Annotated in this window: 40 protein-coding genes and 1 pseudogene (1 of these 41 running past the window's edge); 22 read left to right on the forward strand and 19 right to left on the reverse strand. The window is 69.0% G+C overall.

The window, feature by feature from the left end:
• Positions 1–1,385 precede the first annotated feature (1,385 nt).
• The 3 genes from O9344_RS19505 to O9344_RS19515 form a co-directional block, all read right to left on the reverse strand.
• Complete coding sequence (locus O9344_RS19505) at positions 1,386–5,102, reverse strand: vitamin B12-dependent ribonucleotide reductase (RefSeq protein WP_298481211.1); 3,717 nt, start codon at positions 5,100–5,102, stop codon at positions 1,386–1,388.
• Positions 5,103–5,888: 786 nt separating this feature from the next.
• Positions 5,889–8,750: a ribonuclease E/G gene (locus O9344_RS19510; protein WP_298481213.1), complete on the reverse strand. Its 2,862-nt coding sequence runs from the start codon at positions 8,748–8,750 to the stop codon at positions 5,889–5,891.
• A gap of 499 nt (positions 8,751–9,249) precedes the next feature.
• Positions 9,250–9,897 carry a L,D-transpeptidase gene (locus tag O9344_RS19515; RefSeq protein ID WP_298481215.1) on the reverse strand — a complete coding sequence of 216 codons (648 nt, stop codon included), beginning with the start codon at positions 9,895–9,897 and terminating at the stop codon, positions 9,250–9,252.
• 265 nt (positions 9,898–10,162) lie between these two features.
• Between O9344_RS19515 and O9344_RS19520 the strand changes: the two genes are divergently transcribed.
• The 3 genes from O9344_RS19520 (at position 10,163) to O9344_RS19530 (ending at position 14,776) form a co-directional block, all read left to right on the forward strand.
• Positions 10,163–10,642 (forward strand): hypothetical protein, encoded by a 480-nt coding sequence (locus O9344_RS19520; RefSeq protein ID WP_298481217.1) that lies wholly within the window; start codon positions 10,163–10,165, stop codon positions 10,640–10,642.
• Between the two features lie 130 nt (positions 10,643–10,772).
• Entirely contained in the window at positions 10,773–12,083 is a 1,311-nt protein-coding gene (locus tag O9344_RS19525; RefSeq protein ID WP_298481219.1) for an N-acetylmuramoyl-L-alanine amidase, read from the forward strand.
• 242 nt (positions 12,084–12,325) lie between these two features.
• Entirely contained in the window at positions 12,326–14,776 is a 2,451-nt protein-coding gene (locus tag O9344_RS19530) for a penicillin-binding protein 1A (RefSeq protein ID WP_298481220.1), read from the forward strand.
• 190 nt (positions 14,777–14,966) lie between these two features.
• On the opposite strand, the gene O9344_RS19535 is transcribed toward O9344_RS19530, so the two are convergent.
• Together O9344_RS19535 and O9344_RS19540 are read right to left on the reverse strand one after the other, a co-directional pair.
• Entirely contained in the window at positions 14,967–16,280 is a 1,314-nt protein-coding gene (locus O9344_RS19535) for a solute carrier family 23 protein (protein ID WP_298481222.1), read from the reverse strand.
• A gap of 120 nt (positions 16,281–16,400) precedes the next feature.
• Entirely contained in the window at positions 16,401–16,883 is a 483-nt protein-coding gene (locus O9344_RS19540; RefSeq protein WP_298481305.1) for an anthrone oxygenase family protein, read from the reverse strand.
• A gap of 270 nt (positions 16,884–17,153) precedes the next feature.
• Between O9344_RS19540 and prfB the strand changes: the two genes are divergently transcribed.
• A protein-coding gene (gene prfB / locus O9344_RS19545) for a peptide chain release factor 2 (RefSeq protein ID WP_298481224.1) occupies positions 17,154–18,285 on the forward strand; the annotation gives its coding sequence in 2 pieces (ribosomal slippage) (positions 17,154–17,222 and positions 17,224–18,285; 1,131 coding nt in all).
• 100 nt (positions 18,286–18,385) lie between these two features.
• Here prfB and O9344_RS19550 read toward each other — a convergent pair.
• The 4 genes and pseudogenes from O9344_RS19550 to O9344_RS19565 all read right to left on the reverse strand — a co-directional run bounded on the left by O9344_RS19550 (position 18,386) and on the right by O9344_RS19565 (position 21,197).
• Positions 18,386–18,991, reverse strand: coding sequence for a hypothetical protein (locus tag O9344_RS19550; protein ID WP_298481226.1), 606 nt, complete (start codon positions 18,989–18,991; stop codon positions 18,386–18,388).
• A gap of 36 nt (positions 18,992–19,027) precedes the next feature.
• Complete coding sequence (locus tag O9344_RS19555) at positions 19,028–20,425, reverse strand: PucC family protein (RefSeq protein WP_298481228.1); 1,398 nt, start codon at positions 20,423–20,425, stop codon at positions 19,028–19,030.
• A 484-nt stretch (positions 20,426–20,909) separates the two neighbouring features.
• Positions 20,910–21,032, reverse strand: a pseudogene (locus O9344_RS19560) (light-harvesting protein); the annotation flags it as partial.
• Positions 21,033–21,044: 12 nt separating this feature from the next.
• The gene (locus tag O9344_RS19565) at positions 21,045–21,197 is read right to left on the reverse strand and encodes a light-harvesting protein (RefSeq protein ID WP_108174557.1); all 153 of its coding nucleotides are present in this window, start codon (positions 21,195–21,197) and stop codon (positions 21,045–21,047) included.
• Positions 21,198–21,754: 557 nt separating this feature from the next.
• Here O9344_RS19565 and O9344_RS19570 point away from each other — a divergent pair.
• A complete protein-coding gene (locus tag O9344_RS19570; RefSeq protein WP_298481230.1) occupies positions 21,755–22,483 on the forward strand; it encodes an outer membrane beta-barrel protein in 729 nt (242 codons plus the stop codon).
• Between the two features lie 75 nt (positions 22,484–22,558).
• On the opposite strand, the gene O9344_RS19575 is transcribed toward O9344_RS19570, so the two are convergent.
• The 3 genes from O9344_RS19575 to bcp all read right to left on the reverse strand — a co-directional run bounded on the left by O9344_RS19575 (position 22,559) and on the right by bcp (position 26,553).
• Entirely contained in the window at positions 22,559–24,538 is a 1,980-nt protein-coding gene (locus O9344_RS19575; protein WP_298481232.1) for a hypothetical protein, read from the reverse strand.
• Positions 24,539–24,604: 66 nt separating this feature from the next.
• Positions 24,605–25,954: a M23 family metallopeptidase gene (locus O9344_RS19580; protein WP_298481234.1), complete on the reverse strand. Its 1,350-nt coding sequence runs from the start codon at positions 25,952–25,954 to the stop codon at positions 24,605–24,607.
• Positions 25,955–26,088: 134 nt separating this feature from the next.
• On the reverse strand, positions 26,089–26,553 hold the full coding sequence (bcp, locus tag O9344_RS19585; protein WP_298481236.1) for a thioredoxin-dependent thiol peroxidase: 465 nt from the start codon (positions 26,551–26,553) through the stop codon (positions 26,089–26,091).
• A gap of 329 nt (positions 26,554–26,882) precedes the next feature.
• Between bcp and O9344_RS19590 the strand changes: the two genes are divergently transcribed.
• The gene (locus O9344_RS19590) at positions 26,883–30,353 is read left to right on the forward strand and encodes a DUF3971 domain-containing protein (RefSeq protein WP_298481238.1); all 3,471 of its coding nucleotides are present in this window, start codon (positions 26,883–26,885) and stop codon (positions 30,351–30,353) included.
• Between the two features lie 111 nt (positions 30,354–30,464).
• Here the strand turns inward: O9344_RS19590 and O9344_RS19595 are convergent, their stop codons facing one another.
• The 3 genes from O9344_RS19595 to O9344_RS19605 form a co-directional block, all read right to left on the reverse strand.
• A complete protein-coding gene (locus O9344_RS19595; protein ID WP_298481240.1) occupies positions 30,465–30,782 on the reverse strand; it encodes a rhodanese-like domain-containing protein in 318 nt (105 codons plus the stop codon).
• 54 nt (positions 30,783–30,836) lie between these two features.
• A complete protein-coding gene (locus O9344_RS19600; RefSeq protein ID WP_298481242.1) occupies positions 30,837–32,783 on the reverse strand; it encodes a cache domain-containing protein in 1,947 nt (648 codons plus the stop codon).
• A gap of 64 nt (positions 32,784–32,847) precedes the next feature.
• On the reverse strand, positions 32,848–33,939 hold the full coding sequence (locus O9344_RS19605; RefSeq protein ID WP_298481244.1) for an anhydro-N-acetylmuramic acid kinase: 1,092 nt from the start codon (positions 33,937–33,939) through the stop codon (positions 32,848–32,850).
• Between the two features lie 102 nt (positions 33,940–34,041).
• Here O9344_RS19605 and tyrS point away from each other — a divergent pair, with 102 nt between their 5' ends.
• Positions 34,042–35,295, forward strand: a complete 1,254-nt coding sequence (tyrS, locus tag O9344_RS19610; protein WP_298481247.1) for a tyrosine--tRNA ligase — start codon at positions 34,042–34,044, stop codon at positions 35,293–35,295.
• A 4-nt stretch (positions 35,296–35,299) separates the two neighbouring features.
• On the forward strand, positions 35,300–35,917 hold the full coding sequence (locus tag O9344_RS19615) for a glutathione S-transferase N-terminal domain-containing protein (protein ID WP_298481249.1): 618 nt from the start codon (positions 35,300–35,302) through the stop codon (positions 35,915–35,917).
• Positions 35,918–35,947: 30 nt separating this feature from the next.
• On the opposite strand, the gene leuD is transcribed toward O9344_RS19615, so the two are convergent.
• Together leuD and leuC are read right to left on the reverse strand one after the other, a co-directional pair.
• A complete protein-coding gene (leuD, locus tag O9344_RS19620) occupies positions 35,948–36,529 on the reverse strand; it encodes a 3-isopropylmalate dehydratase small subunit (protein ID WP_298481251.1) in 582 nt (193 codons plus the stop codon).
• Complete coding sequence (gene leuC, locus O9344_RS19625) at positions 36,526–37,923, reverse strand: 3-isopropylmalate dehydratase large subunit (protein WP_298481253.1); 1,398 nt, start codon at positions 37,921–37,923, stop codon at positions 36,526–36,528. Before leuC ends, leuD begins: the two co-directional genes overlap by 4 nt.
• Positions 37,924–38,105: 182 nt before the next feature.
• Here leuC and O9344_RS19630 point away from each other — a divergent pair, with 182 nt between their 5' ends.
• From O9344_RS19630 to O9344_RS19695, 14 genes are all read left to right on the forward strand, one after another.
• Positions 38,106–38,912 (forward strand): GntR family transcriptional regulator, encoded by an 807-nt coding sequence (locus O9344_RS19630; protein ID WP_298481255.1) that lies wholly within the window; start codon positions 38,106–38,108, stop codon positions 38,910–38,912.
• A 106-nt stretch (positions 38,913–39,018) separates the two neighbouring features.
• Complete coding sequence (locus O9344_RS19635; RefSeq protein ID WP_298481257.1) at positions 39,019–40,236, forward strand: ABC transporter substrate-binding protein; 1,218 nt, start codon at positions 39,019–39,021, stop codon at positions 40,234–40,236.
• 97 nt (positions 40,237–40,333) lie between these two features.
• Positions 40,334–41,215: a branched-chain amino acid ABC transporter permease gene (locus O9344_RS19640; protein ID WP_298481259.1), complete on the forward strand. Its 882-nt coding sequence runs from the start codon at positions 40,334–40,336 to the stop codon at positions 41,213–41,215.
• Complete coding sequence (locus tag O9344_RS19645) at positions 41,212–42,234, forward strand: branched-chain amino acid ABC transporter permease (RefSeq protein ID WP_298481260.1); 1,023 nt, start codon at positions 41,212–41,214, stop codon at positions 42,232–42,234. Before O9344_RS19640 ends, O9344_RS19645 begins: the two co-directional genes overlap by 4 nt.
• Entirely contained in the window at positions 42,234–42,974 is a 741-nt protein-coding gene (locus tag O9344_RS19650) for an ABC transporter ATP-binding protein (protein ID WP_298481262.1), read from the forward strand. The genes O9344_RS19645 and O9344_RS19650 overlap by 1 nt, the downstream gene beginning before the upstream one ends.
• A gap of 4 nt (positions 42,975–42,978) precedes the next feature.
• Positions 42,979–43,680 carry an ABC transporter ATP-binding protein gene (locus tag O9344_RS19655; RefSeq protein WP_298481308.1) on the forward strand — a complete coding sequence of 234 codons (702 nt, stop codon included), beginning with the start codon at positions 42,979–42,981 and terminating at the stop codon, positions 43,678–43,680.
• An 11-nt stretch (positions 43,681–43,691) separates the two neighbouring features.
• Positions 43,692–45,095 (forward strand): MmgE/PrpD family protein, encoded by a 1,404-nt coding sequence (locus O9344_RS19660; protein ID WP_298481264.1) that lies wholly within the window; start codon positions 43,692–43,694, stop codon positions 45,093–45,095.
• Positions 45,096–45,106: 11 nt separating this feature from the next.
• Positions 45,107–45,997 carry an oxaloacetate decarboxylase gene (locus tag O9344_RS19665; protein WP_298481266.1) on the forward strand — a complete coding sequence of 297 codons (891 nt, stop codon included), beginning with the start codon at positions 45,107–45,109 and terminating at the stop codon, positions 45,995–45,997.
• Positions 45,994–47,646 (forward strand): hydantoinase B/oxoprolinase family protein, encoded by a 1,653-nt coding sequence (locus O9344_RS19670; RefSeq protein WP_298481268.1) that lies wholly within the window; start codon positions 45,994–45,996, stop codon positions 47,644–47,646. The genes O9344_RS19665 and O9344_RS19670 overlap by 4 nt, the downstream gene beginning before the upstream one ends.
• Positions 47,643–49,688 (forward strand): hydantoinase/oxoprolinase family protein, encoded by a 2,046-nt coding sequence (locus O9344_RS19675; protein WP_298481271.1) that lies wholly within the window; start codon positions 47,643–47,645, stop codon positions 49,686–49,688. Before O9344_RS19670 ends, O9344_RS19675 begins: the two co-directional genes overlap by 4 nt.
• The gene (locus O9344_RS19680; protein WP_298481273.1) at positions 49,688–50,284 is read left to right on the forward strand and encodes a cysteine hydrolase; all 597 of its coding nucleotides are present in this window, start codon (positions 49,688–49,690) and stop codon (positions 50,282–50,284) included. The genes O9344_RS19675 and O9344_RS19680 overlap by 1 nt, the downstream gene beginning before the upstream one ends.
• 7 nt (positions 50,285–50,291) lie before the next feature.
• Positions 50,292–51,689 (forward strand): FAD-dependent oxidoreductase, encoded by a 1,398-nt coding sequence (locus O9344_RS19685; RefSeq protein WP_298481275.1) that lies wholly within the window; start codon positions 50,292–50,294, stop codon positions 51,687–51,689.
• A 12-nt stretch (positions 51,690–51,701) separates the two neighbouring features.
• Positions 51,702–53,621 carry an aminopeptidase P family protein gene (locus O9344_RS19690; RefSeq protein ID WP_298481277.1) on the forward strand — a complete coding sequence of 640 codons (1,920 nt, stop codon included), beginning with the start codon at positions 51,702–51,704 and terminating at the stop codon, positions 53,619–53,621.
• Between the two features lie 192 nt (positions 53,622–53,813).
• A complete protein-coding gene (locus tag O9344_RS19695; protein WP_298481279.1) occupies positions 53,814–55,463 on the forward strand; it encodes a methyl-accepting chemotaxis protein in 1,650 nt (549 codons plus the stop codon).
• A gap of 68 nt (positions 55,464–55,531) precedes the next feature.
• On the opposite strand, the gene O9344_RS19700 is transcribed toward O9344_RS19695, so the two are convergent.
• Both O9344_RS19700 and O9344_RS19705 read right to left on the reverse strand, forming a co-directional pair.
• Positions 55,532–56,833, reverse strand: a complete 1,302-nt coding sequence (locus O9344_RS19700; RefSeq protein WP_298481281.1) for an amidase — start codon at positions 56,831–56,833, stop codon at positions 55,532–55,534.
• Positions 56,834–56,906: 73 nt separating this feature from the next.
• A protein-coding gene (locus O9344_RS19705) for an ArgE/DapE family deacylase (protein ID WP_298481283.1) crosses the window boundary here: on the reverse strand, positions 56,907–57,671 show its 3' portion. Its footprint extends 519 nt past the window's final position; 765 of the gene's 1,284 nt are visible here — the last part of the coding sequence; the start codon falls outside the window, past its right edge; its stop codon occupies positions 56,907–56,909.

Genomic DNA, 57,671 nt, shown 5'->3' on the forward strand with positions numbered 1-57,671 from the left:
GACGTTCCACCCGCGGCGGGATCAGACGCTACGCAACGTGAATAGCTACGCGTCTGCCCACGCCGCTCAACCCGCCCGACAGGGCCAAACCAACCGCCGGGACGAACTCAAGGCTGGATAGAAACTGGGGGCAACGTCACAAAAATACATCTTCATTGGGCGTTCCCCGGACGCTGTCACGCCCGGACACGAACGCTGCCGCAGCTGCCGGCGACACTCCTGGCAGAGCCGTCAGCACAGCCGCATTGGAATACCATGGGTCGATCCCCGCGCTATCCACGTAGCTGGTGAAAGACCGGTCGAGAGGGCCATCGGGATCACTGACATAAGCGGAGGCCGTGACACGCACTGAAGGACCGCCCCTTCGCCCCAACTCCGCCAGGACCCTGCGGAGTTCATAGACCTGCACAGACCGTTCAGCGAGAAGGTTGGCGAGCCGCTCGAATAGGATGGGCGACCCACTGCGTAAACTGAGCTTTGAAGACTCGCTTTCCAGGGCGATCACCGAGTGTGGCTCAACATCTGCCAGCACAACCCTCCGGCCGTCCGGGATCAGCGAGTTGCGGAGAGGGTCCCCGACCCTAACCGCCGCCGCCGTGCATCTGTCGAGCCCCACCTCCGCCGCAGTCAATGCGGTGATGGACGAGGCTCGCAATGCAGCGCCCCTCGTCGAATTCTGAATCTGGTGCACTAGACCGAATGCGACCAGAGAGAGCATTGCGACCAGAACCAAGCCCTGAGTAGTTGCAAAGCCACGTTCTCTCAACTCTCCCGCAACTCGGACAAACCTCATGCGGGGCCACCCGGTGTCCAGATTTCGACGCGGTTCGTGGAACCACCACACCAGCGCGTGTCTTATCCTCTGAGCGATAGGTCTTTCACTGGGAAGGAGCCGGTGCCAGTTCATTCTCGTTCGCTGCGCACCGAGTTTCCGGCTTAATCCGATAGGGGCGAAAGCGCGGGATGGATCCCTCAGATCATCGTCGCGCCTCAACATTCAACAGCTAGGCGCGGCGACGGCCAGATTGAACAGGTTGGTAGACAGCAGTCAATTTGCAATTGTGTCAGGGACCATCACCGGCCATCCCAGTCGCAGGGCGGCCAATAGCCGCCCTTTCCTTGCCTGACTGACGAGGACTTGACGCCCCGCCTCAAGCCGTTCTTTGGCCGCCGTTAATTGGGCGAACGGCACTCTTTCTGGAAGCAGACGCCATAGTCCAGCTGCTCATGCTCGGTGCGGCACATCCTGTTCGCCCAAAGCGCAACGTTTCCGAGCGTTCTTTGGCGGAGGCAGAAAATTGTATGCTTGAGGAACTTTTGTCCCCGCCCTGAGGAAATAAACACCCTGCCCGGACACCGTCGCTCCACAACCCCCTCCGTCGCGCTCAGCTGCAGCCGGTGGTGCTGCCGCAGGTGTCGCACTTCAGGCAGGTGCCGTTGCGCACCAGCGTGAAGTTCGAGCATTCGGGGCAGGCATCGCCCACATAGCCGCGGAGCTTGGCTTCGGCGCGCCGGTCGGCGGTGGAGCGCTCGGTCTTCGCTTCCGGTGCCGCCTCCGGCTGGTCGAACAGCGCGGTGAGGGCGGGGGAGACGGCGGCGGCCACCTCCTCCTTCAGCGCCGTGGCGCCGAGGGTGGCAGGCCCGCGGGCCATGGTCACCACCGTGCCGGAGCGGCCATCGCTCGACAGCGAGCCCGGGGTCGCAAGGCCGGACTGGCCGGTGACCACCGTGAACTTGTCGGTCTTGCCGCGCACCAGGCCCTTCGACAGCACCGCCTTGGCGACGCCCTCCGAGGCGCCCGTGCCGAGCGCGTCGTAGCGGCTCTCGCCGGGGTCGACATGGCCGAGGTCCGAGCGGCCAAGATAGCTCACGGCGAGTTCGCGGAAGACGTAGTCGAGGATCGACGTCGCGTATTTGATGGTGTCGTTGCCCTGCACGGGGCCCGCCGGCTCGAAGCGGGTGAAGGTGAAGGCCTCCACATACTCGTCCAGCGGCACGCCGTACTGGAGACCCAGCGAGATGGCGATGGCGAAGTTGTTGAGGAGCGAACGGAGCGCCGCGCCCTCCTTGTGCATGTCGATGAAGATCTCGCCAATGCGGCCGTCATCATATTCGCCGGTGCGCAGGTAAACCTTGTGGCCGCCGACGACGGCCTTCTGGGTGTAGCCCTTGCGGCGATCGGGCATGCGCTCGCGCTCGCGCACCACCTGCACGCGCTCGACCACCTTCTCGACGATCCGCTCGGCCAGCGCCGCGGCGCGGGCGGCCTGCGGCTTCTCCAGCAGCTCCTCGACGCCGTCCTCGTCCTCGTCATCCTCGATCAGCTGGGCGTTGAGCGGCTGCGAGAGCTTCGAGCCGTCGCGGTAGAGGGCGTTGGCCTTCAGCGCCAGCTTCCACGACAGCATGTAGGCGCTCTTGCAGTCCTCGACGGTCGCCTCGTTCGGCATGTTGATCGTCTTGGAGATGGCCCCCGAGATGAACGGCTGGGCGGCCGCCATCATGCGGATGTGGCTGTCCACCGAGAGGTAGCGCTTGCCCTTGCGGCCGCAAGGGTTGGCGCAATCGAAGACCGCGTAATGCTCGGTCTTCAGGTGCGGCGCACCCTCCAGCGTCATGGCACCGCAGACATGCTCGTTGGCCGCCTCGACGTCCTTCTTCGAGAAGCCGAGCCGCGGCAGCAGCTCGAAGCCCGGCGCGTTCAGCTCGTCGGCGGGGATGCCGAGGGTCTTCACCACGAAGTCCTCGCCCAGCGTCCACTTGTTGAAGACGAACTTGATGTCGAAAGCGGTCTTGAGCTGACCCTCGACCTTGGCGATGGCCTCGTCGGTGAAGCCCTTGGCACGCAGCGTCGTCGGGTTGATCGCCGGGGCCTGGGCGAGCGAGCCGTGGCCCACCGCATAGGCCTCGATCTCCGCGATGTCGCTCTCGCGATAGCCGAGGGTGCGCAGCGCTTCCGGCACCGCCTGGTTGATGATCTTGAAGTAGCCGCCGCCGGCCAGCTTCTTGAACTTCACCAGGGCGAAGTCGGGCTCGATGCCGGTCGTGTCGCAATCCATGACCAGGCCGATCGTGCCGGTGGGCGCGATGACCGAGACCTGGGCGTTGCGGAAGCCATTGGTCTCGCCGAGGGCGAGAGCCTCATCCCAGGCACGGGTGGCATGGGCGACGAGGCCCGGCACCGGGCAATTGGCGTGGTCGAGGGGAACCGGGTTCACCGACAGCGTCTCGTAGCCCGCGCTCTCGCCATGGGCGGCGCGGCGATGGTTGCGGATGACGCGCAGCATGTGCTCGCGGTTCGGTGCATAGCCGGGGAAGGGCCCGAGCTCACCCGCCATCTCCGCCGAGGTCTTGTAGGAGATGCCGGTCATGACCGCGGTGAGCACGCCGGCGAGAGCCCGGCCCTCGTCGGAATCGTAGGGGATGCCCATGGTCATGAGCAGGCCGCCAATATTGGCATAGCCGAGGCCGAGGGTGCGGTACTCATAGGAGCGCTCGGCGATCTGGCGCGAGGGGAACTGCGCCATCAGCACGGAGATCTCGAGCACGACGGTCCACAGGCGGCAGAGGTGCTCGTAGCCCGCGATGTCGAACTGCTTGGCCTTCGGATCGTAGAACTGCAGCAGGTTGGCCGAGGCCAGGTTGCAGGCCGTGTCGTCGAGGAACATGTATTCCGAGCACGGGTTCGACGCGCGGATCGGGCCGGCCGACGGGCAGGTGTGCCAGTCGTTCATCGTCGTGTTGAAGTGCAGGCCCGGATCGGCCGAAGCCCAGGCGGCATGGCCGATCTTCTCCCAGAGGTCACGCGCCTTCAGGGTCTTGGTCACCTTACCCGTGGTGCGGGCGGTGAGCTTCCAGTCGCCGTCGGCCTCCACCGCCTGCAGGAAGTCGTCCTTCAGCGAGACGGAATTGTTCGAGTTCTGGCCGGCCACCGTCAGGTAGGCCTCCGAATCCCAGTCCGTGTCGTAGATCGGGAAGGTGATGTCGGTGTAGCCCTGGCGGGCGAACTGCATGACGCGCTTGATGTAATTGTCCGGCACCATGGCCTTGCGCGCGGCCTTCACCTCGCGCTTCAGCGCCGGGTTCTGGTTCGGGTCGAAGCAGGCATCGCCATCGCCCTCGCAGTTCACGCAGGCCTTCATGATGGCCTTGAGGTGCTTGGCGACGACCTTCGAGCCGGTCACCAGCGCGGCGACCTTCTGCTCCTCGGTGACCTTCCAGTCGATATAGGCCTCGATATCCGGATGGTCGGCATCGACCACCACCATCTTGGCGGCGCGGCGCGTCGTGCCGCCCGACTTGATGGCGCCGGCGGCGCGGTCGCCGATCTTGAGGAAGCTCATCAGGCCGGAGGAACGGCCGCCGCCGGCGAGCTTCTCGCCCTCGCCGCGCAGGTGGCTGAAGTTCGAGCCGGTGCCCGAGCCGTACTTGAACAGGCGCGCCTCGCGGACCCACAGGTCCATGATGCCGCCGTCGTTGACGAGGTCGTCCGCCACCGACTGGATGAAGCAGGCATGCGGCTGCGGATGCTCGTAGGCCGACTGCGACTTGACCAGCTTGCCGGTCTCGAAATCGACGTAGTAGTGGCCCTGGCCGGGGCCATCGATGCCATAGGCCCAATGCAGGCCGGTGTTGAACCACTGCGGCGAATTCGGCGCCACCATCTGGCGGGCGAGCATGAAGCGCAGCTCGTCGAAGAAGGTGCGGGCGTCCTCCTCCTGGTCGAAATAGCCACCCTTCCAGCCCCAGTAGGTCCAGGTGCCGGCGAGACGGTCGAAGACCTGCTGCGAGGTGGTCTCACCCACCCAGCGATCCTTCTCCGGCAGGTCCTTCAGCGCCGCCTCGTCGGGCACCGAGCGCCACAGCCAGGAGGGAATGGTGCTCTCCTCGACCTTCTTCATGCGCGCCGGCACGCCGGCCTTGCGGAAATATTTCTGCGCGAGGATGTCGGCGGCCACTTGGCTCCACGCCTCCGGCACCTCGATGCCTTCCAGGCGGAAGACGATCGAGCCGTCGGGATTGCGGATTTCCGACGTCGCTTGGCGGAAGGCGATCCCCTCGTAGGGCGACTGTCCAGCCTTCGTGTAACGCCTGTCGATGCGCATCGTCCGATCCTCGTATCGCGGCGGAGAGTGTGCTCCCTCGCCGACATTGGGTCCAGCGATCTGGACCTGCCCCGCCCGGTGTTATCCGGGCCCCATTTGTCGCCCCGGCCAGCTTGTCACCGCTCTCGACAGGGAGGGGCCGCCGGCTCGTTGTGAAAGTGTCGCCGTCCGGTTCGCGAACGGACCCCTCGCGGCACCCTGCACGGTCCCGTGAGCACCGCCGCAGCGGGCTCTCCCGAGGGAGCAGAGACACGTCTCCGGCACCAACGCATGAATGCGTCGGCCACCTTCAAAAGCCGTCTGGGGAAGGTCCGGCAGGGACTTGAAACGAACCGCCGGACCGAAGGCGAACCTATGCGGCAGGCACTGACGACGTCAAGATATAGTGGGCCCGAGTAAACGAGACCCTAAATGTGGTGTGTGTCGTCAAATTTTCCAGGGAGTGGCCTCTTGCGCCGAGCCAAGTGTCGGGAATCCCGAGGAGATTCGGCAAGGGGATTCTGGAGCCGGCGGCGAGCCTCCGGCGATTCCCATCAAATCAAGGGAGAACTTGGCGCCTCATCCCCAGGCCGGCGCGGGGCCATGTGGCAGAATCGTGACAACGACGGCGCCGCGTGATGCGTGGGGCGCGGGCACCCGCACCCGGCCTTCCCCAGCGTTTCCGGCTTTTTGCCGACTCACGGTCGAATCGCCCCGGCGGGCTAGGCGATCGAATCGGGCCCGAAACGGAAAACGGCCGGGTTGCCCCGGCCGTTTCGCTATTCGTGCAGGATCCGCGGGAGGGCGTCAGGCGCCCTTGCGGTTCCACCAGCCGGCGCGCCGCGGGCCAGCAGCGTCGGTGGACTGAACCACCTCCACCGGCTCCGGATCGGGCGTCCGGCGACGCTTCACCGGCTCGGGAGCCGGCTCAGGCGCGGCAGGCTCAGCCCCGACCGGCGCGGGCGCGGCCTGCTCCGCCACGCGGGCGGTGTTGAGCGGCTCGGCCGGCGGGGTCCGGCGGCGACGGGGGGCCTCCTCGGCCACCGGCGCCTCGGCCGCAACCGGGCCAGGGGCAGGGGCTTCGGCCCCATCCTCGGTGATCGCCACGGCGCGGGCGCCGCGTCCACGGCGGCCGGCATGGCGCGGCGCGGGAGCGGCTTCAGCCTCCTCGGCCACCGGGAAGGGATCGTCGCCGGCGGGCGCTTCCGCCTCGCCATCAGTCTCGCCCTCGCCGGAGGTCGCCTCGGCCGAACCCTCCTCGTCCTCGCGACGACCGCGGCGACCGCCACGGCGACCGCGGCGGCGGCGGCGACGCTCGTTCTCGGCGCTCTCCTCGTCGGAAACCTCGCCGTCACGGGCGCCGGCCTCGGCCTCCTCGGCCTCCTCGCCATTGTCCTCGCCGGAGCCGTCCTCGCCCTCGGCGCTGTCATCGTCGGAACCGTTGCCGGCCTCCAGGCCCTCTTCGCGCTCGCCATTGCGACCACGGCGGCGGCGGCGGCGGCGACGGCGGCGGCGCTCGCCGGCCTCGTCGCTCTCGCCACGCTCGCTGCGTTCGCCGCGCTCGCGGGAGCGCTCGCCGCCCTCAGCCTCGCGGCTGACGGTCTCGTCCTCCTCGGCCTCCTCGATCACCTCGTCCTCAACGAGATCTTCCGGCTCAACCGGAACGGGGAGGGCAGCCGGCGGCTTGTAGGCGGTCTCCGGCGTGTGCACCTGCGCGCCCTTCTCGATGGCGAACATATGCGTGCCGGTGATCGCCTCGTCGGCGGCGATGTCGATGCTCACGCCGAAGCGCGTCTCCAGCTCGTGCAGGTGGGCGCGCTTGTTGTTGAGCACGTAGAGCGCCACGGCCGTGCGCGTGCGCACGATGACGTCGTGGGTCGCGGCCCTGAGCAGCTGCTCCTCGACCGAGCGCAACAGGTGCAGCGCGACGGAAGAGACCGAGCGGACATGGCCGAGGCCGGCGCAGGTCGGGCAGGTCTCGGTCGAGCTCTCCAGCACGCCGGTGCGGATGCGCTGGCGGCTCATCTCGAGCAGGCCGAAATGCGAGATGCGGCCGACCTGGATGCGCGCGCGGTCGTTCTTCAGCGCATCCTTCATGCGCTTCTCGACGGCGCGGTTGTTGCGGCCCTCGTCCATGTCGATGAAGTCGACAACGATGAGGCCCGCGAGGTCGCGCAGGCGCAGCTGGCGCGCCACCTCGTCGGCGGCCTCCAGATTGGTGCGCAGGGCCGTGTCCTCGATATTGTGCTCGCGCGTCGAGCGCCCCGAGTTCACGTCGATGGCGACCAGCGCCTCGGTCGGGTTGATGACGATGTAGCCGCCGGATTTCAGCTGCACCGTGTTGGAGAACATGGCGTCGAGCTGCGCTTCAACGCCGCTGCGGGCGAAGATCGGCTGCGGTTCGCGATAGGGCCTGACGTTCTTCGCATGGCTCGGCATGAGCATGCGCATGAAGTCCTTGGCCTCCTTGTAGCCCTCGTCGCCGGCGACCAGGACCTCCTCGATGTCCTTGTTGTAGAGGTCGCGGATCGAGCGCTTGATCAGCGAGCCTTCTTCATAGACCAGCGTCGGCGCATGCGACTGCAGCGTCGTCTCGCGCACCGTCTCCCACATGCGAAGGAGATATTCGAAGTCGCGCCGCACCTCTGTCTTGGTGCGGTTGGCGCCGGCCGTGCGCAGGATGACGCCCATCCCCTCCGGAACGTCCAGCTCGCTGGCGATTTCCTTGAGCTTCTTGCGGTCGGCGGTGTTGGTGATCTTGCGGGAGATGCCGCCGCCCCGGGCGGTGTTGGGCATCAGCACCGAATAGCGGCCGGCGAGCGACAGGTAGGTGGTCAGAGCTGCGCCCTTGTTGCCGCGCTCCTCCTTCACGACCTGCACCAGCATGACCTGGCGGCGCTTGATGACCTCCTGGATCTTGTACTGCTTGCGCGGACGGAACGAGCGGTCGGGCATGTCCTCGTAGGCATCGCCCGCGCCGACCGACTCGACCTGGTCCTCCTCGGAGGCGCCGTTCTCGCCCTCGTCCTCGTCGTCATCCTCGTCGTCGTGGTCGTCATCGCCGGCCTCGCGGCCCTCGGACGGCTCGTCGCTCGTGGCCGGCGCTTCGGCAGCTTCGCTCGCCTCGGCGGCGACAGGAGCCTCGTTGCCGACCTCCGTGGCCTCGGTAGCGACGGTCTCGTGGGTCTCGGCGGCTTCGCCGGCCTCTGTGGTGGTCTCGGTCTCGAGCTCTGCCTCGCCGCTCACCGCCTCGGAGGTGCGGGCCTCCGCGGCCTCGTTGCGCGGACGCCGCTCGCCGCGCCGGCGTCGGCGGCCATTGCCGCTCTTGCCGCGGTCGGAGCGACGGCCGCGGCCGTTCTCTTCGTCGTCCTCGTCGCGGTGTTGACGCGCCTCTTCGGCGAGCAGCGCCTCGCGGTCGGCGACCGGGATCTGGTAATAGTCGGGGTGGATTTCCGAGAAGGCGAGGAAGCCGTGGCGGTTGCCGCCGTACTCGATGAAGGCGGCCTGCAGTGAGGGTTCGACCCGCGTCACCTTCGCCAGATAGATATTGCCGCGTAGCTGTTTGCGGGATTGGCTTTCGAAATCGAATTCTTCGACACGATTACCGCGGACCACCACAACCCGGGTTTCTTCCGGGTGGGCGGCATCGATGAGCATCTTGTTGGCCATCGGATGAGCTCTTGTACGTTGGGACGGCCGCTCGCGCCGGCCCGACAGGGCCCCGCTCGGCTGAAAAAGCCGGGGCGGCGCCGACGAGGCGCCGGCGCACGGCCGTCAATGCGGTGGAAGGGGAGGGTGCAGGGCCGGACGGAAGGCCGACGGCAGGGCGGCGAGCGACGATGGCAGCGCCATCCGATCGTCCAGACCCGATTGAAACCGTCGATGCCGGCATGCCGTACACCCGTGAACGAGAGGCGCCGCACAGAGGATGCGGCGTCGGCGCAAGGTGTCCTGGTCCGGAAATGGAGCCGTGACGGGGCGCGTGTCGGGCGGGGAAGTCGTGATGCCGGACCGCGCGCTTCGGCGGTCGACGCGACTCGCCACCTTCGGGGCCCGCGAACCTTGCGGTATGGTTTGTAGCGGTGTGACGACCTGATTGGCAAGCCATCACAGGAGGAGGGGGCTATGCGCCAGGGCGATCCGCCCCCTCGGCTCCGTGATCGGGGGCTCAGCCCGGGATGACCACCACCGGCGTGCCGATGCGGACGCGGTCGTGAAGATCGATGATGTCGTGGTTGAACAGGCGGATGCAGCCCGACGATACCGCGGTCCCGATGGACGACGGCACATTGGTGCCGTGCAGGCGGTACATCGTGTCCCGGTTGCCGCGATAGAGATAGAGCGCGCGGGCGCCCAGCGGGTTGCCGAGGCCACCCGGCATGCCGCCGGCATAGCGGGCGTTGCGGGGGTCGTAGCGGATCATGTTCGCCGTCGGCGTCCAGTTCGGCCACTGGCCCTTGCGGCCGATAGTGGCGCGGCCGTGCCACAGCGCGCCCTGGCGTCCGACGCCGACGCCGTAGCGCATCGCCGTGCCGCGGCCGGTCACGAGATAGAGGTGCCGTTCGGAGGGGCGAACCACGATCGTGCCGACGGCCTCGCTGCCGCGATACTCGACCGTCTGGCGCAGCCAGCGCGGGTCGATGCCGGTGGTGTCCATGGCGGGCATGGTGATCCGGCCGTCATTCACAACGCCATATGAGCCGGTACCAGCGGTCGTGCAGGCCGCCGTGAGCACCGCCGGGGCGGCGAGGACGAAGAATCGGCGGGAGAGACCGCCGATGTCGGGGGACGCGGCACTGTCGAGATCGTTCTGCATCACTGCGGCTGCCCTGCGATGACCATGAGGAAGGCGAGGCTCTAGACGTGACTGCTTCGCGAAAAAGCCGCAATCACGAACCCGCGATACGACCATCCAATGTTACAAAGTGTGGGTCCCTGTTGCCCAATTCACACAGTTTCCCGGCTTCCGCCGCGTCGGGGACTCATTGACGTTGCAGGGAACCCTCGACCCTGTGCCGCTGCGGCGCGACAGAAGGCCGTCTCGGGCCCGGCCCCGGCCGCCACCATGGAGCGTTGTGAACGTGATCAGGCTGACCCTCGTGCCCCATGACGGCGTCGGGCCGCTGAAGCTCGGCGCCCCGCGCGATGCCATCCGCGCCGCCGCCCGGCAACTCGGCCTCGCCGCCGGTCCCACCCATGCCGAATCGGACACCTTTGCCGACGAAACCGTGCAGATCGACTATGACGATGCCGGCCGCACCCGCTTCATCGGCATCGCGCCGCTGCCCGATGTCCACCGCCTGACGGTCGCCGGCCTTGACTGCGCCGATACGCCGGCGACGGAAGTCTTCCGCGCCATTGCCGCGGCCGAAGGCGGCGACCATGCCTTCGACGCCGAGGGCTATCTCTTCCCGCGCCAGATCATTGCCCTCTGGGCTGCCGACGAGGAGAACGACGCCATCGCCCCCGCCGGGCGCAAGCGGCCCATCTGGGGCCAGGTCGGTGTCGGCACGCCCGCCTATCGCGCCCTCGTCGATCGCATTCGGGCGCGGGAGACGTGAAGCGCCCCGTGGCCGCCGGGCAACGCCCCGCCGGATATGCTTAACGACGGGTTAACCGCGCCACGCTAATGGCTTATCGCAGGACTATCCGGCCGGTCGGTCGCGATTCACGGGGGATCCGTCGCAAGCCATGGGAGCGGGGCGCGCCATCGCTGTCGTCTTTGCCGCGCTCGGATGGGCCGTGGTCACGTCCGCGTCTGCCCAAACGACCGGCAGCCTGACGGCAGGCACCGCAGCCCGTGCGACGCCGGCCGCCGCCGATGCCGCCCGAACCACGCTGCCAGCCGTCGTCATCGCCGCCCATGTTGGCGTCGAGGGCCAGCGCACGCGCCTCACCTTCGACCTCACCCGGCCCGTCGAGATGCGCGCCTTTGCGCTCGCCGACCCCTACCGGGTCATCGTCGACCTCGACGAGGTGAACTTCCATATTGCCCCGCCCCCGGCCCACAGCCGCGGCCTGGTGAAGACCTTCCGTTTCGGCCTTTTCGCTCCGGGCAAATCGCGCATCGTGATCGAGCTCGCCGGGCCCGCCACGATCGAGCGGGCGCTCACCATTGAGGGAGGGGAGGGGACGCCGCCGCGCCTGCATCTCGACCTCGTCCGCACCGATGCCGATGGCTTCCGTCGCGCCCTTGCCGATCGTGCTGTAAGCAACATTGCCCGCCGCGGCGACCGCGAGACCCTGGGGCCGCGCCTGTCGCCCCGCGTCGAGGAGGATGGCGGCCCGCCGCTGATCGTCATCGATCCCGGCCATGGCGGCATCGATCCTGGCGCCATCGCCCCCTCGACGGGCGACGAAGAGAAGATGATCGTCCTCGACTTCGCAAAGGTGCTGCGCGACAAGCTCGCCGCCGGCGGCCGCTACCGGGTGGTGATGACGCGCGACCGCGACATCTTCGTGCCGCTTGGCGATCGTGTGCGGATGGCGCGCGACGCCCGCGCCCAGCTGTTCATCTCGGTCCATGCCGATTCGATCCGCGGCGCCAACGAGAATGCCCGCGGCGTCACCGTCTATACGCTCTCCGACCGCGCCTCCGACGCCGATTCCGAGCGCCTCGCCGAGCGCGAGAACAAGGCCGACGCCATTGCCGGCCTCGACCTGTCGGAGGAGCCCTCCGAGGTCGCCGACATCCTCATCGACCTGACCCGTCGCGAGACGCGCATCTATTCGGCCAATTTCGCCCGCACCCTCGCCGGCGAGATGCGCCAGGTGACGCGGATGCACACGCTGCCGCTGCGCTCCGCCGGCTTCCAGGTGCTGCGCGCCCACGATATCCCCTCGGTCCTCGTCGAGCTCGGCTTCGTCACCAGCCGGCGCGACGTGGAGATGCTGACCTCCGCGATCTGGCGCGAGCGCACGGCGGATTCGGTGTCGAAGGCGGTCGACCAGTTCTTCGCCGCCCGCAACCGGGCTCCCGTGGCCCCCGCGGCACGGCGGTAGGCCGCGCAGCGCCGGGTCGCGAACGGGCCACAAGCCCGCCACTTTCGGCGCGCAAGCGTCGGTGATGGTGCCGCGCGTGGCAGCAGGCGTGCCCGCGTCCCGCTCCGGCGGCCGCTCAAGGGTGGGCCGGCGTTGCGGTTCGTGGTAGACTGATTGGACGTTTGGATGAGATGTCCTCCGCCCGGCGCCTGCCGGGAATGGAGGGCCAGAGGCGCAGCCCCGGTGGGGCGCGATGGAGCCGGATGAAGCTGGTTTTCCGATTTTTCGGTTGGGCGTTCGGGCTGGGGACGATCGCGTTCCTGCTCGGTGCCGCCGGCGTGGCCGTCTACATCTCGCAGGTGACGAAGGAACTGCCCGACTACAACACGCTGCGCAATTACGAGCCGCCGATCATGAGCCGCGTCCATGCCTCGGACGGCCAGCTCATGGCGGAATATGCCCGTGAGCGTCGCCTCTATCTGCCGATCCAGGCTGTCCCGAAGCTGGTGGTCAACGCCTTCCTGTCCGCCGAGGACAAGAATTTCTACAGCCACAACGGCATCGATTTCACCGGCGTCGCCCGCGCCGCACTCACCAACCTGCAGAACCGCGGCTCGAACCGTCGCCCGCAGGGCGCCTCGACCATCACCCAGCAGGTCGCCAAGAACTTCCTGCTCTCTGGCGAGCAGACGGTGGACCGCAAGGTGCGCGAGGCGCTGATCGCCATGCGCATGGAGGCGGCCTTCTCGAAGGATCAGATCCTCGAGCTCTACCTCAACGAGATCTATCTCGGCTTCGTCATTCCCGGCTATGGCGCCTATGGCATCGCCGCCGCCGCGCTCGTCTATTTCGACAAGTCGGTCCACGAGCTGACCATCCCCGAGGCGGCCTATCTCGCCGCCCTGCCGAAGAGCCCGACGCAGCTCCACCCCTTCCGCAACCGCGACCGGGCTGTCGAGCGTCGCAACTACGTCATCGCGCGCATGGTCGAGGACGGTCACATCACGGCTGCCCAGGGCGAGGCCGCCCGCCGCACGCCGCTGACTGTCAACCCCCGCTCGCCCCGCCAGCAGACCTTCGCCGCCGACTTCTTCGCCGAGGAAGTCCGCCGCGAGATGACCGATCGCTTCGGCGACAAGAAGCTGCTTGAGGGTGGCCTGTCCATCCGAACCACGCTCGACCCGCGGCTCCAACTCGCCGCCCGCGCCGCGCTGACCGGCGGCCTGATCCGCTTCGACGAGCAGCGCGGCTGGCGCGGTCCCGTCACCCGCATCGAGGACATGCGCGGCGACTGGGGCCAGCGCCTCGCCGAGATCCGTGCCTTTGGCGACACCGGCTGGCGCCTTGCGGTCGTCATCGACGCCCAGGGCGAGACGGCCCGTATCGGTCTTCAGCCCGGCCGCGAGGCCTCGGGCCAGATCACCTCTGCCCGCGACATCGGCCTCATCACCGCCGAGGGCGCGCGCTGGACGCGCCGGCCGGTCAACCGCCTCTTGAATGCTGGCGATGTCGTCTATGTCGAGCCGATGGGCGGCCGTGACGGCCAGTTCCGCCTGCGCCAGATCCCGGAAGTCTCCGGCGGTCTCGTCGCCATGGACCCCTATACCGGCCGCGTGCTGGCCATGGTCGGCGGCTTCTCCTTCGACCAGAGCCAGTTCAACCGCGCCACCCAGGCGCGCCGCCAGCCCGGCTCTTCGTTCAAGCCCTTCGTCTATGCGGCGGCGCTCGACAACGGCTACACGCCCTCGACCGTCGTGATGGACGCGCCCTTCGAGCTGAACACCGGCAATGGCGAGGTCTGGCGGCCGGAAAACTATTCCGGCCAGTTCTACGGGCCGCAGACCCTGCGCTTTGGCATCGAGCGGTCGCGCAACGTCATGACCGTGCGCCTCGCCAACGATGTCGGCATGCCGCTGATCGCCGAATATGCCAAGCGCTTCGGCGTCTATGACGACATGCCGGCCTTCCTGTCCTATTCGCTGGGCGCCGGCGAGACGACGGTCATGCGCATGACCTCGGCCTATTCGATGTTCGCCAATGGCGGCCGCCGCATCCGCCCGACGCTCATCGACCGCATCCAGGACCGCACCGGCGCGACGATCTTCCGCCACGACGATCGCCAGTGCCAGGGCTGCACCGCGCCGCGCTGGCAGAACCAGGACGAGCCGATCCTCATCGACCGGCGCGAGCAGGTGCTCGATCCGATGACGGCCTACCAGATGACGTCGATGATGGAGGGTGTCGTCCTGCGCGGCACCGCCACCTCGCTGCGCGCGCTGGGCAAGCCGATCGCCGGCAAGACCGGCACCACCAACGACGCCAAGGACGCCTGGTTCGTTGGCTTCTCTCCCGACCTCGCGGTGGGCGTCTATGTCGGCTACGACAACCCGCGCAGCCTTGGCGCCAGCGCCACCGGCGGCGCCCTCGCCGTGCCGATCTTCCACGACTTCATGAGGGTGGCGCTGGCCGACCGGCCGGCCGTGCCGTTCCGCGTGCCGACCGGCATCAAGCTGATCCGCATCGATCCGCGCACCGGCCTGCGTGCCGGCGCCGGCTCCACCGGTGCGATCCTCGAGGCCTTCAAGCCCGGCACCGCACCGCCGGACAGCTACCAGCTCATCAACCCCTTCGACTCGGCCTCGGCCAATGGCCGTCGCGGCCCATCGAACGAGAGCAACCGCGCCATCGGCACGGGTACCGGCGGGCTCTACTGACGCGCCGCCCGATCGGGCTGGAAAAATGCACAAGGGCGGCCTTCGGGCCGCCCTTTGTCATGTGCGGCTGAGGCTTTGGGGCGGAGCGGGTGAACGACTGCGGGCAGGGGCCTTGTGCCGTCGCCCCCCAACGACAACGGGCGGGACGATCGCTCGCCCCGCCCGCCTGATGTCGCCGTGAAAAAGACCCTCACGCCTCCGGCTGGGGATCCTTGAGCAGGTGGTAGAGGATGATCGCCCCGAAGGTGGCGGTGCCGATGCCGTCCAGCGTGAAGCCGGCAATCGTCAGCTTGAAATTGCCGGCGCCCAGCACCAGCGCCACTGCCACGGTGATGAGGTTGCGTGGGTTGGAGAAGTCGACCTTGTTCTCCACAAAGATCCGCCCCGCCGTTGCGGCGATGAGGCCGAACACGACGATGGCGAGGCCCCCGAGGACCGGCACGGGAATCGTCAGGATCAGCGCGCCGAATTTCGGCGAGAAGCCGAGCAAGATGGCGATGAGGGCGGCCGCCACGAACATCAGCGTCGAGTAGATGCGGGTCACCGCCATGACGCCCATGTTCTCGGCATAGGTGGTGACGCCCGTGCCGCCGGCCGAGCCGGAGAGCATGGTGGCGATGCCGTCACCGACGAAGGCGCGGCCGATATAGGGGTCGAGGCTGCGGCCGGTCATCGCCGCGATGCCCTTGAGATGGCCAAGGTTTTCCGCGACCAGGATGATCGCGACGGGCGCGATCAGCACCATGGCCTTCGCGTCGAAGACCGGAGCGGAGAAGTTCGGCAGGCCAAAGAGCGGGGCTGCCGCCACTTTCGAGAAGTCGATCGGCGCGCCAAGGCCCAGGCTGTTGGCCAGCACCAGATAGAGCGCGTAGCCGGCAATGGCGCCGAGGAGGATCGGCAGGCGCCGCCACATGCCCGGCGCATAGACGGCGAAGGCGCCGACCGCGACCACCGTGAACAGCGCGATCCAGCGCGAGAAGGCCGAGCCCTCCGCATTGGTCGGGCCCGTGCCGGAGGCCATGCCGATGGCGATGGGGGCCAGCACCAGGCCGATGGCGGCGACGATGGCGCCGGTCACCACCGGCGGCATGACCTTCTCGACCCAGCCATGGCCAATCACCATCACCACCAGGCCGATGACGGTGTAGAGCGCGCCGGCCGCGATGATGCCGCCGAGCGCCACGCCGATATTGGGCGCAGCACCCGCCGTTGCCCCCGCCGCGATGGCGGCGAGTACCGGGCCGATGAAGGCGAAGGACGAGCCGAGATAGCTCGGCACCCGGCCGCCGGTGATGACGAAGAAGATCAGCGTGGCGATGCCGGAGAAGAGGATCGCGACATTCGGGTCAAAGCCCATGAGGATGGGCGCGAGAACCGTCGCGCCGAACATGGCGACCACGTGCTGCAGGCCAACCACGACGGTCTGGCCGAGCGGCAGGCGCTCGTCGGGCATGACGATGCCGCCGCTCTTCTCGGTCCACTTCGGAAAATAGCCTTCAGCCATGATGGGCCCCCGTAATGTGCCGCCCGGTCGTGCTGCCGGTTTCGGCCGAAAGCCTGACAATAGGCGTCTTGTCGCAGCGACTACAGGCCGCGGGTGGGGTCATCCACCGGAAATGCGGCGTCAGGGCAGGTGGCTGAGGCCGAGGGCCGACAAGGCAAAGGCCACGAAGGCCGCCACGGTCCGCACCTGATGCCAGCGGTTCCAGGGGCCCGCGAAGGCCGCCCAGTCCAATTCCGGCGTCCCGGATGCATCTCCGGCCCGCTCCAGCGCGTCGTTGAGCGGGATGTTGAAGACGATCGTGACGCCGAATGTGCCGATCCCATAGGCGCCAGCGGCCGCCGCGAACCAGCCGGCGGCCCGGTCGGCGCCGACCCACCACGCGAGAAGGGCTGTGGCCGGCAGCAGCACCAGCGCGCCGAGAAAGGCCGCAAGGAAGGGCGGGTTGACGATGACCACGTTGATACGCCGCATGACCGTGATGGCGGTCGACGGCGGCACCGAGCCAAGGGCCGTCATGACCGAGCACCAGAAGCCCAAGAACAGGCCGGCGATGGCACCGGTTGCCAGCAGGGCGAGGAGGCCGGTGGCGAAAGGCACGATCATCACGCAGATCCTCCTCGAGGTCGGCGGGCCGGCCTCCGCGCGCTGGCCTGCCCGACCGCTGGCATCATGGCATGGGGCGGCGACGCTTGCCTGTCAGCAGAGGCGCAGGACCCGCAGGGAACCGCATGTCCGTCCTGCCGCACTCTCGCCCCATCCGGCCTCTTCGGCGGCCAGCCACAGCGCCATTGAGCCCGCCAAACCGCATTGACATGGGGGCGCGCGCGACTAGGGTGCGCGCTCTTTTTCGTCCACCCCGAAGGGAAGTGCCCCATGCGTGCCGACATCGTCGCCACGGCCGAGGCCATCAAGGAGTCTGTCGGGCTCCTGAGGAGGCATCTTTGACTGGGATGTCTCGGTCAAGCGCCTCGCCGAACTGAACGCCCTCGCCGAGTCCAACGATCTCTGGAACGATCCGGACAAGGCGCAGAAGGTCATGCAGGAGCGCAATGCGCTCGACGCCCGCATGACCGCGCTGACCACGATCAGCCGTGACCTCACCGACAATCTCGAACTCGCCGAACTGGCCGAGGCCGAGGATGATGCCGCGACCCTCGACGAAGCCGCCAAGGCCCTGATCGAGACGCGCGCCAAGGCCGCGCGCCTGCAGCTCGAGGCCCTGCTGTCAGGTGAGGCCGACGCCAACGACACCTATCTCGAGGTCCATGCCGGTGCCGGCGGCACCGAGAGCCAGGACTGGGCCCTCATGCTCATGCGCATGTACACGCGCTGGGCCGAGCGCCGCGGCTTCAAGGTCGAGGTGGTCGAGGAGAGCGAGGGCGAAGAGGCCGGCATCAAATCGGCGACCCTGCTCATCAAGGGCCACAATGCCTATGGCTGGCTGAAGACCGAGGCCGGCGTGCACCGCCTGGTGCGCATCTCGCCCTTCGATTCGAATGCCCGCCGCCACACCTCCTTCGCCTCGGCGACGATCTATCCGGTGATCGACGACAAGATCGACATCCAGATCAACGAGAGCGACGTGCGTATCGACACGATGCGCTCGGGTGGCGCCGGCGGCCAGCACGTCAACAAGACCGAATCGGCCGTGCGCCTCGTCCACAATCCGACGGGCGTCATGGTCGTCAGCCAGGGCTCGCGCTCCCAGCATGCCAACCGGGCGGTGGCCTGGCAGATGCTGCGCGCCAAGCTCTACGAGCGCGAGTTGAAGATCCGCGAGGAGGCGGCCGCCGCCGACTTCGCGGCAAAGACCGATATCGGCTGGGGTCACCAGATCCGCTCCTACGTGCTGCAGCCCTATCAGCTCGTGAAGGACCTGCGCACCGGCAAGACCTCGGGCGTGCCGTCGGACGTGCTCGACGGCGACCTCGACGGCTTCATGGAGGCGACCCTCGCCATGCGCGCCTATGGCACCAAGGCCGGGGATACCGACGACGTGGACTGAAGGCGGTCCTCCGCTGCCAGACTGCAACAGCCGATAGAGAAAAGGCCGCCCACCGGGGCGGCCTTTGTCGTTGCGACCATGCAGGTCGAAGCAGCGGCGGTCAGCCCGCGCGCTCCGCCCGGCGCGTCAGCATCGGCAGGCGGAACAGCGAGGAGAACGGCGTCCCGGACCGCGTGAGCGTGGGCAGGCTGAGCATCCGCGAGAAGGGGGCTGCGGCCTCGCTCAGCATCGGCATCAGCTTGGATGTGAACACGCGCGGCGTCCGGGTCAGCGACGCAATGCCCGAGAAGGTTTCGGCGGGATAGCGCACCTTCTCGGTCAGCAGCGGCAGTTCGAACGTGCTCGAGAACGGGGTGTGGATGCTGTAGACGAAGCGGCTCGGCACCGGCGGCTTGGGAATGGCGTCGGGCAGGGGATCGAAGCTCTTCAGCGTGTTGATCGCCCGCACTGCGCTGCCGAAAATCGCGTGGACGCTGACGAGGCTCGCGCCCCTGGCGAGGTGGGTCGCGTAGATCTCGGCGTCGGACTTGTAGATGTGGGCGGCCATGATGGCCCGGGTCGTCTCCGGATCGGCGGCGGCATCGGACGCGCCGGGCTCGGCGCCTAGCACCAGGAACACTTGTGTGTAGCCCCCGGCCTTCAGCGCCTCCGCTGCAGCCGTCGCCTGGGCCTGCGTACCGAAAAGTTTGGTGATGGTCTGTCGCATGTCCCTGTGTCCCGGTTCGACGAGCGCGGCGCGCCCCTAGCCTGCCATGCCCTGCGCGCCTTTGGGCCGAAGCAGCGAAGACATCACTGCAAAGGTTGCCAGCAGCAAGATGATTTCCGTTATGTAGACCGTCATGTAACCGAAGGCCGGGCCAAACTGTTCCGCAGCTCCCGCCGTGACCGCAAGGTCGCGCATCACTCCGCCAAGGGCAATACCGATGCCGGCCGCGGTGGCCTGCGTGGCGCCCCAGGCGCCGAGCGCGAGGCCCACCTGGCCCTCTGGCGCGCCGTTCATCGCGGCGGTGAGCGTCCCATGGCCGAACAGCCCGCCGCCGAGCCCGACGAGGATGACCCCCATCGCGAACAGCGTGGTTGAGCCGACGGGCGAAGCCGCGATGACCAGCGCGAGGCCAAGGCTGCCGACCAGCGCCCCGCGCCCTGCCATGACATAGGCGTCCGCCCCGCGACTGAGCAGGTGAGAGGCCGTGCCGAAGCCGATGAGTCCGCCGGCCGCAAGGGCTGCGGTGAGTTTGGTCGTATCGGCGACGGCAAGGCCGAGGATCTCGCCGCCATAGGGCTCGAGCAGCACGTCCTGCATTCCGAAGGCCATGGTGCCGAGGCCGACCGCGACGAGCCGCCGGAGCGCCGCCCCGTCCTGCATGTAAAGCGTGATGGAATCGCCGAAGCGGGGGCGCGGCGCGTCGAGCTCCGCTGGCGTCATCCGCTTGAGGCCCTCCTGCTTCCACAACGCGATGCCGTTGAGGACCAGGGTAAGGACTGCCGTGCCCTGGATCACCTGGATGAGCCGGCCGGGCGTGAAGTCCTCGAGTAAATGCCCGAAGACCAGCGCGCTCGCGATGGAGCCTGCGAGCAGCGACACATACATGAGCCCGACCACCTTGGGGCGGCGGTCGTCGCTGGTGAGGTCGGTGGCGAGCGCAAGGCCGACGGTCTGCGTGATGTGGATACCAGCCCCGACCAGCAGGAACGACAGGGCCGCAGCGGCCTGTCCGACCCAGTGCGGATAGGCGTGCGACGCGCCGCCGCCCGACAGGACGAGCAGGGCGAAGGGCATGATCGACAGCCCGCCGAACTGGACCATGGAGCCATTGAAGAGGAAGGGCACCCGTTTCCAGCCGAGCACCGACACATGCGTGTCCGAGCTCTGGCCGATATAGGCGCGCAGGGGCGCGAAGAGCACGGGCAGCGCGATCATGGTCGAAACCAGCGCGGCTGAGATGCCAAGCTCGACGATCATCACCCGGTTCAGCGTGCCGACCATCAGCACCAGCGACATGCCGACCGAGACATGCACCAGCGAAAGCCGGAGCAGCCGCGACAGCGGCACCTCCGCTGAGGCGGCATCGGCAAAGGGCAGGAATCGGGGGCCGAGGCCCACCCACGCCCGCATCGCTCTGTGACTGATCGGGTTCATCTGTCGAAACCGCTCATCGCGTCCGAAACCCCGGATTAGCCCGCCAGGTGCCGTACCGCATCTCGTCCAGCCAGCGGTTCAGCTGGCCTGCGCGGCCTTGGGCATCCGACGGCGGCAGCCGCATGACCCTCCAGCCGGATCCAAGAGTCCGGTCAGGAGCCATGCGACCACCTTGTCGTTCCCGCCCGCGACGGGCGGGATCAGGCCGTCAGTCCGTCTTGGCCAGGGCGAGACGTCCCGGAGGACTGTCCACCACGCGCGGCGGGGCCTCCGCGGCGCTCGGGGTGACCTGCGGGCTGTCCGCCACGCTGGCCGTCCCCTGCGGCGTCACCGTCACCACGATCTGCTTCACCGCATCGCCGTTGCCGGCGGGAGCGACGTTGAGCACGAAGGTGGTGTTGCCGTCGGCGCGCAAGGCCACCGGGGCGACCGGCGCGGTGTCAGCGCGCGCCGCCGTCCGCGACTTGCCCTTGAAGAAGTCGCCGACCCACGTCGTGTTGTTCAACACGGCGAAGTGCACCGTGAACGAGATCAGCGCGACGCTGCCGAGGAAGAGGGGCAACCCGACCGTCGGGTTGACCACGCACCAGATCCTACCGTTGTTCATCTGGTCCTCCCGTCACTTGAGCCAGGGGGAGTACATGTAGGCGAGCAGGTGCGCGAACAGGGAAATCGCAAAGAAGATGCGTGCCCCGTCGATGACGTGCTTATGCAGCGCCTCCGACTCCTTGATGGTCAGGCCTGTCGGCCAGACCCTGTTTGGATCATCCAAGCTGTCCACTTTCTTTCTCCCTCAGTGAGACAAGACCGCTCCCGTTGCGGAATCCCGAGCTTTGTCGGGATCCCCTACGCGCCGCAGTCGAACAGCGCGCAGAGCCTACCGGTGCCGACGCACCGGAAATTGATCCTTCGAGCGGACGGCCTGCCGAGGCGGCACAGCTGTCATTCGGCGAAATTGCTACCGAGAGGGGGGTATCGAACCTCTTGGGAAGGCTCGCGAACGATAGCAAAACGTCAAGTGAGATGGACGTATTGAAGTGTAATAGTACCTTTACAAACATGCGTCAAGACGCCGCGCGCCAGTGGCCTCTGGGCCGTCTGTTGAGGAGCTTCGTCGGAAGGCGCGCGCTCTCTCCGAGCGTGGGGTCGCCGAGGCGGGTGAGGCGCCCGCGGGGAATTCACGTGCAACCCATGCGTGTTGCGTCGCAGCAACGGTTGGCGTCGCCTACGTGGCGCCCCGCGGCTTCGCCATATTCCGGAAACATCCAGAAGCGAATCCGATTGTCACCACAGTCCGGGGGGCCGGACGCAATGAATCGAGGGCAAAACATGCGGTTTCGGGTTGGAATGATCGTGGCGATGGTCGTGGCGGCGTCAGGAGCTTCCGCGGCCGATCTTGGCGCGCCCCGCCAGCCGGTCGCCGGCGCCGTCACCGCGGCAGCGACCACCTGGACAGGCGTCTATGGCGGCGTCCATCTTGGCTATGGCTGGGGCCAGCAGCGGGTGGCCGACGACAATCCGGCGGTCTTCTACACGGTCAATCCGCGCGGCGTCTTCGGCGGTTTCCAGATCGGCTACAACTACCAGATCGACCGGATCGTCCTCGGCGTCGAGGGCGACCTGAGCTTCGGCAGCATCACCCAACGCCGACCCAACGTTCTCCTGGGTGTCGATGAGGTCGCCAAGACGACCAATGTCTTTGCGACGGCCCGCCTGCGCGGCGGTGTCGCTTTCGGGGATGCGCTGCTCTATGCGACGGGCGGCCTCGGCTATGCCAGCTCCCGCGACATGAACTATATCGGCGGCGCTGCCTTCGGGCCGGGCTTGCGGAACGACCGCCTCGGCTGGGTGGCGGGCGTCGGCATCGAATATGCCGTCAACGCCAATCTCTCCGTTAAGCTTGAGTACCTGCGTTACGATTTCGGTTCCTGGCGCCGCACCGGGGTCGTCTTCTGGGGCATCGGCAACGACTTCTTCCGGGCCAGCATGGACACGGTGAAGGTCGGTCTCAACTACCGGTTCTCGACGGGTCCCTCGGCCGTCGTCGCCCGCTACTGACGGCTGTACCTAGCCACACGGAAAAGGCCGCCCGAAGGCGGCCTTTTTTCTTTGGCGGCATGGCGATCCTTGCCCTCAGCACCGGGTCGGATAGGCCCTCGGCCCGGTGACCTCGAAGTCCTTCCACAGGGCGTTGACCGAGCGGATCATCTCGCCGGCCATGGCGCGCGGAAAGCGGGCCTGGACGAGGTAAACGACGCCGGGCTCGCTGCGCCGCTGCGCAACGAGGTCATAGTACTCAAGGTCGGTGCGGAAGCGGTCGGCCTGGAGCACGCCGCGGCCGCGCACCGTGAAGCCGCGGAACCTGGCCTCGCCCTGGGGTAGGGCGGCATCGCCCGTCACCTCGCCTCGGCGGGGGCGGGATCCCTCGACGATGTTGTCCCAGTACCAGGCCTGCGGCGTGCAGGCGCCGCGCGCGGCATTGGCGCTGACCACCACCACCGCGTCGCGGTTCTGCTCGTGGACGAGAACGGAGTTCACCGGCCCCGGCAGGTCGTTGTCGCTGTCGAGGCGGAAGCCTGGCGGAATGGCGAAGGACCAGCGGTCGCGCCGGTGGCGATAGGGACCGTCCACCGCCGGCGGCGGGGCAGGGGGCACCGAGCCGGTCACCTCGCCCTCCGGACGGGTGGGCGGCAGCGGGGCGGCGGAGGGCGTCGCGGACTGGGGTTGTGACGCGGCAGCCGGGGCCGGCTGCGGCTCGGCGGTGCCGACTGCGGGACGCGGGCGCACCGAGCCGGTGGTGACCGCCGCATCGGCCGCGGCCGTCGCGGTTTCGCGCAGTGCCAGGACCTCCTGCTCGAGGCCAGCGACGCGGGTCGCCGCCTCCTGCGCCTTGCGCTCTGCGCTGGCGAGCGCCTGCTGGGCCGTCTGCAACTCGCCCTGGAGGCGACGGGTCGAGCCGGTCGCCTCGCTCGCCTGCGTCTGGCGCTGGATCAGTTCGGTCTGGCTGTGGGCGAGCTGCGTGCGCGCATTGCGCAGGTTCGCCTCCGCCGTCTCGGCGCGGCGTGCGGCGGCGCGAGCCTGCTCGCGCAGGCGCGCGAGTTCCGCCGAGGCCTGGGCGGCCGTCTCCGCCCGCTCGGTGGCGGCGCGGGCAAGGCCAGCGATGCGCGGATGGGCGTCGCCGCGGAACGGCCCGACGAACTCGGTGAGCGTCGCGGCTCCCAGCGATCCCACCACGAAGGCGGCCGCGGTCATGCCGATCCAGGCCCATGGCCGGTTGCCATTCGCCGCCGCGGGCGGGGGCGTGACGCGGGCGCGGTCGAGCGCAGTTTGCAGCCGCTCGTTGTCGGCCGCGAGGCGGGCGACGCTGTCGCGCAGCGCCGTCGCACCATCGGCTATGGCCTCGCGCGGGTCGGGCGGCTGCAAGGCCGCGTCCTTGCGCGCCGCCTGCAGATAGGCCGGGAAGGCCTCGAGCGACGCCTTCAGCCGGTCCTGCGCCCCCTGGTGGCGCTCCATCAGCACGCCATGGGCCTTGCGGAAGGCGTCGGCGAAGCGCGCGCGCTCGGCCGTCTCGAACCGCTCCCAGATCGCGGCGCTGGCCGCGTCCTCGCCATGGCGGCGGGCGAAGGCGAGCTGGGCCGCGCCGGTCCCCGCGCCATCCGCCGCGACGGCGATGGCGAGTTCGCCGAGCACCGGACGGCCGAGGATGCGGCCGATGGCGACCAGCAGCGACTGCCATTCGGGGGCGCCGGCCGGGCGGGTCTCCCCGGAGAGCCAGGCGGACAGGTCCGGCGTCGGCAGGCTGTCGAAGGGGGGCTCCAGCTGGTCGACCGCCAGCGGCGCGAGCCGGGCAGCGACCAGCCGGCCGTCGACATGGGCGGTGCGCGCGAGGCCATAGAGCCCGGCATGATTCTGCGTCGGGTCGAGGATCTCGGCCGGCCACAGCGTCAGCACGACCCGGGCCGCGGCGGCTGCGTCACGGATGGCCTTGGCCGCACCGCGCCCCTTCGGCTCGATATCGGCGGCGATGGTGAGGCCGAGCGCCAAGAGCGACTGGCGGATGATGTCGACGCGCTCCTTGTCGGCGCGCCGGTAGGCGATGAACAGGTCGGTCACGGTCGTCTCCCGGATCCGGGCTCGAGACAGGCATGCGACCCGGCACCGTTGCCGGGGGAGGAAGCGTCACTCGGTGGCGGCGAGGCGCAGGCCTGCCCGCAGGAAGCGCATGGGATCGACGGCCTCCCCGTTGATGCGGGTTTCGTAATGCAGATGCGGACCGGTCGACCGGCCAGTGGACCCGATGCGGCCGACGCGCTGGCCGACGCCGACGAGGTCGCCCTCGCGAACCTCGATGCGCGACAGATGGGCGTATCGCGAGCTCAGGCCGTTGCCATGATCGATCTCGACCAGCAGGCCAAAGCCGCCGAGCGAGCCGGCGTGGACGACGCGGCCCGAGGCGGCGGCGAAGACCGGCTCGCCGGTGGCGCCGCGGAAGTCGATGCCGGAATGCATCGCCCAGGTCCGCAGGAAGGGATCGAGCCGGGCGCCGAAGCCGGAGGAGAGCTCCAGCTCGCCGCCATGCGGCCGCGCCACCGGGATGCTGTCCACCAGCTGGGTCAGCCGGTCATGGTCCCGGATGACGGTCTGGAGGCGGAACACCTGTCGCTCGAAGGCCGAGGCGTCGGCAGCAAGGGCGGGGAGGGGGATGAGCGGGCCGCCGGTGCCGGCCGTGCCGCGCGACTGCGCCACCGGCGCGATGCGGGTTTCGGCGAGGCCGAGTTCGGCGAGCATGGCGCGGATGCGCTTCGCCCGCCGCTCGGCGCGGGTCTCGAGGTTCTGGAGCAGCGCCCGCTGGTTGTGCTCGACCGTGTCGAGCGAGCGTTCGATCTGCTCCATCCGGTCGGTCTGGCCGGCCGCGGGAGCCGAGGCGAGGGCGAAGGTGGCAGGCGCGGCGCTGGCGAGCACGGTGCGCGATTCGAGCCGCGACTGCCGCTCGGGCGGCGGCGTCAGGCGAACCGTGTCGCCGACGGGCAGCGGACGGGCGGGCACCGTCTCCGGACGGGCGCCGGGAAGGACGGCGCGGGCGGGATTGGCGCCCTGGCCGACCGTTTCCTTCAAGGCGGTGACGATCGCCTGGCGGGTCTCCAGCAGCGCCTGGCGCCGCGCGACCTGGTCGACCCGGCGTTCCAGTTCGGTCTGGTCGACCATCTGGCGGCTTGTCACCCGGTCGAGCTGGCCGCGCAACTGGCGGATCCGCTCCTCGTAGTCGTGCTGGATGGCAGCCTGGCGGCTCATCACGCCGCCCATGATGTCGTCCTTGAAGGCGAGGTAGCTGGTGACGGCGACGCCCCAGAGGCAGAGCGCCGCGGCTGGGGCTGCGACCAGCGCGATCAGGGCATAGGAAAGCGAAAGGGTGCGGGTGCCGTTGCGGCCGCGCCAGGCGAGCGTCAGGGCGCCGCCGGGCACCTGCGCACGCAGATTGGCATCCTTGGCGAGCTGGGCTCGGTTGTAGTGCGGGCCGGGATGCGGCATCGGCGTCCATCCGTACGCGACGAGACGCCCCATTACCCCTGATTAAGGTTAACGAACCGTGCGTGCCGCTGCGGAAGGTGCAGCGGCACCCGGTGATGCCGAAACCGCCGCGGCAGGTGCCGCGGCGAGGGCGCTCAGAGCGCCTTGGCCGCGGCCAGGACCTCGGCGGCGTGGTCCTTCACCTTCACCTTCGACCAGATGTGCGCGACCTTGCCGCCCGCATCGATGAGAAAGGTCGACCGCTCGATGCCCATGTAGCTCTTGCCGTACATGCTCTTCTCGATCCAGACGCCAAAGGCCTCCACGACCTTGCCATCCTCGTCGGAGCCGAGCGCCACGCCGAGGTCGTACTTCGCCTGGAACTTGTCGAGCGCCTTCACCGGATCGCGCGACACGCCGATCACCGTCGTGCCGGCGGCCTCGAATTCGCCCTTGAGCGCGGTGAAATCCTTGGCTTCCTGAGTGCAGGCCGACGTATCGGCCTTTGGATAAAAATAGACGACGACCTTGCGGCCCTTCAGTCCGGCGAGCGAGACGGAACCGCCCTGGTCCGTCGCCACCGTGAAGTTCGGAGCCGCATCCCCCACTGCCAAAGCCATCGGTGCCTTCCTTTCGTCAGCATTGCCTGCCACAACCGGAAACATACGGCAAAGGGTGCCGTCCGGATCGTCCGCCCCGACCGGGGGAGGGGGTGGCGCTGCGGCGGGGAAAAGGCCATTGGTCGTGTGGAAACTTGCCTAACGCTTGGTTAAGGCAGTCGAGGCAGAGTGGCGCCGGAGCAAGGTCGCCGAACGAAGATCCCGGGCCGCGGGCCCAGGCGGGGGATGGACGAGGAATGGATTGGCGCCCCGATCAGGGCAGGGCACCGGCGGAGGCGCCGGCGGGCGGACGTCGGTCGCGCGTTGCGTCCTGGTGGGCCAATCGCCGGATGCCGGCCCTGCTTGGCCGGGTTCTCGGCGGCGCACCCTCCTGCTGGTCGATCCGCCGCAGGGTCTGCGTCGGACTCGCCGTCGGCATCCTCCTCCTCGTCACGATCCCGCTCGGCCTGCTCTCCTGGCAGATCCGCAGTGGTGGCATGGGGCTCGACCTCGTCACCCCCTGGATCGCCCGCTCGCTCTCCGACCAGATCGGCGACGGCCGCACGGTGAGCATCGGCGCGGCCGTCATGGTCCGCGATCCCTCCGGCAAGGTCGAGGTCGAGGCGCGCGACGTCATCGTCCATGACGCCGACGGGCGGCGCGTCGTCTCCATGCCGCGGGTCGCCCTCGGTCTCGACTCAATCCCCATCCTCGGCCGCCCCTCCATCCGCCGCATCGATCTCGTCGGCGCCTCTGTCGCGCTGAAGGTCAGCGAGGATGGCCAGATCGCGCTCGCCGCGGGCCGGTTCCGCACCGCCCTGCCGGAGGATGCCGGCCAGCCGAACGCCGATCCGGCCCGGCCGGCCGCGGAGGTCTCCTCGTCGCTGCCGGAGCCCGAGCTCTCACCCTTCCGCCGCCTCGGCATCTGGCTCGACCTCATCGAGAAATCCGGCCTCGACGGCCACCGTCTCACCGGCCTCGGCCTGCGCAACGGCACGGTGATCGTCGACGACGTCCGCTCCGGCAAGCGCTTCGTCTTCGCCGGTATCGACTTCGACATGACCGTGCCGGCGAGCGGCGGTCTGTCGATCGACCTCGACGCGTCCGGTTCCGGCGCCCGCTGGACCTCGAACGCCACGGTCACGCCGCGCGATGCCCAGGGCCATCGCACCATCGACTTCGCCATGTCCGGCATGAGCCCGAAGGATCTGGCGCTCGCCGTGCAGGCGCCGCAGATGGTTTATGCCGACACACCCATCTCCGGCACGCTGCGCAGCGTCATTGGCGAGAGCGGCGATCCCGTCAGCCTGCAGGGCCGCGTCGCCCTCGGTGCCGGCACGGTCGGTGACCCAAACGACGAGGCCATGCGCCTTGCCATCGACAGCGTCTCGGCCGAGGTGCGGTGGCAGACCGGCGCGCCGGGTCTGGTCATCGACAAGGTCGAGATCCTCGCCGGCCAGAACCGCGCCACGCTGAATGGTGTCATCGTCCCGCCCGCCCATCACGGCGAGCCGACCGTGGTGCAGCTCAACAGCCTCAAGGCCGTGACCTCGGCCTTGAACCCGCATGAGCCGCCGGTGCCGGTGAACGTCCGCTCTACCCGCTTCGTCTTCGACCCGGTCGCGAAGACCCTCACCGTCGACGGGCTCAGCGTCGACCAGGGCGCCGAGCCGCTCGCCCGCATCTCCGGCAAGCTGACCTTCGCCCCCGGCTCGCCGGCCGTCGATCTCGACCTCGCGGTGGGGCGCATGCCGCTCGCCACAGCCGTTTCCCTATGGCCTCGCCTCTCCAACCCCCATGTCCGCGACTGGGTCGCGGACAATATGCGCAACGGCATGGTGGAGGACGTCACCGTTCGCATGTCGGTGCCGGCCGGCGTCCTCGCCCAGCCGAATCCGGTGCTGGAGAAGGAGGGGCTCGCCGTGCGCGCCCGCGTCCGCGGCACCTCCATGCGCATGCTGCCCGGCGTCTCGCCCTTGAAGGAGGCCGATGTCGACGTCGTCGTCGATGGCCAGCTGGCCCATGTCGAGGTGTCGCGCGGCGTGATCGAGCCTCAGCCCGGCAAGCGCCTGTCGATCGTGCAGGGCAGTTTCGACATCGCCGACCATCGCATCCAGCCGGCGCAGTCGGTGAGCCGGTTCCGTATCCAGGGCCCGGCGGAGGCCGCTTTCGCGCTGCTCGGCGAAGAGGGCTTCAAGGGTGCCGCCGCGGGGCCGACGCTGCCGTCCGGCAAAGTGGAAGGACAGGTGACGGCTTCGGTCATCGTCAATGTGCCGCTCACCGAGACCTACCAGGCGAACCTCGTGGACTACACGGTCGAGGCCGACTTCACCGGTTTCGCAGCCGACAATGCCTTCGGCGAGATGCGGATGGAGCGCGCGAGCTTCAAGGTCCAGACCACGCCGCGCAGCTTCGTGCTGCGGGGTCAGGGCGTGCTCGGCGGCGCCCAGGCGAATTTCGATTATCGCAAGCCGCGTCCCGACGCGAAGCCGGAGATCCGGCTGACCGCGACGCTCGACGATCGTGGTCGCGCCCGGCTCGGGCTCAATATCGGCTCGCGCATTGTCGGGCCGACTCCGGTCAAGGTCACGACCGTGGGTGAGGATTCCGGCCGCTACACGGTGGAGGTCGATCTGGCGCCAGCCACCCTCGCCGATCTGCTGCCCGGCTGGAACAAGCCGCGCGGCCAGGCCGCCAAGGCCCGCTTCGTCGCCGTCGAGGGCGAGGGCGGCTGGAAGCTCGAGGACCTCGTCATAGAGAGCCGCGGCGTGCTGGTCCGCGGCTCCGTCACCTTCGACGACAAGGGCGGCCTCGTCTCTGGCGTCTTCCCCGCCTACAACCTGTCCGACGGCGACCGCATGTCGATCCGCGTCGAGCGCGCCGGCAACGGCCACCGTGTCGTCGGCCGTGGCGAGATGATCGACGCCCGCCACCTCATCAAGTCGCTCTCCGATCCGCCGCAGCCTGGGCCCGCCGGGGCCGGTGCCGCCCCGCCCCAGACGGGCGAGCTTGAGGTCGACGTCAAGGCCAATGCCGTCGTCGGCAGCAATGGCGAGGTCATCCGCCAGTTCGAGATGCGCATGGTCCGCCAGGGCCAGGTGATCCGCACGCTCAGCGCCGGCGGCCGGGTCGGGCGGGACGCGAGCTTTGCCATGGACCAGCGCGGCCAGGGCGCCGCCCAGCGCATCACCGTCAGTTCCGGCGATGCGGGCGCGCTGCTGCGCTTCCTTGACCTGTACCGCTCGCTCCAGGGCGGCAATCTCGCGCTGATCATGACGCCGCCCCAGCCGAACGGCGTCATCCGTCAGGGGGCCGTGGAGATCACCGAATTCCGCATCCGCGGCGATCAGGCGATTTCAGGCATGGTTGCCGCCGCGGGCACCGGCCCCAATGCGCCGCGGCAGGCCGCCCAGCAGCCGAATGACGCCTTCGCCTTCTCGCGGCTGCGGGCCAACTTTGCCCGCAATGCCAGCAAGGTCAGCGTCACCGATGGCCTGCTCTGGGGCGCCGCGATCGGCGCGACTGTCGAGGGCGAGTTCGATCCCGGTCGCGACCAGCTCCTGCTCCGCGGCACCTACGTGCCGGCCTATGCGCTGAACAACATCTTCGCCCGCATCCCCGTCCTCGGCTTCTTCCTCGGCGGCGCGCCGGATGAGGGCGTCTTCGGCATCACCTACCAGATCGCCGGGCCGGTCACCGCGCCGCGGCTGACGATCAACCCGCTCTCGGCCGTCACCCCCGGCTTCCTGCGCAAGATGTTCGAATTCCGTGGCGCCAATGGCGTCCAGCAGCCGCTGCTGCGCGACGAGGCGCTGCGCTAGACCGGTTTCCGATCTGACTGCATCAGGTCGGCCGCTCTATCTCGTTGTTTTTGTCGCATCATCTCATCCATCAACCGGTGCCCACGTGATGGGATGATGCGCTAGCGGCCCTCAGCCCCGCTCGAAGCCGTGGCCGGCCATCGCCCAGGCCTTGAGGCCTCCGGCAAGGTGGCTGTCATAGGGCAGACCCGCCGCCTGCGCCGCCTCGCTCGCATGGATGGAGCGCACCCCGGCAGCGCAGAGGAACACCACCGTCTTTCCCTGCGGGTCCGGGATCGCCGCGGGGTCGAACTGCGACAGCGGCAGGTTCACCGCCTCCGGGATGCGCGCCATGGCGAGCTCATGCGGCTCGCGCACATCCACGAGCAGGATGCGATCCTCGGCCAGCGCCTGGGCGACGTCGTCGGGGGTGAGGTCATGGACGGGCATGGGCGTCTCCGCAGCGGGGGGGCGCCGCCACGTTAGCCTTTTTCTACCGGTTGGTCAGGCCGCTACCTCCGCGAGGAATTTACCGACCTCGCGGTCGAGTTCGCCGGCGACCTCGCCGAGGCGGCGCGTGGCGTCCAGCACCTGGTTGGCGGCGACCCCGGTCGCGGCCGCACCTTCGCGCACCACGTCGATGCTGGAGGAGACCGTGCGGGTGCCGGTAGCGGCCTGCTGCACGTTGCGGGAGATCTCGCCGGTCGCCGCGTCCTGCTGCTCCATCACTGCGGCGATCCCGGTGGTGATTCCGTTCATGTCCTCAATGGTCCGTACGATCCGCCCCAGCGCCTCGACGGCGTCGCGCGTCTCGGACTGGATGCGGCCGATCTGGGCGTTGATCTCGCCAGTGGCCTTGGAGGTCTGAGCAGCCAGTGTCTTCACCTCCGTTGCGACCACGGCGAAGCCCTTGCCGGCCTCGCCGGCCCGGGCGGCCTCGATCGTGGCGTTGAGGGCGAGGAGATTGGTGCGGTCGGCGATCTCGCTGATGATGTTGACGACGCTGCCGATGCGCTCCGTTCCGGTCTGAAGCGTCTGAACCACGGCCTCGGCATGGCCGGCGGCCTGGACGGCGTCGCCCGCGACCTGTGCGGAGCGGTCGACCTGGGTCACGATCTCCGAGATGGCTGCCGAAAGCTCTTCCGTCGCCGAGGCGACGGTCGCGACATTGGAGGTCGTGGTCGCCGCGGCATCGGCGACGCTGGATGACTTGTCCCGCGTCTGCACCGCGATGGTCGACATGGACTGCGCTGCGCCCGAGAGTTGAGCTGTGGCCGCGCCGAGATCGGCAACGAGGGCGGAGGCTGAGGAGCGGAAGCGGGCGGCCGCCTCCTCGTGGCCGTGGGCGCGGGCGAGCTTCGCCTCGGCCTCGGCGGCGGCCGTCGCCTCGGCGGCGATGCGGGCGACCATGGCCTCGCGGAAGACCTCCATGGAGCGCGCCATGGCTTGTACCTCGACGACCCGGCTGGAGGCATCGACCGTCACGTCATGGCGCCCGGTGGCAAGCTCGCTCATGGTCTCGGTCATGGCCGACAGGGGGCGTGCCATCACCCGCTCGAGGCGCCAGGCGATGACGATGCCGAGCAGGAGCATGACGACGAGGCTCACCAGCGCGGTGATCATGGCCGAGCGCCACAGCGCGTCGAGCGCCGTGCGGTCGACGGCAACGACGAGCACGCCGATCGTGTTGCCGGCGAAATCGCGCAGGGGCTGGCCCTGGAGGGCCCAGCTCCGGTCGGCGAAGGCGGCGGTCGCACCGTTCGCCTCACCGCGCCGGGCGGCGGCCAGCATGGCGGGGTCGAGGGTGACGTCGCCGGGAAGGGTCGAGGCATGGGAGCGCAATGCGCCATCGGCGTCGAGCAGGATGGCGAGGCGCGAGCCGGTGGCAGCGGTGAAAGCGTCGACGAAGGGCTTGCCGAAGGTCAGGCCGACCTCGACGGAGCCGACGTGGCGGCCGGCGAGCCGGACGGGCGTGACGCCGCGGATGCCGATTCCGGCACGGCCGCCCTCGAGACCGAAGACGGATTTCTGATCGCGGTTGGCGAGGACGACGGTGTGGCGGAAGGCGGAGAGGTCGTCGCCAAACTGCTGCGGGCTATGGACCCGCAGGAAAGAGGTCGCGGGCGGCAGGTGGTACTGGAACTGGTTGACGCCCTGGCTCTTCAGAACCTCGAAAGCCGGCATGACCAGCGCCGATAGGCGGTCGCGCTGGCCCGCCGCGAGGGCTTCGGCCACGCCGGGGATCGCTGCCATGGCTTCAGCAACCGTGATGGCGCGCCGTGCCTCGTTCTGCACCTGCTCGACAATCCTGGTGCTGTCGCTGGTGAGATGCTGCCTCAGGTTCTCGTCGATCAGGCGGGTGGTGAAGATCCATCCCGCTACGAGGAAGGTCGCCGCCGTCGCCGCGATGCCCACCATGAGATTGAGGCGCAGGATGCTACGGAGGCGCATGGGAGGTCCCTCGGATCCCCCTATCGTTACGGCAATCGCGGTTAGCCCCGGGTAAACATCGCAGTCAGACTGCGAGAATTCCGCCCGTCATCGGCGCCGGGACGCCGGTGGTGGAGGGATAGGTCAGCGGCAGGCTCTTCATCGACCGCACCGCCAGAAAGGCGAAGGCCTGGGCCTCCAGGAAATCGGAGGACCAGCCGACATCCTCGCCCGTCTTCACCTCTGCGCCCGTCGCCTGCGCCAGCAGTCCGAGGAGCGTCGGGTTCTTCGCCCCGCCGCCGCAGACGACCCAGAGGGCCGGGGGGGCTTTGAGGAAATCCGCGCCACGGGCAATGGAGCGCGCCGTGAAGGCGGCAAGTGTCGCCGCCCCGTCCTCCGTCGCGACATTGCCGACAATGCGGTGGGCGAAGGCATTGCGGTCGAGCGATTTCGGCGGCCGCCGCGCGAAATAGGGATGGACGAGGAGCCAGGCAAGGATGGTCTCGTCCGGGCGCCCCCGCGCGGCCGTCGCGCCGCCGGCATCGACCGCCGTGCCGGTGCGCTCGGCCATCCAGTCGTCGAGGAGCGCGTTGCCCGGCCCGGTGTCAAACGCGAGAAGGCCTCCATCGGCATCGATGAACGTGATATTGGCGACGCCGCCGATATTCACCACCGCCAGCGGCCGCGGCAGGCCGGCCGCATCGGCCAGCGCCCGGTGGAAGACCGGCACCAGTGGCGCGCCCTGGCCGCCGGCGGCAACATCGGCCTGGCGGAGGTCGTGGACGACCGGGATGCCGAGGCGCTGGCGCAGCGCGAGCCCATCGCCGATCTGCACGGTGAGTTTCAGCTCGGGGCGGTGCAGCACGGTCTGGCCGTGAAAGCCGACCACGGCCACATCGGAGCGTGCCAGCCCGTTGCGGTCGAGAAAGAGCTCGACCGCCTCGGCATGGGCGCGCGTGACGAGGTCCTCGGCCTTCGCCAGCAGGGGCGTGCGCGCCGTGCGGTCGGTGAGGAGCGCGCCCTCTTTCAGCGCGGCGCGCAGCAACGAACGCTCGTCCTCGCTATAGGCGCGGTAGCCGGTCGGCCCGAAGCCTGTGACCGTCTCGCCGTCGGTATCGAGGAGGGCGACGTCGACACCGTCCATCGAGGTTCCCGACATGAGGCCGATGGCGCGCATGGTGTCCTGCCGATTCGACGGATGAAATTGCAGCCCGCCTCTGCTACACCGCGCCTCCGCCGGGCGCGAGTGCCCGGCACTTCAGCCCGAACCGGAAAGACCATGGCCGCCCCTCAGTCCGACTTCCTGCGCATCCTCACCGAGCGCGGGTTCATCCACCAGTGTTCCGATCTGCAGGGTCTCGACGCCCTGGCGGCCAAGGGGGATGTCGTCGCCTATGTGGGCTATGACTGCACCGCGCCCTCGCTGCATGTCGGCCATCTCCTGTCGATCATGATGCTGCACTGGATGCAGAAGACCGGCGCCGGCAAGCCGATCACGCTGATGGGTGGCGGCACGACCCGCGTCGGCGACCCCTCCGGCCGCGACGAGACGCGCAAGATCCTGTCGATCAACGACATCAACGCCAACAAGGATGCGCTGAAGGGCGTCTTCGCCAAACTGCTCACCTATGGCGAGGGCAAGACCGACGCGGTCATGCCCGACAATGCGGAATGGCTGACGAAGCTCAACTACATCGAGATGCTGCGCGACATCGGCCGGCATTTCTCGGTGAACCGCATGCTGACCATGGACTCGGTGCGCCTGCGCCTGGAGCGCGACCAGGAGCTGTCCTTCATCGAGTTCAACTACATGATCCTGCAGGCCTACGACTTCGTCGAACTGGCCCGGCGCTACGGCTCGAACCTGCAGATGGGCGGCTCCGACCAGTGGGGCAACATCGTCACCGGCATCGACCTCGGCCGGCGCATGGGCACGCACCAGCTCTACGCCCTGACCTGCCCGCTGCTGACCACATCGTCCGGCGCCAAGATGGGCAAGACGGCCGCCGGCGCGGTCTGGCTCAACGCGGACATGCTGTCGAACTACGATTACTGGCAGTTCTGGCGGAACACCGAGGACGGTGACGTCGCCCGATTCCTCAAGCTCTTCACCTTGCTGCCGCTGGACGAGATCGCCCGCCTCGCGGCGCTCCAGGGCGCCGAGATCAACGAGGCGAAGAAGGTGCTGGCGACGGAAGCGACGGCGCTGGTGCGTGGCCGCGAGGCCGCCGAGGCCGCAGCCGAGACGGCAAAGAAGACCTTCGAGCAGGGTGCGCTCGGTGATGACCTCCCCGTCGTCACCGTGCCCGCGGCGGAGCTCGCCGCCGGCATTGGCGTGCTGGCGCTCTTCGTGCGGGCCGGCCTCGTCGCCTCCAATGGCGAGGCGCGCCGTCAGGTCGCCGGTGGTGGCCTGAAGCTGAACGACGAGACCGTCACCGATCCGCAGGCGACGGTGACCGAAGCCGCGCTGAAGGATGGCGTTGCCAAGCTGTCCTTCGGCCGCAAGAAGCACGTGCTCGTGAAGGCAGGGTGAGACCATGACTTGGAAGTTCTTCTACGGCCCGAAGACCTGCGCGCTGGCCTCGCGCATCGCGCTGGAGGAAGCGAACGCCGCCTATGAGCCCGTCCGGGTCGACTTCGCCTCGGGCGAGCAGACCAAGCCGGCCTTTCTCGCCGTTAATCCCAAGGGCCGCGTTCCCGCGCTGGTTACCGACCGCGGCGTTCTCACCGAGAATGTCGCGATCCTCGCCTTCGTCGCCCAGAGCCATCCCGAGAAGAACCTGGCGCCGCTGAGCGATCCCTTTGCCTTCGCCGAGATGCAGGCCTTCAACGCCTATCTCGCCTCGACGGTGCACGTGAACCACGCGCACAAGCATCGTGGCCACCGCTGGGCGACCGAGGAGAGCTCCTTCCTCGACATGCGCCGCAAGGTGCCGGAGACCATGACGGCGAGCTTCCGCCTCATCGAGAACGACTTCTTCTGCGGGCCCTGGGTCATGGGCGAGGCCTATACGGTCGCCGACGCCTATCTCTTCACGGTGACCCGCTGGCTGGAGGGCGACGGCGTCGACGTGGCGCAGTTCCCGCGCGTTGCCGACCACCTCGCGCGGATGGGCGAGCGCCCCGCCGTTCAGCGGGCCCTGGCGGGGGAGTGATGTAGCCGGCGCTACGCGCCTGCTCGGCCTTCAATCGCGGCGTGGCGCCGCCCAGGGGCGCTCGGCCACATCGCGCGCCGTGAAGGCGGCAATGCTGTCCGCCTCGGCGAGCGTCAGGTCGATGTCGTCCCAGCCGTTGAGGAGCTGGGTGCGCCAGACCGGATCGATGCGGAACGGCACGACGACATTGCCGCAGGCGATGGTCTGCGCCTCCAGGTCGACGGTTGCGGGGAGGGCTTCGATGCCGAGAAGCCGCTCGGCGTCCTCCTCGCTGACGGTTGCAGGCACCACGCCGTTCTTCACGCAATTCGAGGCGAAGATGTCGCCGAAGCTCGGCGCGATCACCGCCCGGAAGCCAAAATCGGCAAGGGCATAGACCGCCGCCTCGCGCGACGAGCCACAGCCGAAGTTCCGCCGCGCGACGAGGATCGTCTGGCCCGGTGCGGGGGCAGGGGCGGTTCCCTCCGCGACGAGGTCGCGGAGCAGGAAGCGGCCATAGCCCTCGGGCCTGCGCGGCTCCTTCATGAAGCGGGCAGGGATGAGCTGGTCGGTATCGACATTGGCGACGGGGAGCCGCATCAGCGCGGCGCTCTCGCGGGTGAACGGGGTCATGCGAACTGCCTCACATCGGTGAGTTTGCCCGTTACGGCCGCAGCTGCGACCATGGCGGGGGACATCAGGTGCGTCCGCGCGCCCGGTCCTTGGCGGCCCTTGAAGTTGCGGTTGGTTGTGGAGGCGCAGCGCTCGCCCGCCGGCACAGTGTCGCCGTTCATGCCCACGCACATGGAGCAGCCCGAGGCGACCCATTCGAGACCGGCTTCCGTGAAGATGCGGGCGAGGCCCTCCTCCTCGGCCTGCTGCTTCACCAGCGATGAGCCCGGCGAGACCATGCCCGGCACCCTCGCCCTGTGGCCGGCAAGGACCTTGGCGGCGGCCCGCAGGTCCTCGATGCGGGAATTGGTGCAGGAGCCGATGAAGACGCGATCGACGGGCACCGAGGCGAGCGGCTGGCCGGGCGTCAGGCCCATATAGGCGATAGCGTCGCGGGCGGCGGCCGCCTTCACCGGATCGGCCATGGCCTCGGGGTCGGGCACGGCGGCGGTGATGGGCAGCGCCTGTTCCGGGCTCACACCCCAGGTCACGGTCGGGGCAATCACAGCGGCCTCCAGCGCCACCTCGCGGTCGAAGACGGCGTCGGCATCGCTCGCGAGCCCGGCCCAATCCTCCTGCGCCCGGTCCCACAGCGCGCCGTCGGGCGCGAAGGGGCGGCCCTTCAGATAGGCGACGGTCGTTCCATCAGGGGCGACCATGCCGCAGCGCCCCCCGGCCTCGATCGACATGTTGCAGAGGGTCATGCGTCCCTCCATCGACAGGGCGCGGATGGCCGTCCCGGCATATTCGATGGCGTGGCCGGCAGCGCCATCCGCGCCGATCGTGGCGATGATGGTCAGCATGATGTCCTTGGCGGTGATGCCGGGCGCGGTCGCGCCCTCGACGCTGATGCGCATCCGCTTCGGCTTCTTCTGCCACAGCGTCTGGGTCGCCAGCACATGGGCGACCTCCGAGGCGCCGATCCCGAAGGCATAGGCGCCGAAAGCCCCGTGCGTTGAGGTGTGGCTGTCGCCGCAGACGACCGTCAGGCCGGGGAGCGTCAGGCCCTGCTCCGTCCCGGTGACGTGGACGATGCCCTGCCGCGGGTCGTCGAGGCCGAACAGGGTGATTCCATGGGCCGCCGTATTGGCCGAGAGCTGGTCGACCATGCGGGCGATGGAGGCGTCGGGCACCGGGCCGCCGCGGCCACGGGTCGGCACGTAATGGTCAGCGACGCCGAAGGTGAGGTCGGGACGGGCGACCTTCGCGCCCCGTGCGGCGATCTGTCCGAAGGCGTGATGGGAGCCCTCATGGACGAAATGGCGGTCGATCCACAGCAGCGAGAGGCCGTCTTCGCGGCGTTTCACCACGTGTCGGTCCCACAATCGGTCGAACAGGCTGGCAGGGCTGTTCACAGGGCATGCTCCGAAGATGCTTGACGCAAAAACATTGTATCATAGGATAGACAAGTCTCGCATTTTTGCTATCCCTATTGATCGTACAGGCCAAAAGACAAATGCATGTTGCCACTGCACTCATCACGAGGCCGGCGCCCCCGCGGCGCCGCGTGGCGACGGGCCTGCGAGGGAGTGAAGGCATGGCTGAAGCGATCGAGACGTCGAAGACGCGAAGGGTCTATCTCACCCTGCGCGACCGAATATCCTCCGGCGAACTGACACCTGGCACCCGGCTGCCCTCCGAACCCGATCTTGCCGAGCTCCACGACGTCTCGCGCGTCACCATCCGCCGGGCCCTGGCCGAGCTGGAGCGCGAGGGCCTGATCTCGCGCCGTCCCGGCGCCGGCACCTTCATCACCGCGCGGATGATCAAGCGCCCGATCGTCGCTGACCTGTCCAATGCGCTCGCCCACCTCGTCGAGATGGGCCGCTCCACCGACGTCCGGCTGCTGCAGTTCGGCTATGTCGATCCCTCCCCGGAAGTGGCCGAGGCTCTGAAGCTGGACGATGGCGAGAAGGTGCAGCGCTCGGTGCGCGTGCGCATCATCGACGGCGAGCCCTTCTCCTATCTGGTGACCCATGTGCCCCAGCGCATCGGCACGACCTATTCGGAGGCCGAGCTCGGGGTCCAGCCGCTGCTGACGCTGATCGAGCGGTCCGGCGTGAAGGTCGACCGCGCCACCCAGACCATCACCGCGACGCTCGCCGGCCCGGATGTCGCCGAGGCCCTCGGCATCGACATCGGCGCCCCGCTCCTCGCCCTGACCCGCGTGGTGTCGGACGTGAAGCGCCGCGGCATCGAGCACCTCGCGGCCTTCTACCGGCCCGACCGCTACTCCTTCCAGATGGACCTCGTCCGCATCGATTCCGGCGGCGACCGCCTGTGGTCGCCGGTGGAGCGCCTGCGCATGGGCGTCGGTCTCAACGGAGCCACCGCCAACGACTGACACCCCGCCGTGACCGCGGCGGGGTGCCAACAACCCGAGACGATAGATCACGAGAGCCGGCGGAAAAGCCGGCCCCTTCCAGAGAGCAACAGACGGAGAACGGACAATGACGGCCTGGACCGAGCCCACACGACGCAGTCTTCTCGCCACCGGCGCCGCCGGCGCGGCACTCCTCGCCAGCCCTGGCCTGCTACGCGCCCAGGCGCCGGCGGTGAAGCTCGGCATCCTCCAGCCGGTGACTGGTGCGCTCGCCCAGGATGGCGAATACGGCCGCATCGGCGCACAGCTCGCCATCGACGAGATCAACAAGGCCGGCGGCATCAAGTCCCTCGGCGGCGCCATGATCGAGATGGTCTTCGGTGACGCGCGCTCGAACCCGGAGGCCGGTTCTCAGGAGGTCGAGAAGATGCATGCCGAGGGCGTCTCCGCCATCGTCGGCGGCTTCGCCTCGCCCATCTGCCTTGCCGCCTCGCAGGCCGCCTCGCGCTACGACATCGCCTATGCGGTCGATGTCGGCGTGTCGGACCAGATCGTGTCGCGCGGCCTGAAGAACACCTTCCGCTTCGGCCCCGGCTTCGGCACGGTGACCCGCACCGCCATCGAGAACCTCGTGAAGCTCAATGACGCCGCGGGCAAGCCGGCCAAGACCGTCGTGCTGGTTCACGAGGACGGCCTCTTCGGCTCGGGTCTCGCAAAGCTGATGAACGAGCGCCTCTCGGCCCTCGGCTTCCAGATTCTCGAGACCATCGCCCATCCGACGCCGGCCCGCGACATGTCCAACGTCGCGCTGCGCATCCGCGCGCTGAACCCGGATCTGGTGATCCCTTCGAGCTATTATGGCGAGTTCGTCCTGCTTGCCCGTACACTGCAGCAGCAGCGCATCCGGCCGAAGGGCATCTACGCGGTCCTCAACGGCGCGGCGTCCAACTTCCGCTTCGTGCGCGAGTTCCCGGATGCGGCCAACAACGTCATGGACTGCAACCACTGGGCCGATCCGCGCAAGCCGAAGACGGCCGAGCTGCGCAAGCAGGTCGAGGCCATGGGCCGGTTCTGGCTCTACAACGTGCCGCTGAACTATTCCTCGGTGCGCCTTGTCGCCGACGCCATCGACCGTGCCGGCTCGCGCGACCGCGTGAAGATCATCGAGGCCATGGCCTCCTCGACCTTCGCCGATCACATCATGCCCTATGGCCCGACCAAGTTCGAGAACGGCCAGAACGTCAACGCCGCGCCGGTCAACACCCAGGTGCAGGGCGGCGACATCAAGGTGATCTTCCCCGACACCTTCGCCGACGCGAAGCCCGTCTTCCCCGTCACCGGCTGATCGTTTCTCCCGGGCCGTCCGCAGCCCGGCCCACCGCTCCCGCCCGTGGCCGCAATCCAGCGGCCACGCGGCATCGCATTTGCCGAGAGGCTCCGACGTGTTCAGATCCTATCCGCCGCAAATCGTGCTGGAGGCCGTGCTCAACGGCCTCCTCACCGGCGCCGTCTATGCGCTGGTGGCGCTGGGCCTGACCCTGGTCTACGGGGTCCTCCACATCATCAATTTCGCCCACGGCGCCATGCTGACCCTCGCCATGTTCGCGGTGCTGGTCGTGCATCTCGGCCTCGGGCTCGATCCCTATCTCGCCATCCTGCCGCTGACGCCGCTCTTCTTCGGTATCGGCTACGCCATGCAGCGTTTCGTCATCTCGCCGGCGAGCCGCAACGATGATGGCGCGATCCTCCTGGTGACACTCGGTCTCTCCATCGTGCTGGAGAATCTGCTCCTCGCGATCTTCCGCTCCGATACGCGCTCGCTGACCCTCGACTATTCCTTCTCGGTCGTGGATCTCGGCTTCGCGCTGCTGTCGCTGCCGCGCGTCATCGGCTTCGGTGTCGCCATCCTCGTCGCCGCCGCGCTCTGGGCGATCCTGGCGCTCACCGACACCGGCAAGGCGATCCGCGCCGTGGCCCGCGAGAAGCTCGGCGCTTCGCTGGTCGGCATCGACGTGAACCACATCTACGCGGTCACTTTCGGCCTCGGCGCCGCGACGCTGGCGGTCGCCGCCTGCCTGCTCATGCCGTCCTTCTACGTCAATCCGCGCGTCGGCAACGCCTTCGTCCTCGTCGCCTTCACCGTGGTGGTGCTGGGCGGCATGGGGTCCATCCCCGGCGCGCTGGTCGGTGGCCTGTTCATCGGCGTGGTGGAAAGCCTTTGCGGCCTCTATCTCGGCGAGAGCCTCGGCCAGATCGGCATCTTCCTGATCTTCATCCTGGTCCTGCTCTTCCGCCCGACCGGCCTGTTCGGAGCCAAGGCATGAAAGCCTATCGCTCCCTCCTCGTCGTCATCGCGGCCCTCGCGGCCCTTCCGCTCGCCGTGCCGCTGCTCGTCGGCGCCGGCCTCTTCGCCGGGCCCAACACCTTCTACAACCTGATGATCTTCATCCTGATCATCACGCTGGCCGCGCAGGGCTGGAACATCGCCGGCGGCTATGGCGGCCAGTTCTCCTTCGGCCACGCCGCCTTCTTCGGCACCGGCGCCTATGTCCAAGCGGTGCTCCAGACGCGCTACGGCGTCAACGCCTGGGTGGCGCTGCCGCTGGCGGCACTGCTCGGCGGTCTCGTGGGGGCCGCGATCGGCACGCTCGCCTTCCGCGCCCGCCTGCGCGGGTCCTATTTCGCGCTGGTGACGCTCGCCTTCGCCGAGGTCTTCCGCATCCTCGCCAATGCCACCCCGATCACCGGCGGCGCGGCCGGCACGCTGGTGCCGCTGAAGATCGGCCTCGGCCAGATGCAGTTCGCCTCGTCGACGACGTTCTTCTACCTGGCGCTTACCTTCGTCGCGGCCGTGCTCCTGCTCAACCGCGCGCTCGAACGCTCACGCTTCGGTGCCTGGCTGGTGGCCGTCCGCGAGAACGAGGACGCCGCGCGCGCCCTCGGCGTGGACACGCTGAAGGTGAAGCTCAAGGCCATCACGCTGTCGGCTGCCATCACGGCCGTCGCTGGCGCGCTCTACACCCAAAAGTTCCTCTATATCGATGCCAACATCGCCTATGGCGCCTGGATCTCGGTCGAAGCGCTGCTCGCCCCCATCGTCGGCGGCATCGGCACGGTGCTCGGGCCCTTCATCGGCGCCGTGGCGCTGATCGGGCTCGGCGAGGCGGCGAAGACCGCCATCCATGCTGTCTTCGGTTCGGCGGTGCCGGGCGTTGACCTCGTCGTTTACGGCGTACTGCTCATCGTCGTCATCGCCTTCGCGCCGCGCGGCCTTCTTGGCCTCTTCGGCAAGTTCGACCTCTTCGCCAGGTTCGGGATCTTCGGAAAGAGGGGAGGGCGCTGATGCTCGACGTCCGCTCCGTTACCAAGCGCTTCGGCGGCCTCGTCGCCGTCAGCGATGTCAGCCTCACCGTGCCGGAGGGCTCGATCACCGGCCTGATCGGCCCGAACGGTGCCGGCAAGACCACGCTGTTCACGCTGATCTCCGGCTTCCAGGTGCCGACGGCCGGTGAGGTCCTGTTTCGCGGCGAGGACATCACGGGACGCGCACCCGAGCGCCTCGCCGTCATGGGCATCGCCCGCACCTTCCAGATCGTCCAGCCCTTCGCCGGCCTGTCGGTCGCCGAGAACATCGCGGTCGGCGCCTATCTCCGCCATGCCGGGCGGGCCGAGGCCATGGCCCGGGCGGAAGCGGTCGCGGCGATGGTCGGCCTCGCCGATCTCGACCGCCCCGCCTCGTCCCTCACTGTTGCCGGCCGCAAGCGGCTGGAGCTCGCCCGCGCGCTCGCCACCGAGCCGCAGCTCCTCCTCCTCGACGAGGTGCTCGCGGGCCTCAACCCCTCCGAGATCCGCGACATCATCCCGGTGATCCGCGCCATCCGTGATGCCGGCGTCACGATCCTCATGATCGAGCATGTCATGCAGGCGGTGATGAGCCTGTGCGAGCACGTGCATGTGCTGGCGAACGGCCGCCTGATCGCCGCCGGCACGCCGGCCGAGGTCGTCGGCAATCCCGCGGTCGTCGAGGCCTATCTCGGCCATGGCGCCGCCGGCCGCCTGCAGAAGGGTGCCGCGAATGGCTGATCCGATCCTCTCCGTCTCGGGCCTGCGCGCCGGCTACGGCGCAACCGAGATCCTGCGCGGCCTCTCGATGAGCGTGGCGCCGGGCGAGATCGTTGCCGTCCTCGGCTCCAACGGCGTCGGCAAGACCACGCTCAACATGGTCCTGTCGGGCGTGGTGAAGGCCGCGAGCGGCAGCATTTCCTTCCTCGGCGAGGACGTGACCAACGCCGCCCCCGGCGACATCGTCTCGCGCGGCCTCGTCCACGTGCCCGAGGGCCGCAAGATCTTCCCCAACATGACCGTGCGCGACAATCTCGTGCTCGGCTCCTACCGGCGCGGCAAGGCCGCCCGTGCAGCGAACCTCGACAAGGTCTTCCAGACGTTCCCGCGGCTGAAGGAGCGCGTCTCCCAGCTCGCCGGCACGCTCTCGGGCGGCGAGCAGCAGATGCTGGCCATCGGCCGCGGTCTCATGGCCGAACCCAAGCTCCTCATCCTCGACGAGCCCTCTCTCGGCCTGTCGCCGCTGCTGGTTGAGGAGATGTTCACCCTCGTCCGCCGCATCAATGCGGACGGGCTGGCGGTCATGCTGGTCGAGCAGAATGTTGTGCAGTCGCTGGAGATCGCCTCCCGGGCCTTTATCCTCGAGAACGGCGTCTTTGCGCTCGAGGGCAAGGCCTCCGACCTCGCGGCCAGCGACGAGCTCCGCAAGGCCTACCTGGGGATGTGAGGGGAAGCGCCATGGCCATTGTCACACCCGGCGTGAAGACCGCCACCGAACTCGCCGCCGAGCCCCGCTCGCCCTGGCTCGCCGAGTTTTCTGCCTTCGCGGCACGCCTCACCTTCGAGGACCTGCCGGCCGAGGTGGTCGAGCGCACCAAGCGCGTGATCGCCGACAGCATCGGTGCGATCGCAGCGGGCATGGCGGAGCCGGAGATGCGGGCGCTGCTCGACCGCCTGGCGCGGCTCGAAGGCACCGGCCCGGCACCGGTCATCGGTGCGGGGGTGAGCCTGTCGCCCTCCAACGCCGCCTTTATGGGCGGCATCGCCGGCACCATGCTGGAGCTGGACGAGGGCAACCAGTACGCCCGCGGCCATCCCGGCATCCATGTGGTCCCGGCCGCGCTCGCCACCGCCGTCCGCTGCGGCGCGGATGGTCGTGACCTCATCGTTGCGGTCGCGCTTGGCTACGAGATCGGCGCGCGCATCGGCATCGCCTCGAAGCTCGTCGTCACCATGCACCCGCACGGCACCTGGGGCACTGTCGGTGCGGCCCTGGCGGTGGCCAAGCTCCACAAGGCGGATGCGGCCGATATGGCCGCGACCATCAACATCGCCTCCTCGCTCGGCCTCACCACCAGCCGCAAGACCATGCTGGAAGGGGCGACGATCCGGAACAGCTATGCCGGCTTCTCCAACAAGCTCGGCCTCTGGGCCTGGGAGATGATGTCCTCCGGCCTCACCGGCGAGCGCGACGGCGTCGCCACCGTCTATGACACGGTCGCCGCCACCGATTTCCGCCCCGAGGCGATGGTGGAGGAGCTCGGCACCCGCTGGGAGATCGCCCGCAACTACTTCAAGCGCCACGCCGCCTGCCGCTACACCCATGCGGCGCTCGATGCGCTCGGCGAGATCCTTGAGGCAAGCGGCCCGGTCGACCCGCGCGACGTGCTCGGCATCGATGTCGAGACCTATGTCTGGGCCGCCCAGCTCGACGATCCCGAGCCGCGCTCCATGCTGGCGGCGAAGTTCTCGCTGCCCTTCGCGCTGGCCACCACCCTCGTCAACGGCGCGGCCACCATCGCCGCCTTCCGCGACGAGGCCCGCGGCGACCGGGTCACCCGCGCGCTCGCGAACCGCGTCGCCGTCACCGAGGATCCGGCGCTCACCGCCATGCTCCCCGCCGCCAGGCCCGCGCGGGTGACGCTGCGCCTCGCCGACGGCCGCAGCTTCACTGCCCTCGCCACGACCAATCGCGGCGACACCGAGAATCCCTATTCGGCCTCCGACGTGGAGGCGAAATTCGTCGAGATCACCGCCCCGGTCTGGGGCGAGGCCCATGCCCGCCGCATCTGGACGGCGGCCGGGGCCCTCGATGGAGACATGGACCCGGCGCGCCTCGTGGCGCTCGCCGTGGTCGCTTGAGGAGACATGCCATGAGTTCCACCAGTCCCGCCGCGCGGCTCAAGCAGCGCCTGGACCAGCGTCCGGTCCTGCTGGCCCCCGGCGCCGTCGATCCGCTGACGGCCCAGATCGCGGTCTGCGCCGGTTTCGAGGCGCTGTACCTCACGGGCGCCGGCATCGCCTACACACGGCTCGGCATGCCGGATATCGGCCTCACCACCATGAACGACGTCACCGACGTCATCACCCGCATCGCCGATAAGGTCTCGGTGCCGCTCATCGTCGACGGCGATACCGGCTTCGGCAATGCCCTCAACGTCCAGCGCACGGTGCGCAACTTCGAGCGCGCGGGGGCAGCCGCGATCCAGCTCGAGGACCAGACCTTCCCCAAGCGCTGCGGCCACCTGCGCGGCAAGGCCGTGGTCCCGACCGATGAGATGGTCGGCAAGATCAAGGCGGCGGTGGATGCCCGCCAGAACGGGCTTCTCGTCATCGGCCGGACCGATGCGGGCGCCGTCGAGGGCTTCGAGCGCGCCTTCGAGCGGGCCGAGATCTATGCCGAGGCCGGCGCCGACATCATCTTCGTCGAGGCCCCGCGCACCCGCGAGGAGCTGTCCTCCGTGCCGCAGCGGCTCGGCAAGCTGCGCCCGCTCATGGCCAACATGGTGGAGGGTGGCCGCACGCCCATGACCCCGGTCGCCGATCTCGAGGCCATGGGCTTCAGCCTCGTCGTCTTCTCCGCCGGCGTCGTCCGCGCCATGGCCAAGACCGCCCGCCGCTTCTACGACACGCTGCGCACCGAGGGCACGACCGACCCGATCCGCGAGGACATGTACGACTTCGACGAGCTCGCCGACATCGTCGGCACCAGCGACCTCCTCGCCATCGGCAAGCGCTACGACACGACCGGGGGTGAGGCGTGAGCCTCGATCCGGTCACGCTCGCGGTCCTCAAGGGCCGGCTTGAGCAGATTGCCGACGAGATGGACGCGACGCTCTATCGCTCGGCCTTCAACCCGATCATCGCCGAGGCGCGCGACGCCTGCCACGGCCTCTATCACCGGGAGACCGGCGACACGCTCGTCCAGGGCACCAAGGGTCTGCCGATCTTCGTCGGCGCCATGGCCTTCGCGGTGAAGGCGGTGATCGAGAAGGTGAAGGCGCAAGGCGGCCTCAAGCCCGGCGACACCTTCATCTTCAACGACCCTTACGCCGGCGGCACCCATCTCAACGATTTCCGCCTGGTGCGGCCGGTCTTCCGCGATGGCGCGCTGTTCTGCTGGCTGGCCTCCGCCGGCCACTGGCTTGATGTCGGCGGCAACGTGCCGGGCGGCTACAACCCGGTCGCGACCGAGAGCTTCCAGGAGGGCGTGCTCATCCCAGTGGTGAAGCTCATAGCCGGCGGCGAGACGCGCCAGGACGTGCTCGACATCCTCGCGGCCAATTCCCGACTGCCGAATTCCAACTGGGGCGACCTCAACGGTCAGCTCAATGCCCTCGACCTCGGCGAGAAGCGCCTTCAGGCCCTGCTCGGCGACTATGGCCAGGCGGTGATCGAGGAGGCCTTCGACGCCTTCTCGGCCCGCGCCGAGGCGCTGATGCGCGAGGCCATCGCCGCGCTGCCCGACGGCACCTATGCCTTCGAGGACTATCTCGACAATGACGGCATCGTCGACGAGCGGCTCACCGTCGCTCTCGACCTGACGATCTCCGGCGAGACCATGGTGCTCGATTTCTCGCGCTCCTCGCCGCCCTGCGCCGGCCCGATCAACATCTCGACGCCGACCACCATCGCCGCCTGCTACGTGGCGCTGAAGCACGTCTTCACCGATGTGCCGGCCAATGCCGGCTGCCTCAAGCCCATCACCTTCGTGGTCCCCGATACGACGCTGCTGGGGGCCAAGGCGCCGAAGCCCATGGCGGGCTACACCGAGACCATCCTGCGCCTCATCGGCGTCGTCTTCGGCGCGCTTGCCAAGGCGGTCCCGGAGCGGGCGACCGCCGGGCCCTTCGGCACGATCAATGCGCTGTCCATGGCCGGCCACCGCGCCAATGGCAGCCGCTGGGTCATGTTCAACTTCTTCGGCGGCGGTCTCGGCGGCAATCCCGAGAGCGACGGCCTCAACCACGCCAACAACCCGATCTCGACGGCCACCATGCCACCGGTCGAGATCCTCGAGGCAGCATATCCCATCATGTTCACGCAGTGGGCGCTTCGCCCGGATTCCGGCGGCGAGGGGGCCCATCGCGGCGGCCTTGGCGCCATCTATGAGATCGAGGTGCTGGACGCGCGCGGCGCCGAAGTCTTCCTTCTCGGCGAGCGCGGCCGCTATGCGCCCTTCGGCGTCAATGGCGGCGGGGCAGGGGCGCTGAACCGCTTCTCCTGGACGGATGGCAAGACCACCGGAACCCCGCCCATGGCCTCAAAGGTCACCGGCGTGAAGTTGGCCCAGGGCGGCCGCGTCCGCCTGGAAACGCCCGGTGGCGGCGGCTTCGGCGATCCCGCCACCCGTGACCCGGCCGCGAGCGAGCGCGACCTGCGCCTCGGCTATGTGACGGGAGCCAAGGCATGACCACGCTCGTTGGCGTCGATGTCGGTGGCACCTTCACCGACCTGTTCTTTCTCGACGAGGCGGCGGGCACGTTCCGCACCGCCAAAGTCCCCTCGAACCGCGGCGACGAGGCCGTCGGCTTCCTCGAGGGCCTGAAGACCTTCGGGGCGCTGTCCGCGCTCGGCTCCATCGTCCATGGCACCACGGTCGGCACCAATGCGCTGCTGGAGCGCAAGGGCGCCCGCATCGGCGTGATCACCACGGCCGGCTTCCGCGACGTCCTGGAAATGCGCCGCCGCGACCGCGCCAATACCTGGGGCCTGTGGGGTGACTTCATCCCCGTCGCCGACCGCGACCTGCGCGTCGAGGTGGCCGAGCGGACGCTGGCGGATGGCACGGTGCGGCAGGCGGTTGACCCGTCGGAGGTCGCTGCTGCCGCCAGGCGTCTGGTCGAGGGGGGCGCCACCGCTCTCGCCATCCTCTTCATCAACGCCTATGCCAACCCCGCCAACGAGCGCGCGGCGGCGGCGGCGGCCCGTGCCGTCTGGCCGAACGACCACGTCTCGGTCTCATCCGAGATCCTGCCCGAGATCCGCGAGTTCGAGCGGGCCTCGACCACGGCGCTCAACGCCTATCTCCAGCCCGTCGTCGGCTCCTACCTCGCCAAGCTCGAGGCGGCGCTCGCCAGCGAGGCCTTCACCGGCGCCTTCCACATCGTCCAGTCGAATGGCGGCGTCATGTCGACGGCGACCGCGCGGCGCCTGCCCGTGCGCACGGCGCTGTCGGGACCTGCGGCCGGCGTCATCGCCGCGGCGGCGATCTCCACCGCCGCCGGCTATCCCGACATCATCACCGGCGATCTCGGCGGCACCTCCTTCGACGTGTCGCTCATCGCGGGCGGCGAGGCGGCGCTGGCGGCCCAGACCACCATCGATTTCGGCCTCGTCATCCGCTCGCCGATGATCGAGATCACCACGATCGGCGCCGGCGGCGGCTCCATCGCCCGCGTCGACCGCGGCGGCTTCCTCGAGGTCGGCCCGGAAAGCGCCGGCTCCCGCCCCGGTCCGGTCGCCTATGGCCAGGGCAATGACCGCCCGACGCTCACCGACGCCAATATCGTCCTCGGCCGCATCAATGCCGACCGCCCCATCGGCGGCAAGCTCAAGCGGCTCGATGTCGAGGCGGCCCGGCAGGCGCTGGCGAACCATGTCGGCGATCGCCTCGGCCTGTCGCCGGAAGAGGCGGCGGAAGCCGTGGTGCGCGTCGCCGATGCCCGCATGGCTGGCGCCATCCGCCTCGTCTCGGTGGAGCGCGGCCATGACCCCGCGCGCTTCGCCTTCGTGCCCTTCGGCGGCGGCGGTGCCCTCCATGCCGGCGCGATGATCGCCGATATAGGCCTGAAGGCGGCGCTCGTGCCGCGCTTCCCCGGCGTGACCTCGGCCATGGGCTGCGTCATGGCGGACATCCGCCACGACCAGGTGCAGACCCTGAACCTCACGCTCGACGGGCTCGATGCGAGCGCCCTCGACCGCCGCATGGCGGAGGAGGGGGCCGCCGCCCATGCGGTGGTTGCCGGCGCCGGGCTCACCGTCGGGCGGATCGACGTCACCTACGAACTCGACATGCACTATCTCGGCCAGACCCATACGGTGGCCGTGCCGCTGCCTGTCACACTGGCGAACGGCACGACGGGTGTGACCGAGGCCGTCGTCCGCGCCGCCTTCGAGGCCGCCTATTCGCGCGCCTTTTCGCGGCTCCTGCCGGGCCTTGGCATCCGCATCGTCAACCTGCGCACCACCGCCATCGGCCGTCGCCCGCCCATCGACCTGACGACGCTCGCTCCCGCCGCCGCGGCGACGCTGGAGGGCGCCCGCACCGGTTCCCGCAAGGTCTGGTTCGGCGGCTGGCGCGAGGCTGCCGTCTTCGCCCGCCTCGACCTTCCCGTCGGCGCGGTGGTGGAGGGCCCGGCCGTGCTCGAACAGCCGGACGCGACCATCCTCGTGCCGCCCGGCCAGCGCGGCCGCGTCGATGCCTTCGGCAACATCGTCCTGGAGCGCGTCTGATGGACCTTGCCCGCACCGCCCTCCTGATCTGCGATCTGCAGAACGACTTCCTCCACCCCGATGGCGCCTATGGCCGTGCCGGCCAGTCCGCGCCGGAGATCGCGGCGCTGCCCGCCCGCTTGAAGCCGCTGGCCGACAGGATCCGCACCGGTGGCGGCTGGATCGTGTCGACCCATTTCACCCTGGTCCCGGGTAAGGGCGGCGAGCCCTTCATCTCCGACCATCTCAAGAAGCTCCGGCCGTTCCTCAGGAAGGGCGACTTCGTGCCGGGCTCCTGGGGCCACGACACTGTGGACGCTCTCCAGCCCATGGACATCAAGGTGGAGAAGGTCGCCTATTCCGCCTTCTACATGTCGCGGCTGGAATGGGTCCTGAAGAAAGCCGGCATCGACCATCTCCTCGCCTGCGGCATAGTCACCAATGGCGGCGTCGCCTCGACGGTGCGCGACGCCCATGTGCGCGACTTCCACGTGACGGTGATCGAGGACGGTTGCGCCGCCTTTTCCCCGAAGGTGCACGACGAGGCCATTGCGGGCCTCAGGCCGGTGGCGCGGATCGCGACCGTGGCAGAGTTGCTGGCGGAGATCGGGGGGTGAGAGCGCCATGTCCCGCATCCTGACCGACGACCTGCCCTTCGACCTGACTGTCCCGGTCGCCATCGTCGGCGGTGGCGCCGCGGGCCTTTGTGCCGCGCTGGCGGCCAAGGAAGCCGGCGTCGAGCCGATCGTCTTCGAGCGCGACGCGCTGCCCCAGGGCTCCACCGCGCTCTCGGCCGGCCTCATCCCCGCCCCGGGCACCGCGGCCCAGCGGGCCGCCGGTATCGCCGACAGCGTTACCGCCTTCGCCGCCGACATCCAGGCGAAGGCGCATGGCGAGGCGGACCCGACCGTCCTCGCCGCCGTGGCCGAGGGCGCCGCCCCGGCCATCGACTGGCTGACCGAGCGCCACGGCCTCGCCTTTACCGTCATCGCCGACTTCTCCTATCCCGGCCATTCCGCGCGGCGGATGCATGGCCTCGCCTCGCGCTCCGGGGCCGAGCTCATCGACCGGCTGCGCGCCGCGGCCGAGGCGGCAGCGATCGACATCGTCACCGAGGCGCGCGCCACGGCCCTCATCGCCGGACCTGACGGCCGCGTCCGCGGCCTCGTGGTGACCCGGCCCGACGGCAGCGCGGACCGCATCGGCTGCGACGCCCTCGTGCTCGCCTGCAACGGCTATGGCGGCAACAAGACCCTCGTCGCCGAGCACATCCCGGCGCTGAAGGACGCGCTCTATTTCGGCCATCCCGGCAACCAGGGCGACGCGGTGCTCTGGGGGCAGGCGCTCGGCGCGGAGCTGAAGCACATGGGCGGCCACCAGGGCCACGGCTCCGTCGCCCATCCCCACGGCATCCTCGTCTCCTGGGCCGTCGTCATGGAGGGCGGCTTCCAGGTGAACACGGCCGGCGAGCGCTTCTGGAACGAGGCCTCGGGCTATTCGGAGGCGGCCCTCGCCGTGCTCGGCCAGCCCGGCGGCATCGCCTGTGACATCTTCGACGCGCGCATCGCCGGCATCGCCCGGCAGTTCGAGGACTTCCGCCGTGCCGAGGCGGGCGGCGCTGTCCTTCAAGCGGAATCATCGGATGAACTGGCGGCGCGCCTCAGCATTCCGCCGCAAGTGATTCGCGCGACTCTCGAATCCGTCGCCGATCTCAAGCGCCGTGGAGGCCGCGATTCCTTCGGGCGCGACTGGAGCGGCGCCGCCGATCTCGTGCCGCCCTATTGCGCGGTGAAGGTGACGGGCGCGCTGTTTCACACACAGGGCGGCCTTGCCGTCGATGCGAGCGCCCGCGTGCGCCGTCCCGATGGCTCGCTCCTGCCCAACCTCTTTGCGGCAGGGGGCGCGGCGGTGGGGGTGTCGGGACCCGATGCATCCGGCTATCTTTCCGGCAACGGACTGCTGACCGCCGTGGTGCTCGGACGCATCGCCGGAGGGGAGGCGGCCCGGCTCGCCCGCGCCTGACCCGAGTTTGCCATGCCCGTCGATCTCAAGGCCCTGAAGCCCGTCCTCGCCCGTGTGCGCGCCACCCCGGCCGCCAAGGACCCCGGGGACTGGATGACGGCGGCCTGCCCCGGCGCGTCAGCGGCCGAACGCACGGCGATCGCCGCCGCCCTCGCCAAGGTGCCGGAGCCCTCCTTTGCCCGTGACGCTGCCCGCATCCCGGCGCTGCAGAAGCGGTTGAAGGCGCTGAAGCTCGCCGCCTTCCTCGTGCCACGCGCCGACGAGCACCAGGGCGAATACATCGTCGCCCGCGCCGAGCGGCTGAGATGGCTCACCGGCTTCACCGGGTCGGCCGGCTTCGTCATCGTGCTGCAAAAGGAGGCCGCGCTCTTTGTCGACGGCCGCTACACGCTCCAGGCGCCCGCCGAGACCGACGCCTCCGTCATCACCTGCCGGCACTTCAAGAAGCCGCCCGCGATCGAGTGGCTGGCGGAGAAAGTGGCCAAGGGCGACCGCGTCGGCTTCGACCCACGCGTCACGCCGATGCGTGAGGCGGAGCGCTGGCGCACCGCCCTCGCCAAGGTTGGCGCGGAACTGGTCGCCGTCGACGAGAACCCCGTCGATTCCATCTGGAAGGACCAGCCGGGCGATCCCTTTGCGGCGATCCATGCCTATCCCGTCAGATTCGCCGGTGAGGCGAGCGCCGACAAGCGCGCCCGGATCGGCGCCGACATCGCGGCACGCGGTGCTGCGGCGGCCGTTCTGAACCAGCTCGATTCCATCGCCTGGCTGCTCAATGTGCGCGGTGGCGACACGCCGGCGACGCCGCTGGTCCAGAGCTTCGTGATCCTCGCGGCCGACGGTCACGCCACCTGGTTCGTCGACGAGGCGAAGTTCACGGGCGGCCTCACCGCCCATCTCGGCAACGGCGTCACGGTCAGGCCCATCGGCGCCTTCGCCGAGGGCTTGCAGGACCTTGCCGGCAAGGCCGTCACCATCGAGCCGGAAACGGCCACGGCCTGGATCGCCGAGACGCTGAAAAACGCCGGTGCGACGCTGGTCGAGGGGCAGGACCCCTCCGTCCTGCCGAAGGCGCGCAAGAACAAGGTCGAGCTCGCGGGGACCCGCAAGGCGCATCTGCGCGACGGCGCGGCGATGGCGAAGTTCCTGCGCTGGATCGATACCAAGGCGGTGGGACAGGGCGAGCTCGCCGTCATGGCGAAGCTCGAGGAGATCCGCGGCGCCGATCCGCTGCATCGCGGCGCGAGCTTCACCACCATCGCCGGCGCCGGGTCCAACGGCGCCATCGTCCACTACCGCTCTTCGCCGGAGACCGAAAAGGTCGTCGAGAAGGGCACCTTCCTGCTCATCGATTCCGGCGCGCAATATCTCGATGGCACGACGGACATCACTCGCACCATCGCGGTGGGCAGCGTGCCGAAGCGGCTGAAGGAGCACTATACCCGCGTGCTCAAGGGCCACATTGCGGTGGCCACCGCGCGCTTTCCCAAGGGCACCGGCGGCATCGCTATCGACGGTTTCGCCCGGCGGGCGCTGTGGCAGGCGGGCCTCGACTTCGACCATGGCACCGGCCATGGCGTCGGCGTCTATCTCGGCGTCCATGAGGGGCCCGGCCGCATCTCGCCCCTGTCGCAGGTGCCGCTGGAGCCCGGCATGATCCTCTCGAACGAGCCCGGCTATTACGAGACGGGGTCGCATGGCATCCGGCTGGAGAACCTCGTGGTGGTCAGCGAGAGCGCCATGCCCGGTTTCCTTGAATTCGAGACGATCACCTTCTGCCCCTTCGACCGTCGGGCCATCGCCGTGGGACTGCTGACGGTGGAAGAGCGCGCCTGGCTCGACGCCTACCATGCGGATGTCCGGCGCAAGCTCGGGCCGCGCCTCACCGGCGCCGACAAGGCCTGGCTGGAGCGAATGACAGCGCCGTTGTGACATCGTAGGGTTGCATGACCTTGCGGAATATACCTGCCGTAGGGCGCATTTGCACACGAAGTGGTCGCCCCGTACCGTTTTGTTAACTGAATTCCCCCGATGGTTTTCGCGAAAAGTTGAACCATCGGGGCTGACATACAGTTTCTCTCCCGCCTCCCTCTGGCCGCCAAGGTCGCCGCGCTTGCCGCGCTGGTGATTTCCGTTGTCGCGCTCGGGGCCGGCTTCTACGCCGTCACCCAGATCAACGCCCGCATGGCGGAGATCGTGGAAGGTCAGGTCCGTGACCGCAGCATTCACATGAGCCGGGCCGCCGAGCTCGCCCTTTCCGGCGGCAAGATGGAGCGCGCCGGTGGCAATTCCGGTCCGGTCCTGCGCATCCGCGCCACCGGCCTGCCGGCCCAGGGCGATCACAGCATCGTCGACCACGCCGCGGATGGCTCCTCGCTCTTCCAGCGCGATGCTGCCACCGGCGACCTCATCCGCTACTCTTCCTCGGTGCGCGACCAGCAGGGCAACCGAGTCCTCGGCAATCGCATCCCCGCGACCTCGCCCATTGCCCAGGCCATCGGCCGCGGCGAGGTGCTCACCGACTACATCACCGTTGGCGGCATCGCCCGCATCGCCCGGTACGTCCCCATCGTCACCCCCGACAACCGCGTACTCGGCGCTCTCGGCGCCGGCGTGAGCCAGGCTGATGCCGATGCCTCGGCCGCCAACATGCGTGAGGGCGTCATCATCGCCATGGGCCTGCTCGCGTTCGTCGCGGCCCTCGGCGTCTTCTTCCTCCTCACCCACTTCCTCAAACCCGTCCGCGAGGCGGCCGCCGCCATCGACGGCCTTGCCGAGGACCGTCAGGTCGACATGTCGCGCCATGCGGCGCGCCAGGACGAGATCGGCCTCATTGCACGCGCCGTCGGCGGTCTCGCCCAGAGCCTCGCCGAGCGCGCCCAGATGCGCACCGCCGAGGACCAGCGCAGCGCCGCAGAGATGACGCGCCGCGCCAGCATGGAGCAGGCAGTCGCCCAGTTCGACCAGGCCATCGGCTCGGTGCTCGATCGCGTCGCCTCCCGCGCGGTCTCGGTCACCGGTGCCAGCGGCACGGTCGGCCAGGCGGGCGAGGCCGCCGAGGCCGGCGTCCGTGACACCGTCCAGGCCACCGAGGAGACGTTGCAGCGTGTCACCGGCATCGCCGGCGCCACCGAGGAGCTGAACGCCGCCATCGTCGAGATCCGCCGTCAGACCGAGGAGGCCCTGAAGGTCTCCTCCGAGGCGACCCAGGCGGTCGATTCCGCCGCGACCGATGTGTCGGGCCTCGCCGCCATGGGCGAGAAGATCGGGGCCGTGGTCGAGCTCATCCGCGCCATCGCCGAGCAGACCAACCTGCTGGCGCTGAACGCCACCATCGAGGCGGCCCGCGCCGGCGAGGCTGGCAAGGGCTTCGCGGTGGTCGCGCAGGAGGTGAAGCAGCTCGCCTCGCAGACCGCCCGCGCCACCGAGGACATCGCCGGCCAGGTCTCGGCCATCCAGCAGGCCACCGGCCGCTCCGTTGCCTCCATGGGCGGCATCACGGAGACCGTGGAGCGGATGCGCCGCGCCAGCGAGGCGATCTCCACCGCCATCGACCAGCAGGCTATGGCGACCCGTGAGATCGGCATCAGCGTCGAGAGCACCGCCGCGGTCGCCCAGCAGGCCGGTCAGTCCATCGGCAACGTGTCGGAGCGCCTGCGCGCCACCGGTTCGGCCATGGGCGCCCTGAACGATGTGGCCAAGGGCCTGGAGACCGACATTTCCGGCCTCCGCCAGGCGGTTGGCGCTTTCCTCACCAACGTCAAGGCCGCCTGACGCGCCTCGACATCGTCCCAATCGTGAGATGCCCGGGCCCTGGCCCGGGCATCATCGTTTCAGGGGGCTCAGCCGCGGAACAGGGTCTCGACCGCCGCAGCCATGCGCAGCAGCCGGCGGTCCTCGCCGCCCAGCGCCGTCATCATGAAGCCGACGGGCAGTCCCTTCACGTCCGGGCAGGGCAGGGAGATGCCGGTGAAGGTGAAGATGTTGCCGACCGTGGTGTTGCGCAGCATCAGTCCGTTCGCCGTCCAGAACTTCTCGTCCGAGGCGGTGAGCTCGGAGATCTTCGGCGCACGGATGGGCGTTGTCGGCAGGATCAGCGCGTCGATGTCGCCAAGGCGGTCGCGCATCCGGGCGATCAGCTCCGCGCGCTTGTTGACGAGGCGGATGTAGTCGGGCGCCGCCGCCTGGGCGCCGACGCGGATGCGGGCGAGCACGCGCGGGTCAAAGTCGCGGGCGCGCTCCTCCATCCACTCCGCATGGACGGCGGCCGCTTCCATGGCGACGAAGGGGGCCCGCGCCATGGCATCGGCGAGTTCCTGTAGCAGGTCCTCGATGGAGATCTCGGTGACGCGCGCCCCGGCCTTGGTGAGGCGCTTCACCGACGCCTCGAAGGCATGCTCGACCTCCGGCTCAATCTGGCCGAACAGCCGGCCGCGCGGGATGGCGAGGCGGAGCCCTGCCAGCGGGGCAGGCGTCAGCGTCCAGGGCGCTTCGCCCGCGAGGATGGCGTCGGTCGCGGCACAGTCCGCCACCGTCTCGGCGAGCGGGCCGACCGAGTCGAGTGCATAGGAGAGCGGGAAGGCGCCCGTCGTCGGCACGCGGCCGGCGGTCGGCTTGAAGCCGACGCAGCCGTTGAGGGCGGCGGGGATGCGGATGGAGCCACCGGTATCGGTGCCAAGGCCCATGCGGGCGGTTCCCTCGGCGACCGAGACGCCGGCACCGGAGGACGAGCCGCCGGGCACCCGGCTCTTGTCGGCGGCATTCCCCGGCGTGCCGTAATGCGGATTGATGCCGATGCCAGAGAAGGCGAACTCGCTCATGTTGGTCTTGCCGACGATGACGCAGCCGGCCTGCCGCAGCCGCGCGATGGTCGGGGCATCGACCTTCGCGGCGGGCTGTGAGCGCAGGATGGTGGACCCGGCCGTCGTCACCTCACCGGCGACGTCGAACAGGTCCTTGATCGAGATGACCCAACCGTCCAGCGGCGACAGGCTCACGCCGGACTTCGCCCGCGCATCCGCCGTATCGGCCTCGGCCCGCGCCCGCTCCACATAGAGCTTGGTATAGGTGACCCGGCCGTCGGACTGCGGATCGTCGATGCGGGCGAGCGAGGCTTCGAGCGCATCGCGGACGGTGGTGGCCATGGCGGGACTCCGGGAATAAGGCGCCGGGACTGTCGGCAATGGCTGGGGTGGGGTCAAGGCCGGAGGCCAGGTTTCACACCGGCTCCGTCCCACACCACTCCGCCACGAACAGCGCCATGGACTTTGTCGTCTTGCGCAGGGACTCGATGGAGAACCGCTCGTCGAAGCCGTGGACGCGCTCGGCGGTCGGCCCGTAGTTGAGCGTCGGGATCTCGTCGAACAGCGCATAGACGCGGCCGTCGAGATAGGCGGGCGTCACCGCCTCCTGCATCGGCTCGCCCCAGGCCTTCTGGTGCGCCCGGCCGAGCACCGCCTCGGCCTCACAACCGGGCGCGAGGATGTAGCCTTCCGTCGTGAAGCCGTTGAAGACGACCTGCGGCGGGTTGTTGGCGAGGAACCGGTCCTCGCGCGCGGCCCGCGAAATGGTGTCCTCGATGGCCCGCATCATCGTCTCCGGCTTCTCACCGGGGAAGATGGAGATGCGGCAGTCGACCGTGCACCAGGCGGGCACCGAGGAGGCCCAGTCGCCGCCCTTGATCAGGCCGAAATTGAGGTTGATCGGGTGAGGCTCATCCTTGAACAGCGGATAGTCCGGGGTCTTGGTGTTCCAGAAGGCCTCGAGCTCGCGCAGCTTGCGCATGACGCCATAGGCCGCCTCGATGGCATTCTGGCCGGAGCCCGCCTCGCGCACGTGGACGGGGTGACCCTGCACGGTGAACTGGAACCAGACGACCCCCACATTGCCGCGGGTGATCTGGCCACGGCTCGGTTCGGGGATGAGGGCGGCCTCCGCCTTGTAGCCGCGCAGGTGGCACTGGAGGGCGCCGTTGCCGGTCGA

It is taken from the genome of Phreatobacter sp., assembly GCF_027532945.1.
Lineage (GTDB): Bacteria > Pseudomonadota > Alphaproteobacteria > Rhizobiales > Phreatobacteraceae > Phreatobacter.

Bases quoted from the DNA above. Each gene is read 5' to 3' on its own strand.
- O9344_RS19505 (WP_298481211.1), bottom strand. From the start codon at position 5,102: ATGCGCATCGACAGGCGTTACACGAAGGCTGGACAGTCGCCCTACGAG.
- O9344_RS19510 (WP_298481213.1), bottom strand. From the start codon at position 8,750: ATGGCCAACAAGATGCTCATCGATGCCGCCCACCCGGAAGAAACCCGG.
- O9344_RS19515 (WP_298481215.1), bottom strand. From the start codon at position 9,897: ATGCAGAACGATCTCGACAGTGCCGCGTCCCCCGACATCGGCGGTCTC.
- O9344_RS19525 (WP_298481219.1), top strand. From the start codon at position 10,773: ATGGGAGCGGGGCGCGCCATCGCTGTCGTCTTTGCCGCGCTCGGATGG.
- O9344_RS19530 (WP_298481220.1), top strand. From the start codon at position 12,326: ATGAAGCTGGTTTTCCGATTTTTCGGTTGGGCGTTCGGGCTGGGGACG.
- O9344_RS19535 (WP_298481222.1), bottom strand. From the start codon at position 16,280: ATGGCTGAAGGCTATTTTCCGAAGTGGACCGAGAAGAGCGGCGGCATC.
- O9344_RS19540 (WP_298481305.1), bottom strand. From the start codon at position 16,883: ATGATCGTGCCTTTCGCCACCGGCCTCCTCGCCCTGCTGGCAACCGGT.
- O9344_RS19550 (WP_298481226.1), bottom strand. From the start codon at position 18,991: ATGCGACAGACCATCACCAAACTTTTCGGTACGCAGGCCCAGGCGACG.
- O9344_RS19555 (WP_298481228.1), bottom strand. From the start codon at position 20,425: ATGAACCCGATCAGTCACAGAGCGATGCGGGCGTGGGTGGGCCTCGGC.
- O9344_RS19570 (WP_298481230.1), top strand. From the start codon at position 21,755: ATGCGGTTTCGGGTTGGAATGATCGTGGCGATGGTCGTGGCGGCGTCA.
- O9344_RS19580 (WP_298481234.1), bottom strand. From the start codon at position 25,954: ATGCCGCATCCCGGCCCGCACTACAACCGAGCCCAGCTCGCCAAGGAT.
- bcp (WP_298481236.1), bottom strand. From the start codon at position 26,553: ATGGCTTTGGCAGTGGGGGATGCGGCTCCGAACTTCACGGTGGCGACG.
- O9344_RS19590 (WP_298481238.1), top strand. From the start codon at position 26,883: ATGCCGGCCCTGCTTGGCCGGGTTCTCGGCGGCGCACCCTCCTGCTGG.
- O9344_RS19595 (WP_298481240.1), bottom strand. From the start codon at position 30,782: ATGCCCGTCCATGACCTCACCCCCGACGACGTCGCCCAGGCGCTGGCC.
- O9344_RS19600 (WP_298481242.1), bottom strand. From the start codon at position 32,783: ATGCGCCTCCGTAGCATCCTGCGCCTCAATCTCATGGTGGGCATCGCG.
- O9344_RS19605 (WP_298481244.1), bottom strand. From the start codon at position 33,939: ATGCGCGCCATCGGCCTCATGTCGGGAACCTCGATGGACGGTGTCGAC.
- tyrS (WP_298481247.1), top strand. From the start codon at position 34,042: ATGGCCGCCCCTCAGTCCGACTTCCTGCGCATCCTCACCGAGCGCGGG.
- O9344_RS19615 (WP_298481249.1), top strand. From the start codon at position 35,300: ATGACTTGGAAGTTCTTCTACGGCCCGAAGACCTGCGCGCTGGCCTCG.
- leuD (WP_298481251.1), bottom strand. From the start codon at position 36,529: ATGACCCCGTTCACCCGCGAGAGCGCCGCGCTGATGCGGCTCCCCGTC.
- O9344_RS19630 (WP_298481255.1), top strand. From the start codon at position 38,106: ATGGCTGAAGCGATCGAGACGTCGAAGACGCGAAGGGTCTATCTCACC.
- O9344_RS19635 (WP_298481257.1), top strand. From the start codon at position 39,019: ATGACGGCCTGGACCGAGCCCACACGACGCAGTCTTCTCGCCACCGGC.
- O9344_RS19645 (WP_298481260.1), top strand. From the start codon at position 41,212: ATGAAAGCCTATCGCTCCCTCCTCGTCGTCATCGCGGCCCTCGCGGCC.
- O9344_RS19650 (WP_298481262.1), top strand. From the start codon at position 42,234: ATGCTCGACGTCCGCTCCGTTACCAAGCGCTTCGGCGGCCTCGTCGCC.
- O9344_RS19660 (WP_298481264.1), top strand. From the start codon at position 43,692: ATGGCCATTGTCACACCCGGCGTGAAGACCGCCACCGAACTCGCCGCC.
- O9344_RS19665 (WP_298481266.1), top strand. From the start codon at position 45,107: ATGAGTTCCACCAGTCCCGCCGCGCGGCTCAAGCAGCGCCTGGACCAG.
- O9344_RS19675 (WP_298481271.1), top strand. From the start codon at position 47,643: ATGACCACGCTCGTTGGCGTCGATGTCGGTGGCACCTTCACCGACCTG.
- O9344_RS19680 (WP_298481273.1), top strand. From the start codon at position 49,688: ATGGACCTTGCCCGCACCGCCCTCCTGATCTGCGATCTGCAGAACGAC.
- O9344_RS19685 (WP_298481275.1), top strand. From the start codon at position 50,292: ATGTCCCGCATCCTGACCGACGACCTGCCCTTCGACCTGACTGTCCCG.
- O9344_RS19690 (WP_298481277.1), top strand. From the start codon at position 51,702: ATGCCCGTCGATCTCAAGGCCCTGAAGCCCGTCCTCGCCCGTGTGCGC.
- O9344_RS19700 (WP_298481281.1), bottom strand. From the start codon at position 56,833: ATGGCCACCACCGTCCGCGATGCGCTCGAAGCCTCGCTCGCCCGCATC.